This window comes from Solimonas variicoloris DSM 15731 (assembly GCF_000382285.1).
In the GTDB taxonomy this organism is placed as follows: Bacteria; Pseudomonadota; Gammaproteobacteria; order Nevskiales; family Nevskiaceae; genus Solimonas; species Solimonas variicoloris.
Genome location: NZ_KB907931.1, coordinates 55,850 through 113,520, shown reverse-complemented (window position 1 = coordinate 113,520; position 57,671 = coordinate 55,850). Strand labels below are relative to the sequence as shown.

Genomic DNA, 57,671 nt, shown 5'->3' with positions numbered 1-57,671 from the left:
GACGCCACGCTGTCGGATCTGCTCTTGAAGGAAGGCATACAGGTTGCAAGGAGAACGGTAGCGAAGTACCGCGAAGGCCTGGGGATCCCCCCCTCGCACGAGCGCAAACCGCCGGTCTAGCGCCGGCACCCCGAGGCAGCATGGCCGCAAGGCCTAGAGGAGCGAATCGATGAACCTGAACATCTCCGGTCACCATGTCGACGTCACCCATCCGATGCGCGAATACGTGATGACGAAGCTCAAGCGACTCGAACGACACTTCGACCACCTGATTTCAGCGGAAGTCATTCTCTCCATCGACAAACTCAGCCAGCGCGCCGAAGCCACCGTGCATGCCTGCGGCGCCAACCTGCACGCCGCCGCGATCGAGGAAGACATGTACGCGGCGATCGACTTGATGGCCGACAAGCTCGACCAGCAGACCCGCCGCCACAAGGAAAAGGTGCGGGATCACCGCCAGAAGGAAGCCCACAAGCGCATGGCGCTTGAGTAGAATCCGGGTTTCCGAGGCCCGGCCCACCCTGGGCCGGGCTTTTTTATTGGATGAGGACTCCCCCAAAAATGAAGATCGCCGACATCCTGTCCGCTGAGCGGGTCAGCCTCGGACACACCTTCACCAGCAAGAAGAAGGCGCTCGAGGAACTCTCCCAGCTGCTGGCGCGCGGTACCGAAGGTGTCTCGGCGGCCGATATCCTGGCGAGCCTGTCGGCCCGCGAAAAGCTGGGCAGCACCGGCCTCGGCCATGGCGTCGCCATTCCGCACGGCCGCATCGCCGGCGTCAGCGACAGCGTCGGCGCCTTCATGCGCCTCAAGCACCCGCTCGACTACGAAGCCCACGACGGCCATCCGGTCGATCTGATCTTCGGCCTGCTCGTGCCGCAGGGCGCGACCGAGGCCCATCTCAAGCATCTCGCCGCGATCGCCGAGATGTTCTCCGACGAATCGTTCTGCAAGAAGGCGCGCGAGGCGACCGACGACCGCGCACTGTTTCAGCTGATCGGCGACTACAAGCCGGCCTGAGCGCCGGCCGCGCGCGGCCCGCTCCCGGCGCGAGGGCGCACCCATGCCCGGCAGCATTCCCGCCGTAACCCTGCATGGCGTGTTCATGCGCGTCTACGACACCGGCGTGCTGCTGGCCGGCGCCAGTGGCGTCGGCAAGAGCGAGCTGGCGCTGGAACTGCTGGCGCGCGGCCACCAGCTGGTCGCCGACGATGCCGTCGACTTCTCGTTGCGCCGCGGCTTTGTCGTCGGCCGCGCGCCGCGCCTGCTGCGCGGCTTCCTCGAGGCGCGCAGCCTCGGCATCCTCAACATCAGCCGCCTGTACGGACCGCACAGTGTCGCCGGCCACTGCAAGCTCGATCTGGTGCTGCGCCTCGAGGCGCCGCGCGTGGTCTGGGACAGTGGCCTCGAACGACTTGGCGGCCGGCGCAGCATGGCGACCATCCTCGGCGTCGAGCTGCCGGAGATCACGATTCCGATCCGCCTCGGGCATAATCTGGCGGTGCTCGTCGAAGCGGCCTGTCGCGACCTGCATCTGCGCCTCGCCGGCTATCGCGCCGATGCCGACCTGATCGAGCGGCAGTCGCGCGAGATCCGCAAGCAGGAACTGCGCGAAGAACGCAAGCACGACACGCCGACCTGAACCGCCACCGCGTGACCGTCCATCGCCCATGAAACTGGTCTTCGTCAGTGGTCTGTCCGGCGCCGGCAAGACCGTCGCCCTCAAGCAGTACGAGGATATCGGCTACTACTGCATCGACAATCTGCCGCTGCAGCTGGTCGGCCCGTTCATCCGCCGCGCGCTGCGCCGCAGCGACGGACGCTACGAGCGCCTCGCGATCGGCATCGACGCCCGCGAGAGCCCGCGCGAGATCGCCCGCTTCCCCAAGTACCTCGAGTCGCTGCGCGCGCAGGGTATCGAAGTCAGCGTGATCTTCCTGCGCGCCGACGATTCGGTGCTGCTGCAGCGCTACTCCGAGACCCGGCGCCGTCACCCGCTCGCGCAGGGCGACTGCTCGCTGACCGAGGCGATCCGCCGGGAGCGCCAGCTGCTGGCGCCGATCGCCAACGCCGCCGACGCCACGATCGACACCTCGCTGAAAAACCTGCATGCGCTGCGCGAGGAAATCCAGGGCCTGGTGCCCGGCGGCGGCGGCAAGCTGTCGCTGATGTTCATGTCGTTCGGCTTCAAGAACGGCATTCCCGAGGACGCCGATTTCGTGTTCGACATCCGCACGCTGCCGAACCCGCACTGGCAGCCCGAGCTGCGCAAGCTCACCGGCCGCGACGCGCCGGTCGTCGAATGGCTGGAGCGGCACGACATCACCGCGCGCCTGTACGCCGACATCCGCGGCTTCCTCGAACGCTGGCTGCCCGAATACCAGAAGCAGGACCGTGCCTACCTGACGGTCGCGATCGGCTGCACCGGCGGCCAGCACCGCAGCGTCTACTTCGTCGAGAAGCTCGGCGAGACGTTCCGCGGCCGATTCGATAATCTCGCGATCCGCCACCGCGAGCTGTGGACCCGCCTCGGCGACGCCGGCGCCAAGACTCCGTGATCCGCATGACGCCTTCTTCCGTCCCGCCACGCCGCCGCTGTCGCGGCAACCGCGCATGAGCGTCGGCGTGCTGCTGGTCATGCACGGCAAGCTCGGGCACCACCTGCTCGACACGCTGCGCGACATGATGGGCGAGCTGCCGCTGGCCGCCGACGTGCTCGAAGTGCGGCGCGTGCAGGCGCACGAGGTGCTGATCAACCAGGGCCGCAAGATGATCGAGCGGCTCGACTCCGGCGCCGGCGTGCTGATGCTGACCGACGCCTTCGGCTCGACGCCCAGCAACATCGCCAACAAGCTCGCCGGCGACGAGCGCACCGCCGTCATCGCCGGCGTCAACCTGCCGATGCTGGTGCGCATCTTCAACTATCCCAAGCTCGCGCTGCCGGAGATGGTCCGCAACGCCGTCGAAGGCGGCACGCGCGGCATCGTCGTCAGCCACCCGGCCGCGCCGGGCTCATAGGAACACCATCCGTGGAACGTACCGTCACGATCGTCAACCTGCTCGGCCTGCACGCGCGCGCCGCGGCGCGCCTGGTGACGCTGGCCTCCAAGTTCGAATCCGAGATCCGCGTGCGCAAGGACGCCCGCGAGGTGAGCGGCAAGTCGATCATGGGCGTCATGATGCTGGCCGCCGCCAAGGGCTCGCAGATCACCCTGATCGCCGAAGGGCCGGATGAGCAGCAGGCGCTCGACGAACTGGCGGCGCTGATCGCCAACAAGTTCGACGAAGAAAACTAGGCGCCCCGCATGAGCCTCTGGCTTTCCGGCGTCGGCGTCTCGCGCGGCATCGTCATCGCCCGCGTGCAGAAGCTGCATGCGGGCGAACTCGACATCCCCGAACGCACGCTCGCGCCCGGCGACATCGAAGGCGAGATCGTGCGCTTCGTCGGCGCCCAGCGCCGTGCCCGCGAGCAGCTGCGCGAGGTGCGCGAAAAGATTCCGGCCGGCACGCCGGGCGATATCGCCGCGTTCATCGACACGCACATCCTGATGCTCGATGACCGCTCGATCACCGACACCACGATCGCGCACATCCGCAACCAGCACATCAACGCCGAAGCGGCACTGCGCAAGACCAAGGACGCGCTGATCGCCGTCTTCGAGCAGATGGACGATCCGTACCTGCGCACGCGCAAGGACGACGTCGAGCACGTCTGCGCGCGCATCCAGCGCGTGCTGCTCAAATCCGAGCGCCAGCTGCCGCAGAAGAGCGGCACCGAGCCCTACATCACGGTCGCCGACGACATCACGCCGGCCGACATCATCCTGCTCGCGCAGCAGCACGTCGCCGCCTTCGTCACCGAGTACGGCGGTCCGCTGTCGCATACCGCGATCCTCGCCCGCAGCCTCGGCATTCCGGCGATCGTCGGCCTGCGCGACGCGCGCCGCCTGCTGCGCGAGGGCGAGGAGATCATCGTCGACGGCGAGGCCGGCCACGTGCTGGCGACGCCGGACGACATCGCGCTCGACTTCTATCGCGCCAAGCAGCGCCGCCAGGCGCAGTACCGCGCCGGCCTCGTGCGCCTGCGCGGTCGCGACGCGGTCTCGCGCGACGGCGTGCGCGTGAAGCTGCTCGCCAACATCGAGCTGCCGGAGGACGCCAGGGTGGCGGAGGAGAACGGCGCCGAGGGCGTCGGCCTGTACCGCACCGAATTCCTCTACATGAACCGCAAGGATCTGCCGAGCGAGGACGAACAGCTCGACGCCTACGCGCGCATCGTCTCGGCGACTTCAGGACCGATCACGATCCGCACGCTCGACCTCGGCGCCGACAAGCAGGTCGACTCCGGCCGCTCGCCGGGGCCGACGCCGAACAATCCGGCGCTCGGCCTGCGCGCGATCCGCCTGTGCCTGAAGGAACCGGAGCTGTTCCGCACCCAGGTCCGCGCCCTGCTGCGCGCCTCGCGCCTCGGCCGCATGCAGATCATGCTGCCGATGATCTCCAACCTGCAGGAGCTGCGTCAGGCCAGCGCCGTGATCGCGGCCGCCCGCGACGAACTGCTCGGCGAAGGCCGCGAGATCGGCGACGACGTCGCGATCGGCGTGATGATCGAGGTGCCGGCCGCAGCGCTGGCCTCGCCGATGCTCGCCCGCCACGCGCGCTTCTTCTCGATCGGCACCAACGACCTGATCCAGTACACCCTGGCGATCGACCGCGTCGACGACGAGGTCAACTATCTGTACGACCCGCTGCATCCGGCGGTGCTGCAACTGATCAGCCGCACCATCGAGGCCGGCGCCGGCGCCGCCATCCCGGTGGCGATGTGCGGCGAGATGGCCGGCGATCCGCGCTACACGCGCCTGCTGCTCGGCCTCGGCCTGACCGAGTTCTCGATGCATCCGGCCAGCGTGCTGGAGATCAAGCGCAACATCATCGACGCCGACGTCGGCCGCCTGCGCGCCGCCGTCGCCGAGCTGTTGCGCTGCACCGAGCTGCAGGACATGCGCGACCGCATCGCGGCGCTCGACGACCTGTAGCGGGCCGCCTCGTTCAGATCGCGCTCAGAGCATCCCCCTACACTTTCGACCGTCCCACCCCGGAGCTTTGCGCGTGTCCGAACGCGAACAGGCGAATCACGACGCGGTCGCCCTGCTGCGCGAGCGGCTGAGCAGCGGCCGCCTGCTGCCGGCGCGCCGCGCGCTGCACGCGCTCAATCCGGCCGAGATCGCCGGCCTGCTCGAATCGCTGCCGCCGCGGCAGCGCGCAATCGTCTGGAACATGGTCAGCCCGGAGGACGACGGCGAGGTGCTGCTGCATCTGGGCGACGACGTCCGCGCCGAGCTGATCCGGCAGATGGACGTCAACGAGCTGGTCGCCGCCGCCGGCGAACTCGACATCGACGACCTCGCCGACTTCGTCGAGCACCTGCCGGAGACGGTCACGCAGCAGGTGCTCAAGGCGCTCGATGCCGACGACCGCGCGCGCCTGGAATCCGTGCTCGCCTACGAGCCCGACACCGCCGGCGGCCTGATGAACACCGACACGGTGACGGTGCGCCCCGACGTCACGCTCGACGTCGTGCAGCGCTACCTGCGCCTGCGCGGCGAGCTGCCGAATCACACCGACGCGCTGTACGTCGTCGACCGCTACAGCCACTACCTCGGCGCGCTGCCGCTGGCGCGCATCCTCACGCGCGGCGCGGAGGAGCTGGTGTCGAACGTGATGGAGCGTGAACGCGAGACGATGCCGGCCTCGCTGCCCGACGAGCGCGTCGCGCAGCGCTTCCAGGACGCCGACCTGGTGTCGGCGCCGGTGGTCGACGAACGCAACCGCCTGATCGGCCGCATCACCGTCGACGACGTCGTCGACGTCATCCGCCGCGACGCCGAGCACAAACTGCTGTCGATGGCCGGCCTGCACGAGGACGAGGATATCTTCGCGCCGGTGCGCGGCGCCGCGCGGCGCCGCGCGATCTGGCTCGGCATCAATCTGCTGACCGCCTTCCTCGCGTCCTCCGTCGTCGATCTGTTCCAGGGCACGATCAGCCGCGTGGTCGCGCTCGCCGTGCTGATGCCGGTGGTCGCCAGCATGGGCGGCATCGGCGGCAGCCAGACCCTGACGCTGATGATCCGCGGCCTCGCGCTCGGCCAGATCGGCTACCACAACTGGCGGCCGCTGCTGCGCAAGGAGCTCGCCGTGGCGCTGGTCAACGGCGTGCTGTGGGCCGCGGTGGTCGGCGCCACCGCCTGGCTGTGGTTCCGCGATCCGATGCTCGCGCTGGTCGTCGGTCTGGCCATCGTCATCAACCAGACCGTTGCCGCGCTCGCCGGCATCTTCGTACCGCTCACGCTCAAGCGCTTCGGCGTCGACCCGGCGCTCGCCGGCAGCGTGATCCTGACCACCTTCACCGACGTCTGCGGCTTCTTCAGCCTGCTGGCGCTCGGCACGCTGATCCTGCTCTGAGCGGCGGCGCTAGCGCGGCTGGAAAGCCTCCTCGGCGCCGACCGTGAGGTCCTTGTTGCGGTGCCGGTATTCCTCGCGCGCCAGGAAGTGCGCGAGCGCCGGCAGCACGACGATGGCGCCGATCATGTTGGCGGTGAAGCCGAACACCAGCAGGATGCCCATGTCGCGCTGGAACTGCAGCTTGGAGAAGATCCACATCGCCACGCCGCTGGCCAGGCCGACGCCGGTGAACAGCGTCGCCTTGCCGGTCGAACGCATCTTCTCGTAATAGGCGTCGCGCAGGCTCAGGCCGCGCCGCATGCCGGCGGCGACCGTCGAGTAGCTGTAGATGCCGTAGTCGACGCCGATGCCGCAGGCGAAGGCCAGCACCGGCAGCGTCGCCACCTTCAGTCCGATGCCCATCTCGACCATCACCGCGTAGCCGAGCAGCGTCACCAGCGCCAGCGGCAGGCCGACGCAGAGCACGCCGGACACGGTACGGAACGACAGCCACAGGAACAGCAGCACCACCGCGTAGACGTAGATCACCACCGGCAGCTCGTTGCGGTGAACCTCCTCGTTGGTCGCCGCCATCACGCCGTTGTTGCCGGACGCCAGCCGGAACTGCACGCGGCGGTCCTGGTTCTCGCCCGCTTCGTAGCGCTTCACCGCCTCGACGATGCCGGCCAGGGTCGAGGCCTTGTGGTCGGTCGTGTAGGCCTGGATCGCCAGGGCGCTGCAATCCTTGTTCAGCAGGCCGGTGGTGGTCGGCACCAGCGCCGTCGACTGCGCCAGCGAGTACTTGTCGCGCGGAATCACCTGCGCGTTGAGACGCCCCTCGTTGAGGCCGGCATAGGCGAGCTTCGACATATCGAACAGCGTGAAAACGTCGCGCACGCCTTCGGTATTGCGCAGATACCAGGCGAAGCGGTCGGCCTCGGCCATCGCCCGATAGTCGATGCAGGCGTCCGGGAAGGTCTCCGCCACCACCGTGAAGATGTCGGTGCTGAGCCAGAAGTCGCGCGCGATCTGCCGCGCGTCGCGGTTGAAGCGCGAATCCGGGCGCAGCTCCGGCACGCCCTCGGTGGTATCGCCGATCTGCACCTGCGGATAGCGCAGCGCGCCGTAGACGGCCAGGCCGATGCAGACGCAGATCACGGCGATCGCCGGACCGCGCTCGGTCAGCACCGACATGCGCCGGAACACCGCGTCACCGATGCGCTCGCGCACCGCCTGCGCATGGCGGAATTTCTCGACGTTGGGCAGACGCAGATACGAGAGCACCGCCGGCAGCAAGGCCTTGTTGACGAGAATCACGCCGGCCATGCCGAACGCGGCGTTGATCGACATCTCGCGGATCACGTCGATGTCGATCAGATAGATCGTCGAGAAGCCGGCGACGTTGGTCAGCAACGCCACCACGCCGGGGATCGCCAGCGCGCGGAAGGTCGCCAGCGAGGCCTGGTAGCCGGTCGCGCCGCGCGTCGAGATCTCGTTGGCCCAGGCGTTGACGTACTGCACGCCGTGGCTGACCGAAACCGCCATGATCAGGAACGGCACCAGCATCGCGAACGGATCGAGCCCGTAGCCGACGAGGTGTAGCAGGCCCAGCTCCCAGACGCAGGCGACCAGCGAGGTCAGCAGCACGATCATCGCCAGCGACAGCGAGCCGATGTAGATCCACAGCAGCAGCGCCATGCACAGCAGCGCGACCACGAAGAACATCGCCACCTCGACCGAGGCCTCGGTCATGTCGTGCACGACCTTGGCGAAGCCGATGATCTCGACGCTGACCCGGTCGTCCTCGAACTGCTCGCGGATCTTTTCGAGCTGCCGGCCGACGGCGACGTAGTCGAGCGGCGCACGGCTGACCGGATCGAGATCCTGCAGTTCGGCCAGCACCAGCGCCGAGGTTTCGTCTTCCGATACCAGGCGGCCGATGACGTTGGCCTTGCCGACGTTGGCGCGAATGCGCCGGACCATCTCCGGCGTCGGCGCGTAGTCGCCGGGCACGACGGTGGCGCCGGCAAGCCCGTCCTCGATCACGTCGACGTAGATCGTGTTCGGCGTGAAGATCGACTTGACGCGCGAGCGGTCGACGCCGGGCACGAAGAACACCGCGTCGGTGACCTGGCGCAGTCGATCCATGAACTGCGGTTCGTAGATGGTGCCGTGCCGGGCCTTGAGCGCGACGACGACGGTGTTGGCGCCGCCGAAGCTGGCGTAGTGCTTGAGGAAGACCTGCATGTACGGATGCTGCTGCGGGACCATCTTCAGCCAGCCGGCCTGCGGCTTGAGCATCGACGCCTGCCAGGCCAGCAGCAGCGTCGCCACGCCGAGCACGATCAGCAGCGCCCGCCGATGCCCGAAGATGATCGGCTCGACGAGGCGCAGGATGTGCCGCGCCACCGAGTTCTGCGACATGCCCGGCCCGCTCATGGCTTCGCTCCCGCCGTTGCCAGCCGCGGACTCGTGGCGGCGACCACCGGCAGCGCGCGCGCGCCACGCAGGCCGACGGCGATCCACTGTCCGTCGAACGGCTGCAGCCCCGACAGCGTTTCATTCTCGGCGCTGGCCAGCGCGCGGACCGGGCCGCCATCGTCCGGCACCTGCAGCACGACGCCGTTGACGCCGGTCAGCAGCGCCTGGTCACCGTCGGCGATGCCGCGGAACAGACTCTCGTGCGACGGACTGTCGACGTGCCGCCAGCCGAGCGCGGCGAGCGCCGCCGGATCACTCACCGTCTCGCGGTCGAATTCGTCCCAGCCGTCGACGGCGATGCTGCGCACGGCGCGCGCGTCGTCGGTGACATAGATCGAACCACGCAGACCGAAGATCATCGCGCCGTGCGCGCCGCGCGGCAGCACGCCGAACATCGAGCCGCGGTACGGCGAATCCAGCATCGTCCAGCTCGCCCCCTCGTCGGCCGAACGCGCCAGCATGCCGCGCTCGCCGGCGATGAACAGCGTGCCGTCGGCGAGCCGCGCGATCGCGTTGAAGTGCAGGCCCGGCTCGCGGATCGGGCTGTCGATCTCCTGCCAGTGCGCGCCGCCGTCGTCGCTGTGCAGCAGCGCTCCATAGCTGCCGACCGCGAAGCCGCGCTGCGCATCGAGGAACAGCACGTCGTACAGCGGCCCGCGATCCGGCACCCAGCGCTGCACCGACCAGTGCCGCCCGCCATCGCCGGTCTGCAGGATCACGCCGTCGTGGCCGACCGCCCAGCCCCGGCGCGCGTCGAGGAAGAACACGCGCGTCAGCATCACGTCGACCGGGCTGTGCACCTGCCGCCAGTCGCGGCCGTCGTCCGAGACCACGATGTTGCCGCGCGCGCCGACCGCCACCAGCCGCGGCCCGGCCCGCGCCAGATCCAGCAGCGGCGCGGACGCCGCGAGCCGCGCCATCAGCGCCGGGCGCGGCGCCCGCTGCGCCGGTGCCGGTTCCTGCGTTGGATCATCGGCGCGCGCCGCGCCGGCGGCGAACCAGACCGCGGCCACGAGCAGTGCCGCAAGACTTCTCCGCTTCATGCGATCGTCCATCTTCGTTCCGTCGTTGCGCTTCAGCGGCGCTCGCCGAGGCTGCGCAGGTTCTTCGGCAGGAAGTACTCGCGATCGAAGCTCAGCTCGAAGTTGTTGACGCTGTCCTCGTTGACCATCGCCGTGACGAAGTAGCGGCCGCTCTGCAGGTCGTAAATCACTTCCGGCACGGTGGTCGAACCGGGCAGGAACGGCAGCGTGATGACGTGACCTTCCTGCAGCTTCCACAGCTTGTCGCGATTGTCGTAGCAGTCGACCAGCGTCAGCGCCCACGAGTCCTCGTCGAGGTAGAAGGTGCGGCGCTTGAACTGGTGCGCGTGGCCCGGACGCAGATTGGCCTCGACGACCCAGACACGATGCAGTTCATAGCGCGCCAGATCCTGGTTGATGTGCCCCTTGCGGATGATGTCCTTGTACTTGTAGCGCGGGTCGCTCATCGTGTACGCGTTGTAGGGGATGTAGATCTCCCGCTTGCCGATCAGCTTCCAGTCGTAGCGCGACAGCGAGCCGTTGAACATGTCGATCTGGTCGTTGAACTGCAGGCCGTCCGACCCGAGCGAGGGATTGTCGAAGCCGACTTCCGGCGCGCGGTTCACGCGCGCCAGCCCCGGGTTGTAGATCCACGCGTTGCGGCCGCTGGTGCCCTTGCCGAAGATCTCGTGCACCAGCGTGATCTGCCCGGCGACGCGCGCCGGCGACAGCGTGCGCTGCAGGTAGTAGACGATGACGTTGTTCTCGCGGCTCTTGTCCTTGAGGTTGCCGTACTCGACGCGCACGTCCTCGATCAGCTTGGAGATCTGGAAGCTGCCGTCGGCGTCGACGATCGCCTGGTTGTTGTAGCGCCGCACCGCCGACACACCGCGGAACTTCAGGCGGTTGTTCCACATCACCTCGGCGCCGTTCTTCGGAATCGGGAACGGCGTCGCCAGGCGCGCGCCGCTGATGTCGTCGGTGCCGTCCAGCTCGGCGTGCGTCGCGTTGTACTTCACCGCTTCGTTGATCTCCTCCGGCGCGAAATGCCCGCGCACCGACGGATAGACGATCATCTTGTAGTCCGGATAGCGCCGGAACATCTCCTGGTGACCGGCGCTCAGATGCTCGGCGTACTGCGTGTAGTTCTGCGCCGTGATCGTGAACAGCGGCTTGTCGACCGCCTCGCCCTGCGCGGTCCGCGTCATGTTCAGGCGGTCCGGATCAGCACTACGCAACTGCTGCAGCTTTGCGAATGTGTAGTGCTTCTGCTCATCGTTGAATATCGCAGCACCCTTCCACTCGGGGATCGTACCGTCCTTGCTGCCCTGGGGTTCGGCTCCCAACGGCGTCAGCTCCTTGCCGAGCTTTTCGGCCTCCGCCTCGCTCACCTTGGCGCTCGCCGCCAGTGGTGCGCCGCATAACAACAGTACGCATAGGGATGCCGCCAGTTTTTCTCGGATGATTCGCATGCCGCCCTCCATCGAATGCCGGTTGCAGCGGCAGCTACAAATAAGCCGCCGCCCTCAATTTCAGAACGTGTTTGTGAACGACAGCTCGATATAGTCGCGATCGATGCGCGTATTGCGGTAGCCGCCGCCGCTGAACATCACATAGCGCAGCAGCGCGGTCGTGCTCTCAGTGAACTTGAACTCGTTGGAGAATGTCGTCTGGATGCGGCCCTCGACGAAATCCTGCGCCGGATAGATCGAGGTACCCTTGACGTCGTGCCAGATCTCGATGCCTGGCGTGAAGCCCACGCCGCCGATCACGTCGTTGTACGTCGCCGTCACACGGGCGCGGTACCCCCACGCAAAGTCTGTGGCAAAGCTCTTGCGGCTCGCGCGCTCGGGGTTTGCGACGTCGAGCGGCCCGACGATGCGGCCACCGTTGGCCGGCGTCTGAATGATCGGATACCCGTCGTCGTCATATTCGACCGGCCCCGGCACGCCATCGCGCACGGGGTCGTACTCCGACTGCCCCATGCTGTAATGCAGGTTGCGGCCGGTAGCCCCTTCGAACTGCACACGGCTAATCGACGGCATGTCGAAGACCCGTACGGCCGCCACCTCGCCGACCGCAAGGATCTGGTTGGCACGTATCCAGTTGCTCCCCGAGAAGATGCGGATGCCGGTGAAGCTGATCTGCCCCACCTTAAGGCGCTCGTAGCCGCGGATGTAGTCGCCAGGCTGCACGCGGTTCTGGACATCCGTGTCGTATAGCCCATTGCCGCGCCGGTACACCGTTTCGATGTAATCCGGGATATAGACACGGTTGGTCGGCACATTCATCCTGCTGATACCGTAGTTATTAGGCACCCCGCCCATGCCGTTGCCGGCCGGCGTGTCGGGGAATGCCGGCTGCTCGGCGGCGTAGACCACATCGACCACGCTGACCTGTGCCGGCTGGTTCGGGCTGTATGTCAGTTCACCAGCCAGCGACCAGTCACCGACCGTCGTGTTGAAGCTGGCGCCGAAGATATGGATGTCTTCCGGATACTCGAGAAACGGCCGGATCGAACCCACTGGCACCGCGTAGTCGGCGTAGATTTTTTTGGCATCGTCTGGATTGTTCTCATCAAGTCCGTACATCGTCAGGCAGGGGCCGAAAACTGAACCTCCGCTATAGGGATCGGGATAGAACGCACCGATGTCGTAGCAACCCTTCATGGCGGCTTCGGCGCTGAAGTACGGCAGGCGGCTGTGGATGTTCATGCCGTACAGGCTCATCTCGGTGCCGCCGTTCAGCCAGTCCGCGTAGTAGTCCAGCCGGAAGCCGAACTGCCCGCCATTGCTCGGCTCACGATCGTGGTCGAGATAAACCGTGCGGTCGCTACGAGCGATCGTGTTGGCGAAACCCTCTGGGAGCAGCTGCCCCAGCGGATCCTCCGGGTATTGGTCGAAACCAAGATAGATGGGCACCGGTCCGTGGCCGGCGCCGGCGACATCCTGCACCGACATGTAGGTGCCGGAGATATCCGGCTCTGTCCGCTTCCAAGTCAGCTGATAGAAGCCGCTCAGGCTCAGCTTGGGCGCCAGATCGATACCCGCCGTCGCCAGGTTCGTCGGCAGGAAGGCGTCCTTGACTTCAGCGCCCGGCAGGCGCCACAAGGTCGCCGACAGCGGATTAATCTGAGCAAGGTTGTTAAACAGCATGAAGGTGCTCTCGCCCCAGCGCAGGTATTGCTGGCCGACAGCCAGCCGCAGCTGATGGTCGTCCGCCACCTTGAAGGCGGTCGAGACATAGGCTTCGAGCAGCTTCGCGTTCCAGCCCGACTCGTCCTCGAGGTCCGAGCGGCGATGGTTGTCGCGGTTCAGCGTGATCGTTTGATTGGCCTGCGTGCCACGGTTCGGATAGTCCATGTCGCGCAGGTGCGTCTTGAAGTTCGAGTTGACTGGATCGTAGTAGCCGATGCCGCCAACCTTGAAGCTGACGTTGCGCCATTCGCCGCCCAGCGTCGAGCGTAGCGAAACGCCGGAATAGGTGACGTCACCCTTGTCGTAATTGAGGTTCCCGTCGTCACCGTTGATGTTGTAACCGCCCGGCGCGGCGATCAGCCGGCGACTCGGCTCGGGATCGCCGTTCAGTGACTGGCAGTCGCCGCCATGATAGCTGCCCGCATACGTGCAGAGCAGTTGATTGCCCGACACGTTCTGCTTGCCGACGATGCGGTTGTCGCGATCCTCGACACGCATGGCGGCGCCGCCGCTGATGCGATTCGTCCAGCTGAAATGAATATCGCCCCATTTCGCCAGGTCGTCGCTGGTGAGGTCGAAGTCCACGGCGAATGCCGGCATGGCGAAGAATACCGCCATGATGGCCAGCATCGTGCATACATGGCCGCCCGTACGGCCCCATCCGCTCTTGCCCATCTCTCTCCTCCCTCTTTGGGTCAGCTCCCGTCGGGGTCTCCCCGCGGGGCCTGTGATTCCATACAAGCCGACTTTCCCGATGCGGCTTCGTTGGAGTATGGGCGGTCCGGTCCGATGATCGGACCTGTCTGTTTAGGCAGGCTGGGCTATGCACCCTCGGCAAGCACGGCCGCGCTGCAAGGGCGCCGTTCATCGGGCGATGGCCTGTCCTTACGGCCAGCTGAAACGGTGTGTCCGCCCCAGGAATGGCCGGCTTTCGGGTCTTCTGCCCTTGATTTCCATAACTTTTAAGTCGCGCCGAATAAATCGGAAAGCGGTTTGACCAGATCGCTCGCTTCGCTCAAAAACCGCAACGCGCCGCCAGCAGGAACGGCCCTCCACGCCGGGAGCCTCCGAGGATTGCCGTTCACCGCCGATGACGCGACTGCTCGAAAGAGCACCAACTACCAGAGGAGATTCAAGATGAAATCGAAGCTCGCAATCCGCAGCCTTCACGGCATCGCCGCGCTCGCCACGACGGCCCTGTCGCTGCCGGCCATGGCCATCAACTTCACGGCGACGCCGGGCGGTTCCATCACCGCCAGCACTGCGGCCGGCAGCCCCGCGCAAGTGCTGAAAACCTCGTACGATCCGACGACGCCGATCAAGTGCGACATGGCCGTCGAGGGCAGCATGCCGGCGGCAACTTCCAGCAACGGCGTGGACTTCCTGACCATCACTAAGGTCACGTTCTCGACGAGCAGTTCCGGGACCGATCCCATCGTCTGCCCCGCCGCCCGAGTCAGGGTGCTGGTCGGCGGCACGCTGTCCATAGTCTCGGCGACGAACCCGTTGAAAGCCGACCTGACCAGCTACAGCTCGCCCATTACCAGTGGCACGCTAAAAGGCGTCTACCTGACGGCGCCGGGCCTCTCGACCTGCGGTCCGGTCAACATTCCCGTGCAGTATTCGAATACCACGCACGTCTTCACGCTGCTGCATCCCTGGAGCATGTCGCCTGACTGCTCGTCGGTCGCCAACATCAACCTGACGGTTTCGCCGACGCAATCCATCACCTCGCCTTAATGCATCGGCCCAGACAGGACAGCCCGTCGCCAGATTGGCTGCATGCATCCCGGCTCCTCGTGGGAGCGCCTTAGGGCGCTCCCTTTTTTGCCCGACCGCAAACACGAGTCATGTCACCCACAGCCATCGCCTGGCGGGCGCTTCGATGCATTCACCGGTGAGCGCTTAAAACCTGACGCGAGGTTCGGCGTCCAGCATCGAGCTGGCGCTCTCACGCCACCGCGAATCATTGCCGAATCCAAGGCGAGAGAAAGGCTCTCCTCGCCGTTCAGGCCTTCGAGGAAGGTCTGAAATCTCGGTCATCGGGACGCCGCGCAGCGGCTGTAGCGATCCAGAGACGCCGCTTGTGTCGCACGCCGGGATGGCGTCGTTGCCTACGGCTCCTCGCAATGACGAGGTCTGAACTTTTTCAGAGATTCCTTGAGCAAAAAAAGGCGGGGACTCGAAGGTCCCCGCCGACACGGCTGTCTGCCTGATCAAGGCGAGATGATCGCCGAGTTCCAGCCATTCATGAAATTGATGCCCGGCACCGTACCATCGGGGGCCGTCGCGAAAATGGTCGCCCCCGAGACGTCTTTCAGCTCCAAGCGGTTTACGCCCGACGCGGCGGGCAAGCCCTGCTTGAGGTTGAGGACCGCATCAATCACGAACGGAATCGTTCCGCAGCCGCTCGCCGCAGGCACAGAGAATGTGTCATCGAGCTGCGTCGACTTGACCGCCGCAGAGTACAGGACGCCGGAATCGATATTCTCATTGCCATCCAGGTCATAGGTCGAGGCATAGGCCTCTGCGATCTGAGAATTCCGTGGATGCAGGAGAATCGGATTGCTGTCCGAGCCGATGAAGCAGTTATTGCCCAGCAGGAAGTGATTGAGCTTGATCTTCACTGGCAGCGTCAGGATCGGCAAACCGACTCGCGTCGCCGCGATCAGGTTCAGGTCCGACGGCGCGCCCGCCGAGACCAGCGTCGCCGTGACTCGGTTAAGGTCGTTGTTGGTAATGAGATTGCACAGCGGCGTGATCACTGGATCGTAGCCAGAGCAAATCAGGCCCAGAAGGCCACCAGGGACCTCAGCCGGATCGGAGAGCACCGCGCCACCCGGCGGCGAGACGGTGCCGTCGATATCGGTGAGATTGCCCGTCATCTCCACAGCGCCAATCTGCAGATTGCTGCGTCCCGCCGTGACCGGAGCATTCCCGATCTGGATCGGTCCCAGCTTGATCAGCTGCATTTTGCCAATTTTGATCGAGCCGCTGGTCGAATCATTGGCGACGCAGACGCTATTGGTGTTGATGCCATCGGTCGCCAACATCGCAGCGCTGTCGACTGGGCAGCGAGTGAACGGCGCCCAAGCGCCGTTCAACGTGACCGCGTGCGCATTCGTGGCCAGCATGGCCAGGCTTGCGGCAGCGGCGACGCTGCCCAATAGCGGCGCAGACAACCTCCTTGATATGAACCCCATGATGATCTCTCCTCATTGAGTGAAACGATGAACTCGCCTTGTCACGCCCATGTCGGAGCAAGTAGCACCGTGGAGCAATGCTCTGCAGCAGGCCCTGGTCGGCATAGCAATGCCCCCCAGGACATCGCTGACTCCGGTTTTCGGAGTCAACGTGCCCGACTCAGGTTGTGTACCACCGGATTCACAATGCCGCGATTGTCCAAAAGGGCAGTTGCCCTCATAAAAGGGGAGGAACGAAGCTCATGTTTCAAGTTCTTTTTACTGGATCGACTGATCTATCTAAAGTTGCGCCGACACTGCAACGGGACCGGCGTTGCTTGAACGTAATGAGAGCAGCGGGTTTCCCATAATCGGGGCGCCATCACCACGTCCGGCTCACGCTATGAACGCACGGGCTGCACACCATCCCCGCCACTGCAGCCCACGTCCTATCGGCGGCCGGCGGTCTTCCGTCAGCATCAGTCGGCTTTATCTTTCCGTTCGTCCACACTTGCCGAACCCGCCGATCGGGGAACGCCAGTATTCTTTATCTGCGGCGTCGACTGTCCCACTTAATTCCTGGGAGAAGGACATGCGTGATGCCTCGCAACTCGCGAAGTACCTTTCGAAAGCCGAACTGATCGACACGCTGGATCTCGTCGAAAAGGCCGACAAGGCCGGTACCGAAGACCAGTTCCGGCAGCTCGTCGCGATTGCCTCGCGGCTGATCCCGCTCGAGCGCATGCACGTCTGCTTCGCTTCGTTGGACGAGCAGTCCCAGATTTCCGGCTTCAGCCGCCACATCCTGATCGACTACCCGTCGCAATTCGTGCAGGAATACCTGGAGGGTAACTATGCCGCCGTCGATCCCGCCTGGGACGAGCTCATGCGAACCGGCCGCGCCGTCATCTGGCACGACTTACGCCAGCGCCATCGCTCGCCCGAGCAGATGCGTATCTATGCCGCCGCCAACGCCTACGGGCTGCGTGACGGCTTCACCTTCGGCGCACGCTTCTCGCACTTCCCTGGCTACAGCGTATTCGCGGCCATATGCGATCCACACGAATTGCCACGGCACCAGCGCCATCTCGCTGTCATCGACTATCTGACCCCGCACCTGCACGCCGCACTCGGCCGCATACAGCTTGGCCTACTCAAGCTAATGCCTGTGCTCACCGAGCGAGAGCGCGAGGTCATGCATTGGGCCAAGTTCGGGAAGACGGACTGGGAAATTTCCCTTCAGATTGGCTGCAGCGCCCGCACCGTCAAGTTCCATATCGAGAACGTCATGCACAAGCTGCAGGCCAGCAACCGTGTGCAAGCCATCGCCATCGCTCTCTCGCAAGGTCTCGTCGACTGGGGCTGATTGGAAGCTGATCCCCGCGCCCGCGGCACACCGCTAGCATGGCAGGATCGGCAAGCCCACCGCCTCGTGGTGCGCATAGACCGCGCCCTTGGTCAGCGCGCGGAAGATGTTGAGCACCTGCAATTCCATTTCCTCGACCGTCAGACGCATGCCGCCGGAGATCCACTCGACGAGCAGCTCGTTGGTCGCGCCGACCAGGGCGATGCCGGACAGCCGATAGTCGGCGGCCGGCAGCACGCCGTCGGCCGCAAGCTGCCGCGAGACCTGATGGATCAGCTCGGCGAAACGACGGATCAGGCGCCGCCGCTTTTCTTCGAGTTCGGCACTGACGCCGACGCTCTCCAGACACATGATGCGGGCCCGGATCGGATCGGACAGCGCATGCCGCACAAAAGCGCGGATCGCCGCGCCGCTGCGTTCTCCGGTTTCCACGCCCGGCTCGGTCAGGGCGCGCGTGACGGCCTGCCAGAGTTCGGCCTCGACACGGTCGAACAGCCCGTGCAGCAGGGCCTCGCGCCCCTGGAAGTGCTCGTAGTAATGGCGTGTAGCGACGCGCGCCGCGGCGCAGGTGCGCTCGATCGACAGGCGCGCATAGCCCTCGCGGCCGATCAGCGCGTAGGCCGCGTTCATCAGGCGCTCGCGGCGCTCGGCCTTGAGCTCGGCCATGGCGCGGCCGCCGTAGACGCGATTGACGGCGCGCGGGCCGCGTTGCAGCGCGAGGCCGGGCTCGCTGCCGGCGGAACCCGGTCGCGTCCCGGCATGCGCGTGAGAGGCTGGATGGCACTTGGGCTTCATGGATGTCGCTCGGATGACAGCGCCACCTTCGCAGGCCGCAGTGACAATGGGCACTGTCCTAATGGCCAGTTGGTCGGGAAATCCCCGACCGCGAGCATCGATGTGCCTGCCCCGAACCGCCGACGGCGGAAGGTCAAGGACCCATGCCGGACACCACACGCAAGCGGACGCGGCATCGGCGCGCGATATGGGCCGGCACCGCATTCGCCGTGTTCGGCCCGTTCGAGCTGCCGCTCGCCGCCGACGGAGGTTTCGACGCGACACCGGCCGCGCGGCGACGCGTGCTGGCCGACATCGCCGGGCGCGAAGACGGCCTCGCCGCCGCCTGCGGCTGCTTCGTCTTCAGCCTGCGCGGCCGCGCAGCGGCGCTGCCGTGGTACGTCGGCCGTGCCGACGGCGGCTCGTTCGCCGAGGTCTGCCTGAGCGACGCCTGCCTGCGGATCTACGCGCAGGCGCAGGCATGCATGCCCTGTCTCGACGCGCACCTGCACCTGCTCGGGCGTCTCGACTGCGGCGGCCTGCCGGCATCGGGCACCGGCGCCGAGATCGCCTGCGTCGAGCAGGCGCTGATCCGCCTGGCGCGCGCGCGCAATCCGGCCCTGCTCAACGCCGACGGCGAGGCGCCGCTGCCGGCGCCGGCGGCAACGCTGCTGCGGCCGCTGTATGCGCCGCGCACGATCGATGCGCGCGCGCTGCGCGCCGTGCTCGGGCTTTAGGCGCCTCTGCATCGCGCCATCCATCGTCATGACGAGGCGCCGGCGGCGAGAAGCCGCGGCGACGCAGGAAGCAAGCTGTGTCTCCGGATCGCTGCGGCCGCGGCGCGGCCTCGCGATGACAGACGTGGTTCTGACCTTCCCTGGCCACCGCTGCCGATCGCATCGACAGGCGTCCGCAGCGGCGGTGCGATGCTGCAGCGCAGCGCGAAACCGCAGGCGCCGCGCGCGCTCCGACTTGCCTACACTGTCGGCGCTGCGAGCCATGGGGGAGAAACATGCCGACGGCCACCGAAATCGCCCGACATCTGTCGAAGCTGGATCTGGTCAAGGCGCTCGACGTCATCGATACCGCGCGCCACGTCGGCTCCGAGCAACAGATGAAGCGGCTCATGCATCTGGCCTCGGAGCTGATTCCGCTCGAGAAGGTGCACATCTGCGTGGCCGCGCTCGATGCCGACGCGAACATCGTTTCCACCACGCGGCAGATGCACATCAATTTTCCGCTCGAGTGGCTCAACCAGTACCGCGAGCGCGAATACTTCCGCGTCGATCCGGTCGCGCGCGAACTGTTCGGCGCTGGCCGGCCGCTGCTCTGGCACGAGTTGCGCAAGCGCAATGTCGTGGACGGTGCCAAGCAGTTCTACGCCGACGCGCGCGACTTCGGCCTGAACGAGGGCTTCTCGTTCGGCGCCCGCTTTTCGCAATCCAGCTCGGCGAGCTTCTTCACCTGCATCTGCGACGAGCGCGAGATGGTGCGGCATCGCCGCCACGCGGTGATGATCGAGTTCCTCACCCCGCATCTGCACGAAGCGCTGGCCAAGGTCCATCTCGGTCTGCTCAAGGAGGCGCCGGTGCTCAGCGACCGCGAGCGCGAGGCGCTGAACTGGGCGAAATTCGGAAAGACCGATTGGGAGATTTCGCTGCAGATGGGCATCGGCGCGCGCACTGTGAAGTTCCATCTGGAAAACGCCATGCGCAAGCTGCAGGCCAACAACCGCGTGCAGGCGATGGCGATCGCCCTCTCGCAGGGGCTCATCGACTGGGGCTAGATCCCCGCCGCAATCGCATCCTCAGCATCGGGATCGTCGCCTTTCCGGAAAGACGGCCGACCTGTCCGTTGCGGCAGGTGCGCCCCGCATCGGCACGGGTCGAGACTCCACCGCAGGCAAGACTGCCAGGGGGAGAAACCGATGAGCTTGGAACCGTTCTCGCAGTTGCTCGACGCCACCCGCGCCGACTTCGAATCGCAGATCCTCGGCCACCCGCTGCTGGCCGCACTCGCGGCCGGCCAGCTGCGCCGCGACCACTACGCGCTGTTCCTGCGCGAAACCTTCCACCTCGTGCGTCACACCTCGCGCGCGCTGGCGACCGCCGCCGCGCGGCTCGACGACGAGCACCGCGGCCTGCGCGGCTGGCTGCTCGAACAGGCGCACGAGGAGCACGGCCACGAGCTGTTCTGCCTCAAGGATCTGCAGCGGCTCGGGCTCGACGCCGAGCGCATCGTGCAGCGCGCGCCGGGCCCCGGCGTCTGGGGCATGGTCACGCAGAACTACTTCCTCGCCACGCACGCCCGTCCCGGCGCGATCCTCGGCGTCGCCGCCGCGACCGAGGGCATGGGCGTGGAACTCGCCGGACGCATGGCCGACGTGGTCTCGGCCCGGCTCGGCATTCCGGACACGGCCACCACCTTCCTGCGCAGCCACGCCTCGTTCGACCGCCGCCACTTCGAGGAAGCGCGCCGCGCCGTCAACGAATATGCCGCCGCCCCCGAGGTGCTCGACGAGGTGATTCGCGCGCGCCGCTACACCTTCCGCTACTACGGGGCGCTGTACGACGACGTGCTGCGCAGCGTCGAGCGCTTCTTCGACGACCACCAGCGCGCCGCCTGAGGGGAGCCCGACATGAACCGCCTTCCGCTCGCCGCCGTCGCCGACCTGCCGTCGGCAGGCGCCGCCGATTCGTCGCTCGATCTGTACCGCCCGGAGCGCTACCGCATCCGCGAGATCGACGGCCAGCTGCAGCGCCGCACCTACGAAGCGCTGCTCGAACAGACTTACGGCGCGCTCGGCTTTCCGCTCGCCGGACTGCGGCCGACCGACGATTCGCGCTGCTTCCTGCTCGAATTCGGCGCGCAGACCGCGGCGACCTTCCGGCTGACGCCGGTCGACGACGGCGATCATCATTTCCGCCGCGTGCTGCCGCGCGCGACGCGCGCCGACGGCGCGCCGCTGCGTCTGCTCGAAGTCAACAACGTGATCGTCGTGCCGCGCTTTCGCGCGACCATCGCCCTCGGCCTGCTGCTGCGGCACAGCGCGCTGCACGCGGCGGCGCACGGCTACGACTTCATCGTCGGCCTGACGCGCTACCAGGTGCTGCGGCACTTCGTCGAGTTCGGCGTGGTGCCGGTCGACCACGAGCCGCTGCACCTGCTCGGCCGTGACGATCTGCTCGACTTCACCATCTACTACGACACCGCCTCGCCGGCCTCGTGCGCGTACATCGAGCAGCGCGCGCAGCGTTACTTCCACCAGCAGTACGTGCTGCGCAGCATCGACGAGAAGTACGGGCGCGCGCAGCGCCGTCTGCAGGCGGCGGTGCCGGCGGCGGCCTGAACGGCCGCGCGGCGCTCAGACCCAGATCTCGTTGACCGGGTCGGCGACGCGCCAGAGATACCAGCTGGCGATCGTGCGGTACGGCGCCCAGCGCCGCGTGATCTTCAGGGTGCGCGCGTCGGACAGCGGCCGGCCCCGGTTGTAGAGCATCGCCACGCCGCGGCGCAGGCCGACATCGTCCATCGCGAACAGGTCGATACGGTTGAGCGCGAACATCAGGAACATCTCGGCGGTCCAGCGGCCGATGCCGGGCAGCGCGTCGAGCACCGCGATCGCCGCCTCGTCGTCGAGCCGGCCGAGCGCACGAAAATCCAGCGTGCCGGCCGCGGCCGCCTCGCCGAGCGCGCGCAGCCACCGCGCCTTGGCGGTCGACAGACCGTAGCCGCGCAATTCCTCGTGGCTGGCCGCCAGCAGCAGCGGCGGCGTGATGCGGCGCCCGGCGCCGATGCCGGCCATCAGCCGCGCCTGGATGGTGTCGGCCGCCTTGCTCGACAGCTGCTGGCTGATGATCGACGCGCACAGCGTGTGGAACGGGTCGCGGCGCGTGGCGCCGAGCGTGCACGGACCGTGGCGCTCGATGACTGCGGCCATCACCGGATCGGCGCCGGACAGATGCTGTTCGGCGGCCCGCACCTGCTGGACGAAAGCGGCGGCACCGCGGAGGGTCGGAGCGGGCATGGTCGGCTCGGCGGTGCGCTGGCGGACGGACGGGAACGAGGCGCTACAATGCCATAAACCCCTTGCCCCGCCACCCGTGCTTTTCACGTTCTTCTTCACCCTGCGCGCCGCCGGCGTCAAGGCCAGCCTCAGCGAATTCCTGATGCTGCTGGAAGCGCTGTCGAAGCACGTCGCGATCTTCTCGATCGACGACTTCTACCACCTGTCGCGCGCGGCGCTGGTCAAGGACGAATCGCAGTACGACCGCTTCGACCGCGCGTTCGCCGCGTACTTCAAGGGCATCGAAGCCGTCACCGGCGAGCTGTTCGGTTCGATCCCGGAGGAGTGGCTGAAGAAGCAGGCCGAGCTGCATCTGTCGCCGGAGGAACTGGCCAAGATCCAGGCGCTCGGCGGGCTCGACCAGCTGATGGAAACGCTCCGGCAGCGCCTTGAAGAGCAGAAGGAACAGCACCACGGCGGCAGCAAGTGGATCGGCACCGGCGGCACCAGCCCGTTCGGCCACGGCGGCTTCAATCCGGAAGGCGTCCGCATCGGCGGACCCGGCGGCCAGAAGAAGGCGGTCAAGGTCTGGGAGAAGCGCGACTTCCGCAACCTCGACGACAGCATCGAACTCGGCACCCGCAACATCAAGATCGCGCTGCGCCGCCTGCGCCGCTTCGCGCGCGAAGGCGCCGCCGATGTGCTCGACATCGACGACACCATCAGCTCGACGGCGCGCAACGCCGGCTACCTCGACATCAAGATGGTGCCGGAGCGCCGCAATGCGGTGAAGGTACTGCTGTTCCTCGACGTCGGCGGCTCGATGGACCCACACATCAAGGTCTGCGAGGAACTGTTCAGCGCCGCCAAGACCGAGTTCAAGCATCTGGAGCACTTCTACTTCCACAACTTCGTCTACGAGTCGGTGTGGAAGGACAACGCACGCCGGCACAGCGAGCGCATCCCGCTGTTCGACGTGCTGCACAAGTACACGCCGGACTACAAGGTCGTGTTCGTCGGCGACGCGACCATGAGCCCCTACGAGATCGTCCATCCGGGCGGCAGCGTCGAGCACTGGAACGAGGAGGCCGGCGCGGTCTGGTTCAAGCGTCTCCATGACCAGTTCCCGAACCTGGTCTGGCTGAACCCGGAACGCGAGGACCACTGGGAATACACGCCGTCGGTGCAGGTCACCAACGAACTGCTCGGCCAGGGCCGCATGTTCCCGCTGACGCTGTCGGGCCTCGAGGCGGCGATGCGCCGCCTCTCGCACTGAGCCGGCGCGATCCCGCCGGCGCAGCGGCTACAATTGCCGACGACCGCCGCCGGCCGCGACGGCCGCGACGCAATACCAAACGATTCACAACGAGGGGAAAACGAAACATGACGGGAATGACGGCGCTGCTAGGCTATACCGCGTGGACGCTGGTGCTGGTCGGCATCGTGCTGACGTGGCGCGTGTTCGAGGTGCTGCGCGGCAAGCGCATCAACAGCTGGGGCCGCGGCGCGTCGATCGCCGTACCGTCCTTCATCGAACGCGCCGGTCACGCGCATCTGAACGTGCTCGAGAACCTGCCGGTGTTCGCAGTGATCGTGCTGGCGGCGCAGCTGCTCGGCAAGACCGCCGGCGTCGATGCGCTCGGCTGCTGGGTGCTCGGCGCACGCGTCGCGCAGAGCGTCGTGCATCTGATCGGCACCTCGGTCGCACTGGTGATGGTGCGTGCGACTTTCTACGTCATCCAGATCGCGCTGTTCGCGTATCTGCTGTGGGGTCTTGCGACTTGAAACCCTGGACTCGCCGCTTCCTGCAACGCTGGCTGATCACCGGCTTTCTCGCGTTCGCGCTGATCGTGCTGCTCGGCAACCGCTGGGTCATCAACAGCACCGACGCGTACATCTACCGCGACTGGGCGCTGCTGCCGGCAAACGACGTCGGTGTCGTGCTCGGCACCAGCAAGTACCTGGAAAACGGCAAGCCGAGTCCGGAATTCCGCGGCCGCATCGAAGCGGCCGCGGAGCTGTACCGCAACGGCAAGCTCAAGCACCTGATCGTCAGCGGCGCGAACCCCGACGAGACCTACAACGAGCCGCGCGCGATGCGCCGCGAGCTGATCAAGGCCGGCGTGCCGGACACCGCGATCACCATGGACTTCGCCGGCTTCCGCACGCTGGACTCGATCGTGCGCGCCGAGGCGGTGTTCGGCCTCAAGCAGTTCACCGTCATCACGCAGCGCTACCACTCGTACCGCGCCGTCTTCATCGGCCGCAAGCTGGGCCTCAAGGTCGTCGCCTACATCGCGCCGGCGACCAGTGATGGCGGCTACGGCAGCCGCAACCCGCCGCGCGAAGTGTTCGCGCGCGTCAAGGCGATCCTCGACATCTTCCTGCTCAGCACCGAACCGAAGTTCCTCGGCGAGCCCGAGCACATCGAGCTGACGCCGGACTCGGCGGGAACCTGAAGCAAGAGGGGCGGACGACAGGGCGCACCGCTGCCCGCGTCCCGCTCTTTCGCGCATCAGCGCGGCCGCAGGGGCGAAGCCGGACCACTCCCGGAGACGCGCCCGCAGCGAGGCTTGCCCCGAGTTTCACGGAGGGCGAGGATGCCGCGCACGGCTATGGCTGATGCCGCGGACGCCGATCGCCGCGCGCCGCATTGCTGTCCTCTCGCCGCACCAGCCAGCCCTCCAGGAAGGCCTCGCGCATGAGCTGCGCCGTGTTGTGCACGTTGAGCTTCTCGTACACGCAGCGGCGATGGTGGTGGGCGGTATGCACCGAGATCTGGAGTCTCTCCGCCATTTCTCTGGTCGAGCGCCCACAGATCAGCAGGTACAACGCCTGCATCTCGCGCGGCGACAGCTGGTTGTAGTGAAGCGAACGCTTATTCACGACAGCTCTTTTGGGTGTGGGTGGACGCCGAGCAGGGCCGTGCCCTGCCCGGGCGGATCGTCAGGCTTTCGATCGAAATGGAAGGTCACGCCGCGGCGGCATGGCGGGACAGGGTCGGAAGCGCAACACGTCCGCGCGGACCCTGGAGCCCGACCGACCGAGCCTGCGCGGGCGCCCATATGGCGCCCGCGCGGCAGGAGCGCTCAGCGCGCGGCGGAGAGCGGCGGCGCCGACTCCGGATGAATGACGTAGACCTGCGTGAGCTTCATGTCGAGCGCGCCGGAGATCGCCGTGTTCTGCCCGGTCTTCGGATCGGGATAGCCGTCGGCGAGGCGACGCAGCGCCTTGTAGATCGAGGCCGCCGACGCCTGGCCGTAGGCAGCATGGTGCGTCGCCCAGGCCGTGTTCATGGCGTAGTACCACTGTTCCACGTCGATGAAGCCGGCGAGCACGCCCTCGGCTGATTCCGGCGTCAGCTTCAGGCGCAGCTGTGCGCTGCGGAAGATGTTGATCGCCGGGTCGCCCATGCCGTCCTCGGGTACGAGGATCTCCTTGAACGGTTCGGTCTCCAGCACACCATCGACGATGCGGCCTTTGGCGCTGATGATGAAGCGCTTGCCCCAGCGCGTGTCGACGCGCTGCGAGCCGCCGGGCAGGTAGTTTCCGGTCGGTCCGGCGAGCAGCGTGTCGAGCGTGCGGTAGTACGAGACCGTGACGTCCGGATCGTTCTTCAGGCTGTCGACGCCGGTCAGCTCGAAGGTCACGCGGTTGAACGGCTTCTGCGCGCGCCACTTCGTGGTGATGATGCCGAGCTCGCCTTCCTTGCGATAATTGCGGACGCAGCCGACGACGCGGAACAGCTGGTTGTCGATGCCCTTGCGGCCGTCGTCGCTCTCGAAATCCTCCGGCGTGTCCTTGCCGTCGAGATTGACGCCGATCGCGTACTTGCCGGTCGCCTCGTGGAACGGGAACTCATCCGGCGTGGTGTCCGGATCCCAGATCGCCGCCTCGCGCTTGAGCTGCGTCTCGGCCAGCGTGCGCTTCTTGCCGTCCTTCGGGAATTCCTCGGCGAACTGCTCGCGCGGGCCGATATTGAAGCCATTCGGGCACTCTTCCTTGTTCGGCGTCTCGCGCAGGCCCCAGGACACCTCGTCCCAGAGCACATAGCCGATGCGTCCGCCGGGTGGCGCCCAGTCCTTGCCGTCCGCAGCCTTGGCCGCAGACTTCGTCGCCGGCGCCGCGGCCGGCTCGGCCGCCGTCACGCTGCCACCGAGCAGCAGCGGCAGCCAGGCAAGCGCCGTCAGGCCGAGCGCCGCGCGCTTCGGTACGGACCGCGACTGCCGATCGTTCACGTTGTTCATCATGCACCCCGTCCAAAATCGGAACGCAGCCAGAAGGCCTTGTAGCCGTTGCGATAGCCGTAGAACTCGCCCCACTGGTCGGCGGTCATGTCGCCGGGTCCGCGGTCGCGGTAATGCGTGTACACCGGGCGCTTGCGATAGGCCCACACGTGGAGCGCGCCGGGCGCGTCGGGCTTCGCCTCCTTGCCGGTCATCGGGTCAATCCACATCGCGGTCCACAGCAGGCTGTCGCTCTTGACGCCCTTGGAGACCGGCACGTACGGGAAGCGCTCGACACAACGCTTGGGATCGCCGCCGCCGCAGACGGTGAAGCGGTAGATCTGCGGCGAGTCCGGATGATCGCAGGCGAGCTGGTCGAGCGCGTCGTCGGCGCAGTTGTAGACGTAGACGGTCTTGCCGGCCTTGTCGGCGAGCACCAGGCCCGTCGGGCTGTCCTGCACCGTGAAGTCGGCCGGCGGCTTCGGCGTGTACTGCGCGTAGACGTTGTACCAGCCGGGCACGTCGCTGCCGTACATCTTCTTGGTCGGCTCGCCGACGTGCGTGTACAGCGGCTGCCGGCGGAAGGTCCACTGCCGGATACCGGGCGAGCGCTCGATGATGCCGAACTCGCCGCGCGGCTTGGCGTAGGCCGGCGCCTCGATCGGCTTCCAGGCGTCGAGGCAGCTGCCCTTGCAGTTCGAGCGATCCGGCGCGTCCTGCTGGCTGGCGTAGACCGAGTAGTTGTCGCTGGTCAGCAGCATGCGGCCGACCAGATTGGTATCGACCTTGAACTGCGGCGGCACCATCGACGGCGCCTCGGCCGGCTTGCGCACGCCGACTTCGCCGGACGCCTGCGTATGCGCGCCGTTGACCTCGCCCGGCTTGGCGTCGAGCACCGAGGTGTAGAGCGCGTAGCCGTCATAGGCCCACTGGCTGATGCCGTCCTTGCGCTGCACGATCGTCCACTTGCCGACCGGCTTTGCGTCCTGGTCGGCGACGACGATCGGCCAGACGTCGATGCAGCTCGGCCGCGTCGCCACTTCCGGCAGTTCGAAGCCGGCCGGATACGGGCTCATCAGGCCGGCGTTCTCCGTGTACTTCGTGCCGTCACAGCTCGGCGCGCCCTTGCGCTCGCCGACCGGGCCGTTGCGCAGCTGCCGCACCGGCCAGGTGTACAGCGTGTGGCCGCGCGCGTCGGCGAACACCGGCCCTTCCTGTTCGGTGACGACGATCTGGAAGCCGGGCGGCATTTTCACCGGCTCGTACTGCTCCTTGTCCCTGGCCGGCGAATCCGGCCACGGCGAACGCCCGTCCGCCTGCGCGAGCAGCGGCGCGCCCGCCAGACACAGCAACAGCAGAGGCTTGAGGATCGAATGATGTGTCACGCCAGGATCTCGCTGAATGCGTTCGAGGTCATGTTGCTCTTGACCCCCCAGTTCGGCAGTTCGATGCCCATCGCGCGCATCGCCGTGTAGGCCACGCGCGTCACGCCGGTGGCGCCGGCATCGACGTGCAGGCCGGTCTTCACGCGGCCGCCGGCGCGGCCCGCTGTGAACGCGACCAGACCATCGAGCGAATGGATGCGCGCCTCGCCGTGATCGGTGTTGGCGTAGATCAGCATGTTGTCGAGCAGCGTGCCGGCGCCTTCGCGGATCTTCGTGAAGGCCTCGACGAAGTACGCCCACTCCTCGATCGCGCGCGACGAGAAGTACGCGCACTGCGGCTGGTAGCCGTAGTGGCTGTCGATCGGCTCCTCGTGCGTCGTCGTGTGGTGCGGCTTTTCGTAGCCTTCCTTCACGGTGTTGGCCTGCGCGTTCGAATAAGCCATGTTGAAGACGCGCGTCTGGTCGCAGGCGACCGCCATCACCATCAGGTCGGTCAGCATGCGATGGCGCTTCTGCACCATGTCGACCTCGACGCCCATCTTCGGGTCCATGCTCACCGACGGCGGCGCGTGACAGGCGGCGATCGGCTCCGGCTTGGTGAGCTGCTGGTCGAGCTGCTTCTCGAGATGGCGCAGGCCGGTGAAGTACTCGTCGAGGCGCTGGCGGTCGGTGGCGCCGACCGTCTTCTCCATCGCCTTGATCTCGTCGAGCACGCCGGACAGCACGCTGCGGCGGACCATGACGCGCGGGCTCGGCGTGAACACCGGCGCGTTCGGGTCCTGGAAGTCGGCACCGAACAGACGCGTGTAGAACTCGAGCGGCGAGATCTCCGGCGGATTCGGCGTGTTGGCGTTCTCGTAGCTCACCGTGTTGCGGAAATCGCCGGTCGCCGACGCGGTCAGCGTGCGGAAGCGCGTCGTGCGGCCGATCTGGTTGGCGACGGTGATGTCCAGCGTCTCGCCGGGCTGCTCGGCCGTGGTCTTCGGCGCCTTGCCGGTGCGGCCGACGATCCAGCCCGAGTAGTGGCAGAGGTTCGGTTCGCCGTCGCGGAACACGTTGAGATTGGTGAACAGGTTGACGTGCTGCTGCACGCGCGCGACCGGCCCGAGCTGCGACGGCACTTCATAGCCGGCGCCCGTCTTCTGCGGCACGAAGATGCGGTTCGTCGCGCCCAGGCCCCAGAACCAGGTGCCGAAGCGCAGCGGCAGCGATTCGCCGGTCGCGGCCCAGGCCGCGCCGTTGTCGTCCAGCAGGCAGTCGAGCACCGGCAGCGCCACCGCCACCACGCCGCCATTGAGCAGGCCGCGCAGAACGTGGCGGCGGCTCAGGTTTTTGACTTTCATGAGAGAAACCTCCTCGGTCTCGGAATCACGGATGGATGGCTGAAGCGGGTTCGGCAGATGCGGTCTGCTGCGGCCGCTCGGCGGACTTCAGGTCGGGCAGCGGGAAGGTCTTGCGCAGGTGCGGCTCGTAGACCTTGCGGAACGCGCGGCTCAGCGCGATGTCGCGCAGCAGTTCCGGAAAGACGTAGCCCTGCCCGGCGAATTCCGCGGACAGGTATTCGAGGACGCGGCGGTCGTTGCTGTCGGCCGGCGTGCCGGTGCCGTAGGCGAAGGTGCGCCGCACCGCGCACCACGGCACCTGCGGGTTGTCGCGCAGCGCCTTGGCGAGACCGACGATGTCGGTGAACTCGACGCCGTCGAGGTTGCCGCTGGTGTCGATCGGAACGCCGTTCTCCTCGTGGCGGAACGTGCCGGCACCGTCGAAGGCCTCCATCGACAGGCCCATCGGATCCATGATGCGGTGGCAGCCGGCGCACGACGGATTCTGCAGATGGAAGTCGATGCGCTCGCGCGCCGTCTTGACGCTGCCGTCCGGGTTCTGGACCTTGGAGAAATCGACGTTCGCGGGCGGACGCGGCACGGTCTGGCAGAGCATGACCTCGCGCAGCGCCTTGCCACGCAGCGTCGGCGAGCTGCGGCCCGGATGCGAGTGCAGCGCCTCGAAGCTCACGTGCGTCAGCAGGCCGGCGTGCGGGTCGTCCGCCGGAAATTCGTAGGGCGTCCAGCCCGGCCCCTGCGCGGCGACCTTGTAGATCGGCGCGAGCGACGGCGACATGAAGGTCTTGCGCGTCGTGAACAGGTCGCGATAGTCGGCGCGGCGCACGAGCAGATGGTCGACGACCGTGCGCAGCGTCTGCTCGCGCGCGTCGACCGCCGTCTCGCCGGTGAACGCCGGATAGATGGTGTTGTCCTTGGCGAGACGGTTGAAGTCCTCGAACGCGAACATGTCGTCGAACAGCGCGCGCACGCCGGTTTCGAGTCGCGGACTCGCGAGCATGCGGTCGACCTGCGCGGCGAGGCCCTTCTTCGTCTGCAGCGCGCCGCTCTGCGCGGCGGCAAGCAGCTCGGCGTCCGGTGCGGCGTTCCACAGGAACAGGCTGAGGCGCGTCGCCAGCGACCAGCTGTCGAGCCGCGTCTCGCCCGGATGATCCGGATCGGGCTCGCTGACTTCCGCCACCAACAGCACGTTCGGGCTCATCAGGATGCCTTCGACGACGACGCTGAGGCCCTGGTAGAAATCGTGCAGCGCGTCGGCGGACTGGTTGGCGGCGGCGACGAACCTGTCGATCTGCTCCTCGGACAGCGCGCGGCGGTACAGCAGCGGTGCGACCTGCGCGAGAAACTCCTTCGCGCACTGCGGATCGGCGGCATCGGTGGCGGCCGGCTCGCAGGGGATCAGATACGGACGGCTGTCCTCGCTGACGATCTGCGCCGCGACCTTCGTCGCCGTCTTCTGATACGTCTCCAGCTGCGCGTCGCTGAGGCCGGCGATCGCGGCGCCGCTGGCGAGCAGGCCGTCGATGCGCGGCAGCGCCGCAAAGCGCGTCGTCGGCTGCACGTTCGGGCCGAAGACGTAGGCGACCGTATTCAGGTACTGGTCCTGCGTGAGCAGCCGCATGCTCCTCGGCGTGCCCTTCGACTGCGGCTCCGCCGGGCCACGCATGGCGCCGACGACGACCGCCGCCAGCAGCACCGCCGCGAGCGCGCCACCGCCCAGCAGGACCTTCTTCTTCCGCGACTGCGGACCACCACCCAGCAAGCGTTGCAGCATGTTGTTCAGGACCTCACGGAATTCTTCTGACGGGACCGGCCGGGCTGCGCGCCGAGCCGGTCCAGGACGAGGGGGGCGAGCCGCGCTTCGGCGGCGCCGGGCGCCACCGATGGCACGCGCGGCGCATGCACAGACAGGCCAAAGCTGACGTCGCCGCGGCGCACAGCGAGGCCGTCACCCCACCACAGCGCTTCGTCGCCGAACGCGCGCTCGACCGGCGCGCGCGCCAGCACGCCCTGCGTGGCGGCGTCGCGGAACGAATCGAGAAATTCGCGCGCGCGGCCGCTACCGGCCGGCCAGCGCATCGCGTTGAGGATCACGAAGCCGCCGCGCTCGCCCGCTGACGAGGTGGCGAGCTTCCAGACGCAGGACGACGACCACGCGCCATTGCTTTCGATGCCGGCGTCGTGGCGCGAGCCGGCCGCGACCGGCTGCCCGAGCGCCTGCTCGATCTGTGCCGCATCGAGCAGCGCGCAGGCATCGATCGGCGCCGGCGCGGAAGCGGCCGACGCGGGCAGCGCCGATCCGAGCAGCCAGAGCGCGGCGGCGAGTCGCGTCGTCATGAGCGCGTGCCCGCGGCCGGCAGCGGCTCGGCCGCCGCGTCGCCGGACGACGCCGCCGGCCGCGACTTCGCGCGCACGCGCTCGTCCCAGCGCGCCAGCACGGCGGACGGCGTCGGCTGATCGAGTAGGCTGAAGACGATGAAGAACGCGAGGCTGGCGCCGAGACCGACGTAGATCGGCAGGTTCGCGTAAATGTCGCGCAGCACGAACATCGTGCCGATCGTGCCGACGATGCCGGCGAAGATGCTGGCGATCGCGCCGCGCGCCGTCGCGCGGCGCCAGATCATGCCGCCGAGCACGGCGACCATGAGGCCGCCGACGAGGATGTCGGAGGCGATCGTCAGGCCGGCGATGACGTCCTGCAGCAGGCAGGCGATGGTCGCCATGACGATGCCGAAGAACAGGATGTAGCGCCGCGTGTGCGCGATCTCGTCGTGCTCGCCGGCACCGCGGCGGCGGCCGCGGATGTCCTCGGCGGCGACCGTCGCGGTGGCGATCAGGCAGCCGCTCGACGTCGACATGATCGCCGACAGCGCACCGGCGACGACGAGGCCGGCGACGCCGACCGGCAGTACGTGGCGGACGATCTCGGTGTAGACCGCGTCGCGCCCGACGAGATCGGGCAGCAGCACCTTGGCCGCCATGCCGATCAGCGCGCCGGCGATGCCGTACGCGAAGCCGTAGCCCGCCGCGGCGAGGCCGGCCCAGCGCGCCACGCCATCGCTGCGCGCGGTGAACACGCGCTGCCACAGATCCTGGCCGATCACCATGGTCGGCACGTAGAGGATCACGTAGGTGAAGATGCTGCCGGCACCGATTGCGGTCCACTCGAACGCCTCTGCCGGCAGCTTCGCGTGCAGGCCTTCGAAGCCGCCGGCCTTGATCAGCGCCGCCGGCAGCAGGATCGCGAAGATGCTGATGGTCTTGAGGACGAACTGGACCATGTCGGTCAGCGTGATCGACCACATGCCGCCGAGCACCGCGTAGATGATCACCACGCTGCTGCCGAGCAGGATCGCCGGCACCTTGCCGATGTCGAACAGCACCGAGAAGATCACGCCGTAGGCGATCGTCGATGTCACCGAGATCATCAGCGTGTACGCGAGCATGACGATGCCGGACACGCGGGTGCCCATTTCGCCGTAGCGCAGCTCGAGCATCTGGCTGACGGTGTAGACGCGCAGGCGATTGATCAGCGGCGCGAGGATCAGGCTGATGGCGCCGACGCCGGCCGACATCGAGAACACCAGCCATACGCCGGACAGGCCGTGCTGGTAGCCGAGCCCGATGCCGCCGAGTGTGGCGCCGCCGCCCATCACCAGCGCCGCAAGCGTGCCGGCATAGAATGCCGGCCCGAGCCGGCGCCCGGCGACGAGGAATTCCGACTGGGTGCGCGCACGCAGCTTGGCGTACCAGCCGATGCCGATCATGCCGGCCATGTACAGCGCGATGACGAGCAGATCCATGTCACTCCCCCCGCAGCGCGGGTGCAGACCCGACCGGACAGGCCGACGCAGGCGTCGCCGTGTTCGAAACCGCTTTGCCCTGCTTCAACATCACGTGCTGCACGACCATGGCTGTCCGTCCTTAAAGCTTCTTTGGTTCAACGTCTGCAGATCAATGAGACCTGGATCGATACGCTTTAGCGGTGCTAAATGCTGCCGTCCGCCGGGCCGCGCCACCCTGCCGTCGCGGCGCACGCTCACCGCATGCGGCCGACGTCCTCGGGCGTGACGGCGGGCGCCGCATTGCCCCAGGAATTGCGCACGAAAGTCAGCAGCGCCGCGGCCTGCTCGTCGCTGAGCTTCTGGCGGAACGGCTTCATCGGCTGCCACGGGCGCTGCCAGGCCAGCGACGGCGCCTCCTGCGGCAGGCGCGGGCCGTTGATGACGAGATCGATCAGCGATGACGGATCGGGCGCCTGCGCGAACGTGCTGCCGGCGAGCGGCGGCGCGGTGTCCTCGGCGCCGAGGCCGGTCGGCAGATGGCAGGTGCCGCAGTGGATGTCGTACTGCTTCGCCCCGAGCGCCATGGTCCTTTCATCGGGCTTGCGAACGTCGACGCCGGCCGGCGCGAGACTCTTCAGATACACGGCCATCGCCCGCGTATCGCCGTCGCTCAGGTAGCGCGTGCTGTTGAGCACGACCTCGTTCATGGTGCCGATCAGGCGCGCGTGCGTGCTGATGCCGGATTTCAGGTAGGACGCGATGTCGTCCTCTGACCAGGCGCCGAGGCCGTGCCGCGACGTCGTCAGGTTCGGCGCGCCGCGCGTCACGATGCCGCGGTCCTCGTCGAACTCGGCGAACGATCCGCCGGTGTACAGCGCATCGCCCTTCTCCGCGCCGAGCAGGTTGCGCGGCGAGTGGCAGGCGCTGCAGTGCGCGAGCGACTCGACCAGATAGGCGCCGCGATTCCATTGCGCCGAACGCTTGGGATCCGCAACGAATCGGCCTTCTTCGAAGAACAGCGCGTTCCACACCGCCATGAGCCTGCGCTCGCTGAACGGGAACGACAGCTCGTTCTCGCGCGCCGGCGCGTGAACCGGCTTGAGGTTCATGAAGTACGCGTACAGCGCGCGCAGGTCGGCGTCGTCGATCTTGGTGAAATTCGTGTAAGGAAACGCTGGATACAGATGCGCGCCATCCGGCCGCAGGCCGCGGCGCATCGCGGCTTCGAACTGCTCGAAGGTCCAGCCGCCGATGCCGGTCTTCGCGTCCGGCGTGATGTTCGTCGAATAGATCGTGCCGAAGTCGGTCGGGAACGGCACGCCGCCGCCGAATACGGGGCCGCCGGGCGCGGTATGGCAGCTCACGCAGTTCGCAGCGCGAACCAGATACTCGCCGCGCCCGGCTTCGGCCTCGGCGCAGAACGCCTTGAGCGGCAGCAGGACACCAAGCCAGACCACGAACCGGAACGCGCGCCTCAGCGAAAACATGTACACCCCCTTGCCGAGCGAAGTCCGCTCGCCGGGTCTTTGTGCAAGATTCGCGCCTTCTATAACGTATATACAAACTGATTGATTTGACTGTACATTAAATTACGTGGACGGCACTGCTGCGCAAAAACGATGCAGGACCGCCCGTTCCGTGCCATGACTTCGCACCTTGTGCACCATGCCTGATCAATCGCACGACCCATCGAGCGCCGGCGACAACGCACTCCCGCCCGTCCGGGCGATTCAGGCGTTCGAGGCGATCGTGCGCTGCGGCAGCGTCGCCGCGGCGGCGGACGAACTCGGTGTCTCGTCCGGCGCCGTGAGCCAGCAGCTGCGCAAAATCGAAAATGAACTCAATGTCAGGCTGCTGAAACGCGACGGACGTTCGCTGACGCTGACGTCCTGGGGCCGCATCTACTACGAGCAGGTGCGCGTCGCCTTCGACGAATTACGCCGCGCGCAGCATCGTCTGCAGGTGGCGCGCAGCAAGCAGGGCATCGTGCTCAGTGCCCCCGCATCACTGGCGAGCTGGTTGAAGCGCCCGTTGCTGGAATGGAGTAGCGCCAATCCAACGGTCAGCCTTCGCCTGATCGGCTCCGAGAAGGAACCCGAACTGCAGGATGAAGGCATCGATTTTCGACTCTGCTACGGCACCGACGTACGCCGCTACGATCGCTTCTCCGAATTGTTCCGCGATGCAGTGGTGCCAGTCTGTTCCCCAGACTTTCTGCGCGCGCATCCCGTCGCGAATGAGGCCGACCTGCTGGCCGCCCCGCTGCTCGATATCACCTGGGACAGTCGGCACCGGCCACCGCCGTCTTGGGCCGACTGGGCATGGTCCGCCGGGCTCGGCCCGCCGAAGCGGGCCAGCCGCTTGTCGTTTTCGCTGCCCAGCGCCGCCATCGACGCGGCTGCAGAGGGCGCCGGATTCGCTCTCGGCCAGATATCGATCGTCGCCGAGCTGATCCGCAGCGGGCGTCTGGTTGCACCGATCGATCGACGCCTCAGGCTGCCTGAACCCTACTTCCTCGCCTGGGAACGGGACGCGCTGGATCTGCCCACGTGCGCGGATTTCCGCAATGCGCTCGTCGCTGCAGGCCATCAGCAGCAGCACCTTTCGGCGGACTGAACTGCAGGCTCACGACATCCGCGTCGAGACGGTCCTGCCTACTTGGTGGCGGGCGTCAATGCGGTGAAGGTCGCGACCAGTTCGTGGAGATTGCCCGGATAGGTCAGCCGGACAAAGGTGATCGGCGCCGCCGCCATGCTGCGCGTGGTGCGCTCGACGATGAGACAGGGGCTGCCCGACTTGATCTTCAGCCGTGCAGCCACGTCCGGGGCAGCGCCGGACGCACGAATGCGATTTTCCGCCTCGTTCCACGGCACCTGCCGGAGCAGCCACGCACCCGGAGATATGAGCGAAAAGTCCTCGGCAGCCGCGCCCGGCACCGCCTGGAGGTTGATCAGCCGGTACTCGTCGCAGAACGGCTCATCCTTGGCAAAATGCCGGCACACCAGCTCCAGCATCGGCAGAGCTTCCTCGGCGCGCAGCAGCGTCCGGTCTGCCCGGGTCGCTCGGCGTTTGTGCCGCTGCAGGATCTCGAAGCGATACGGGAGGCCAAGCGCTTCAACCTCCAGCTTGATGTCCGCGATCGGCAGGATCGCCGACTGCGACTGCGGCCGGCACACGAAACTGCCGACTTTGCGTCGACGCTCGATGATGCCCTCGCGAGCGAGCTGCGTCAGAACCTTGTTGACCGTCATCCGCGAACAGTCGTACTGCAGCATCAGTTCGTGTTCGACGGGAATCCGCTGTCCGGGCTCCCAGCGCCCCGACATGATGTTGCCCTGGATGTCCGAGAGAATGCGCTGGTGCAGCGAAGTGACTCCGTGTTCGGCACGCCCTTCGTCGCGGGCAGAAACCGGCTTCCCCTTGCCCACCTGCTTCCTCTTTTCCTTCAAGCGCACAACTCCCTGATTGCATTCTTGTAGACGCTGCGCACCTGATCCCGATGCCGGTGCCGGCCGCGTTCGACTTGCTTCGCGCCGCCCACCCAGACGCAGTCCACGACGCCGGCGGTGCTGGCAAACAGCCAGGAGTCGAGCATCGCGTCCCCGGCGCGACAGACCGTTGCCGGCTCGTCCACCGACAGACTCACGAAATCGGCTACCGCACCTTCGCCGAGACCGTCCGACGCGACGCCGAGCGCCCGGGCACCGCCTTCCAGTGCATACCGGTACAAGGCCATGCCGGTCGAGCATCCTCCCAAGCTGACGACGTTACGAACTTTACGCGAAAGTCGTTGCGAGTATTCGAGCAATGAAAGCTCGCCGGCCAGGCTGATGCAGACGTTCGAGTCGGTGCCGATGCCAAAGCGCCCGCCTTCGGCAAGGAACTCCAGCACAGGGAAGATCCCGTCACCGAGATTCGCTTCAGTAACCGGGCACAGGCCGACGCTCGCGCCGCTGCGGGCGATCCCCGCGATTTCATCCTTGTCGATGTGGGTGGCGTGCACCAGACACCAGCGCTCGTCGACCGGCGCGTGATCCAGCAGCCAGCGGACCGGCCGCGATCCCGACCACGCGATGCAGTCGCGAACTTCACCGAGTTGTTCGGCAATGTGAATGTGGACGGGCGCATCGGGAAGCAGACGCACGACCTGCCCGAGTTCTTCCGGTGTCACCGCGCGCATGCTGTGCGGCGCAACGCCGACGACGCCGAGACTCGTCATTGCCACGAGTTCCCGGCAGCGATCGACGAGACGCGCGTAGCCGTCCAGATCGTGGACGAACCGGCTCTGCCCCGGGTTCGGCGCCTTTCCGCCGAAGGAAGCATGCGCGTAGAACACCGGCAGCAGCGTGAGATGGATGCCGGTCATGCCAGCGGCATTGACGATACGGGCCGCCATTTCGCCGGGATCCGCGAACCGTCGCCCGTCGATGTCGTGATGAAGATAGTGGAATTCCCCCACCCTGCAGAAACCGGCCTCCAACATCTCCACGTAGGCCTGGGCCGCGATCGCTTCCAGTTGCTCCGGCGACATGCGCGACGCGAAGCGGTACATGAGCTCGCGCCAGCTCCAGAAATTGTCGGTCGATGCGCCGCGCACTTCGGCCAGCCCCGCCATGCCGCGCTGGAAAGCATGGCTGTGAAGATTCGACAGCGCCGGAACGACGACGGCATGCCGCTCATCACCCGGCTCCGCCGAAGCGCCCACCTGGATTTTCGCAATCCGTTGCCCTGCAAGAAAAAGACGCGCCGACTTCACCCAGCCGTCGGCGGTCAACAGATTCTCTACATGCAGAACAGTCATCGATTCGAACTCCGTCACCGCCGGTAGACACACTTGCTTTCCGCGATTATATGACTATACATTAACGACAGAAAGTGACTGCCGAATTTTTGCGGAAGCTGTTTTGAAATGACCACCGGGACGATCACTCAGCGTCACTCGCGGGAACGCCTATGGCGCAACGCGAGACTCGCGACCATGGCCGACAGCGCCGGCGGCATCGGCGTCGTGCCGCAGGGCGCGATCCTGACGCGCGGCGAACGCATCGTCTTCGCCGGGCCGGAATCCGAGCTGCCGCAGCACGCGGCCGAAACCGCGGACGTCATCGACTGCGCCGGCCGCTGGATCACGCCCGGCCTGATCGACTGCCACACGCACCTGATCTATGGCGGCAACCGCGCGATGGAGTTCGAGTTGCGGCTGCGCGGCGCGACTTATCAGGAAATCGCCGCCGCCGGCGGCGGCATCCTGTCGACGCTGCGTGCCACCCGCGCGGCGTCCGTGGCCGACCTCATCGCCATGGCTCTGCCGCGGCTTGATGCGCTGATCGCAGAAGGCGTCACGACGATCGAAATCAAGTCCGGCTACGGCCTCGACCTGGAAACCGAACGCCGGATGCTGCTCGCCGCACGCGAACTGGGGCGGCTGCGTGCGATCGACGTACGCACGAGCTTTCTCGGCGCCCACGCCGTGCCGCCCGAGATGGCCGGCAATGCCGACATCTACATCGATCGCCTGATCGCGGACATGCTGCCGGCGCTCGCCGCAGAAGGGCTCGTTGATGCGGTGGACGGCTTCTGCGAGAGCATTGCCTTCTCGCCGCAGCAGATCGAGCGCCTCTTCGTCGCCGCGGCTGCGCTCGGGCTGCGTGTGCGTCTGCACGCCGACCAGCTGTCCAACCTGGGCGGCGCGCGTCTGGCTGCGGAACACGGCGCACTGTCGGCGGATCATCTCGAATTCACTGACGAAGCCGGAGCCGCAGCGCTTGCCCGCGCAGGCACCGTCGCCGTCCTGCTGCCGGGCGCGTTCTACTTCCTGCGCGAGAAGACACCACCCCCGGTCGAACTGTTGCGGCGCCACGGGGTTGCCATCGCCGTCTCGACCGATTCGAACCCCGGCACCTCACCGCTCACATCGCTGTTGCTTGCACTCAACATGGCCGCCACGCAGTTCCGCCTTACGGTCGAGGAATGCCTGCTCGGCGCAACGCGCCATGCCGCGCGCGCCCTGGGCATGGAACGTGATGCCGGCACGCTCGAAGTCGGCAAATTCGCCGATTTCGCCATCTGGAACATCGAAGCGCCGGCGGAGCTCGTCTACCGCATGGGCTTCAATCCCCTGCATTCCCGCATTTGGAGAGGTCGATGATCACGATTGTGTTGAAGCCTGGATTCACGTCGCTCGACGACTGGAGAGCGGTCTACCGGGGCGCCACCCCGAGACTCGATGCCTCCTGCCGCAGCGCCGTGGAGAGCGGCGCTTCGGCGATCTCGCGCATCCTCGCCGATGGCAAGCCGGTCTACGGCATCAATACCGGATTCGGAAAGCTGGCGACGGTTCGCATCGAAGACGCGGATCTCGATCGCTTGCAGCAGAACATCGTGCTGTCCCACGCGGCGGGGACCGGCGCTCCGCTGCCGACGCACGTGGTCCGCCTGATGATGGCGCTCAAGCTCGCAAGCCTCGGCCAGGGCGCGTCCGGCGTGCGGCCGTGGACCTTGTCGTTCCTCGAAGCCCTGCTTGCGGCGAACATCATTCCCGTCGTGCCGTCGCAAGGCTCCGTCGGCGCGTCCGGCGACCTCGCGCCGCTGGCGCACATGGCGGCGGCAATGATCGGCGTCGGCGAAGTGGATACTCCCGCGGGACGCGTGCCCGCTACCGAGGGGCTCGCCGCCGCCGGCCTGCAGCCGCTGACGCTCGGCCCGAAGGAAGGGCTCGCGCTGCTGAACGGCACGCAGTTCTCGACGGCCGTGTGCCTCGCGGCGCTGTTCGAAGCGGAAATCCTCTTCCAGTCGGCGCTGATCACCGGTGCGCTCACCACCGATGCCGCTCGCGGCACCGATACGCCGTTCGACCCGCGCATCCACGCGTTGCGTCGGCACCAGGGCCAGATCGAAGCGGCGGCGGCGTTGCGCGAGCTGATGGCGGGCAGCGCGCTGCGCGCCTCGCATCTGGTCGACGACGACCGCGTGCAGGACCCCTACTGCCTGCGTTGCCAGCCGCAGGTGATGGGTGCCTGTCTCGACATGCTGCGTCACGCCGCCAGCTTTCTTGCGACCGAGGCCAACGGCGTATCGGACAATCCGCTGATCTTCGCCGATACCGGCGAGGCGCTGTCGGGCGGCAACTTCCATGCGGAGCCCGTCGCCTTCGCCGCCGACATGATCGCCATCGCTGTCTGCGAGATCGGCTCTCTGGCGGAACGCCGCATCGCGATGCTGATCGACCCCGCGCTCTCCGGCCTGCCGGCCTTCCTGACGCCGCGGCCGGGCCTCAACTCCGGCTTCATGATTCCGCAGGTGACGGCCGCGGCGCTCGTATCCGAGAACAAGCAGCGCGCCTACCCGGCCAGCGTCGACTCCATCCCGACTTCGGCGAATCAGGAAGACCACGTGTCGATGGCGGCGCACGGCGCGCGCCGCGTGCTGCCGATGATCGAGAACGCGACCGCGGTCATCGCCATCGAGCTGCTGATGGCGGCGCAGGCCTGCGATTTCCGCAGCCCGCTCAAATCCAGCGTCCCGCTCGAATCGGCGCGTACGGCACTGCGTGCACGCGTACCGATGCTCGACAACGACCGCTACATGCATCCGGACATGGAGGAAGCGATCGCGCTCGTGCGCAGCGGCTCGATCGCGTCCGCAGCCGGCGTGCCGCTGCCGCAGGTCTTGCTGGAGGCATGAGCCGCATGTCCGACTGGCTGTCCATTACGCGCGGCGATGCGCCGCTGCTGCTCAGCATCCCGCACGCCGGTACCGATCTGCGCGAGCTCGAAGCGCGATTCGTGTCGCCGTGGCTGGCGCGCAAGGACGCCGACTGGTGGCTGCCGCAGCTGTACGGCTTCGCCGCCGGCCTCGGCGCCACCATCGTCCACACCGCGGTCTCGCGCAGCGTCATCGACGTCAATCGCGATCCGTCCGGTCATTCCCTGTATCCCGGGCTCGCCACCACCGAGATCTGCCCGACCACGACCTTCGACGGCGAACCGCTTTACCCGGCGGACTCGCCGCTGACGCCGGACGAAATCGCCCGCCGGCGCGCGCGGTATTTCGATCCCTACCACACCGCGCTGCGTGAAGAAATTTCGCGCCTGCGCGAGCGCCATCCGCGCGTCGTGATCTACGACTGCCATTCGATCCGCTCGCGCATTCCGCGTCTGTTCGACGGCGAGCTGCCGCAGTTCAACATCGGCAGCAACGATGGCCGCGCCTGCGCTGCGGCGCTCAGCGACGCGGTGGCCGCGGTCTGTGCCGACACGCCTTACAGCCATGTCGTGAACGGCCGCTTCAAGGGCGGTTACATCACGCGCGCCTTCGGCCAGCCGGAGACGGGTGTCCACGCCCTGCAAATGGAACTCGGATGCCGAGGCTACATGCGCGAGCCGGATAGCGCGCCGACGCCGGACAACTGGCCGACGCCGTTCGTGCCCGATTTCGCGATGCCGCTGCGCACGGTCCTGGAAACCGTGCTGGCTCGCTGCATCGAATTCGCCCAGAGCCCATCAGCCTAAAGATAAGGCTTCAACATCAGGTGGTAGACATGCTTCGAATCGACAAGTCGCGCGTTATCCGAGCTCCGCACGGATCGACGCTGAGTGCCCGCAGCTGGCTCACGGAAGCGCCGCTGCGCATGCTGATGAACAACCTCGATCCGGACGTCGCCGAACGTCCCGAGGAACTGGTCGTCTACGGCGGCATCGGCCGCGCCGCACGCGACTGGGAGAGCTTCGACCGCATCGTTGCGACGCTAAAGCGTCTCGGCGACGACGAGACGCTGCTCGTGCAATCCGGCAAGCCGGTCGGCGTGTTCCGCACGCACCGCGACGCGCCGCGCGTGCTGATCGCCAACTCCAATCTCGTGCCGCACTGGGCAAACTGGGAGCACTTCAGCGAGCTCGATCAGAAGGGCCTGATGATGTACGGCCAGATGACGGCCGGCTCATGGATCTACATCGGCTCGCAGGGCATCGTCCAGGGCACCTACGAAACCTTCGTCGAAATGGGTCGCCGCCACTACGGCGGCACTCTGAAGGGCCGCTGGATCCTGACCGCCGGCCTCGGCGGCATGGGCGGCGCCCAGCCGCTCGCTGCGACCATGGCCGGTGCCAGCTGCCTGGCGATCGAATGCCGGCAATCGAGCATCGACTTCCGCCTGCGCACCGGCTATGTCGATGTTTGCGCCAAGGACCTCGACGAAGCACTGGCGATCCTCGATGACGCGAAGAAGACCGGCAAGGCGATCTCGGTCGCCTTGCGCGGCAACGCGGCCGAAGTGCTGCCGGAGCTGCTGCGCCGCGGCGTGAAGCCGGATGCCGTGACCGACCAGACTTCGGCCCACGACCCGGTCAACGGCTACCTGCCGATCGGCTGGTCGATCGAGGAATGGGAAGCACGACGCGCGACCGAGCCGGCCGCCGTTGCCGAGGCCGCGAAGGACTCGATGGCAGTCCACGTTCGCGCGATGCTCGAGTTCCACCAGCAGGGCATCCCGACCTTCGACTACGGCAACAACATCCGCCAGGTCGCGCTCGACCGCGGCGTGAAGGACGCCTTCGCCTTCCCCGGCTTCGTGCCGGCGTACATCCGCCCCCTGTTCTGCCGCGGCGTCGGCCCGTTCCGCTGGGCCGCGCTGTCGGGCGATCCCGAAGACATCTACAAGACCGACCAGAAGGTCAAGGAGCTGATCCCCGATGATCCGCATCTGCACAACTGGCTCGACATGGCGCGTGAGCGCATTCACTTCCAGGGCCTGCCGGCGCGCATCTGCTGGGTCGGCCTCGGCGATCGCGACCGCCTCGGCCGCGCCTTCAATCAGATGGTGGCTTCGGGTGAACTGAAGGCGCCGATCGTGATCGGCCGCGACCACCTCGACTCGGGCTCGGTCGCGTCGCCGAACCGGGAAACCGAGGCGATGCAGGACGGCTCGGATGCGGTCTCCGACTGGCCGCTGCTCAATGCGCTGCTGAACACCGCCTCGGGAGCGACCTGGGTGTCGCTGCATCACGGCGGCGGCGTCGGCATGGGCTTCTCGCAGCACGCCGGCATGGTCATCGTCTGCGACGGAACGGCCGAGGCCGATGCACGGCTCGCGCGCGTGCTGTGGAACGACCCGGCCACCGGCGTGATGCGCCATGCCGATGCCGGCTATGACATCGCGCTCGACTGCGCGCGGGAAAAGCATCTCGACCTGCCCGGCATTCTCGGCGGCTGAGGCCGGGGACACGGCATGCGCATCCTGCGCTCGTCCAATTACCAGCGCATGCCGTGGAAGAACGGCGGCGGAGAGACCTTCGAAATCGCGGTCTCTCCGCCGGCGGCGAGCCTCGACACGCTGGACTGGCGCGTCAGCATGGCCGTCGTCGCCGGCGACGGACCTTTTTCCCGCTTTGCCGATATCGACCGCACGCTCTGCGTGCTCGAAGGCGAAGGCCTGCGCCTCGCCTTCGCCGACGACGGCAGCGTCCGCACGCTGGACCGCGCCGCGCCGCCCTTCGCCTTCGACGCCGATCGGCCGGTGCAGGCGCAGCTGCTGGGCGCAGCGGTCACCGACCTGAACACGATGACGCGGCGCGGCCGTTACCGGCACACCGTAAGCCGCGCGCCGATCGGCGAGATCCTGCGGACGCAAGATGATGCGGAGGCCCTGCTCGTCTTCTGCACCAGCGGCCGCATACGCGTGCACACGAACGAAGGCGCGGAAGCCGAGCTCGGCACGCACGATTGCGTCGTCCTGCAGGGCCCGCAAGATCCGCGCGCGTTGACGCTCTTCAGCACGGACGCAGCGGCGGCGTCGGCCCTGCTGATCGAGATCGAGTGTCTGCTTTAGCGCCTGCCGTCATCGGCCGGCCGCAACGCCGCCGCCATCCGGAATCGTCGACGCCCGGCGCGTTCACCCGGCGCCTGCGTCGCTCTGCGCAGCACCCGGACCGAGCGACATCGCGCGATATCCCGTCGCTCCGGCGCCACAGAAAAAGCTCGCCGCCGCCCTGACGGCGGCGGCGGGCCTCGATGCCCTCAGGCAGCGCCGGCGGCAGCCGGACGCAGAATCGCGGCGAGCGCCGCGAGAAACTGATCGTTCTCGATCGGCGCGCCGATCGAGACGCGGATGAAAGCCTGATACTGCGCCTCGACCCAGGGCTTCACCACCACCCCGGCCTTCAGCAATTCGGCCGCCACCTCGGCGCTGGAGCGCCCCACGCTGAAGAAGAGGAAATTGCCTTCCGAGCGGGCGACCCGAAGGCCGAGCGCACGCAGCTCGCCCGCCACACGCTCACGCTCCGCGCAAATTCGCGCGACCGCAGCCTGCATCCAGGCCTGGTCATCGAGCGCCGCGACAGCCGCCGCCTGCGCGACCGCATTGACATTGAACGGCGTCTTCGCGGCCGACAGCATCCGCGCGATTTCGACGCTGGCGCAGATCGCGTAGCCGACGCGCAAGCCTGCCAGACCGAAGGCCTTGGAGAACGTGCGCAGGACGACGTACGACCGGGCTGACTCGCGCAGCATCTCGAAGCCGTCCGGAATCGCATCCGAGGTGAACTCGCGGTACGCCTCGTCGAGCACGAACAACGTGGATTCCGGCGTCGCCGCGATCACCCGCGCCAGTTGCTCATGATCGAGCGCCGCGCCCACCGGATTCCACGGCGACGGCAGAAAGAAGGCATTGGGCGCCCGCGCCAGCGCCGCTTCCAGTGCCGGCACGTCGAAGCCGAAATCGGCCGTCATCGGCACCTTGGTCACGCGCGCACCGACCGCGAGCGGCTCGATCTCGTGCAAACCGAAGCACGGCGCCACGGTCAGCGCCTCGGCGCCCTCCGACAGAAAGGCGCGAGATGCCGCGGCGATCATTTCTTCCGAGCCATTGCCGACCACGATCCGCTCCGGATCGACGCCCAGACGCTCGCCAAGCGCCATCCGCAAACGCTGGCAGGCCGGATCGGAATACCGCCAGGGCTCGACGCTGCTCCCCGACAGCACCTGCTGCACCCCGGGGGAACAGCCGTACGGATTCTCGTTACTGGCCAGACGCGCGATCTGCTCCAGGCCACTGGCGGCGCGCGCCGCCGCGAGCCCCAGCCCGGCGTTGTACTTCGGTACGGCGGCGATATGAGGATTGAAGTACAGCTCGGGATTTGCCGCTATTTTTTTGCCGCTCAGCAACGCTCATCTCCGTTCGGTGGCTCGCCCCAGCGGGGGCGAACACGGCGCCATGCCCTCGTCCGCAGCGCACGTCTGCAAGCCAGCGGCACGGACCGGGGATCGGACCGCGCATTGTCGAGACTTGCGCGATGCAAGAACATCGAGCCCTTCTGCTTAACTCTTTAGAAAAACTAACGGCGCGATCCAGGCACCGGACCGCGCTGACGCTCAGGGTTTCACGCCGTTCGCGATTCTGAGCTTCTGCACGCGGTGATCTTCCGACGTGTAGATATTGCCCTTCAGGTCGAACTCCATCTGGTGATTGCGGTGATACTCGCCCGCCCAGGTGCCGTAGTGGCCGAAGCGCGCGACCTCGCTCAGATCGGAGCGGCGCAGGATGACGGTCTGGAAGTTGCCGGGATCGTTCATCACCATGAAGGTCTGCTGGGCATCCGGCCACAGGCTGACGTTGCCGACCGAACCCGAGCCGCGCGTCATCGGCTCGTAGACGTGCTCCATGACGAAGCTGCCATCCTTCTTGAAGACCTGGAGGCGATCGTTCAGGCGATCGCAGACGTAGACCAGCCCGTCCTTGGCAATGCGGATGCAGTGCACGAGATTGAACTGCTTCGGCAGTGCCGGGCCACCGTCATAGCGCGGGATGTTCAGATCGGTCGGCGGCTTGCCGTAAGCGCCCCACTGGCGCTTGAACACGCCGCTGTCGGCGTCGAACACGATCACACGATGATTGCCGTAACCATCGGCAATGAAGACTTCGTTGGTCGCCGGATCGACGTCGACCGCCGCCGCACCGCTGAGCATGGTCGTGTCGAGGCTGCCCTTGGACGGCCCCTTGCCGCCGATCTGCAGCAGGAACTTCCCGTCCGGACTGAACTTCAGATACAGGCCATCCGGCTGGCTGCCATCGGCGCCGACGCGCGTCTGGCTGCCGCCGATCCAGATATTGCCCTTGTAGTCGACATACAGGCCGTGACCGGCGGACGGCCAGTCGTAGCCCTGAACCTTGGCGTCCTCGGGACCGCCCCAGGCGCGCAGCACATTGCCCGCCTCGTCAAATTCGATGATCGCCGGCGCCGGCACACAGCACTTGCCGATCGGCGGATTCTGCGCGGCGCCGAGTGCGTACTTCGGCACCAGCTCGGGACTGTGGTAGATCCACAGATGATTCTTGGCATCGACATAGATGCCGTTGATGAGGCCGAGTGCCCAGTTATGCGGCAGCGGCAGCTTCGGCCAGGTGGGATCGAGTGCGTACTCGGGCACCTTGGGCGTCGCCGGCTCGGCAGCGTGCGCACCGACGGGGAGGAACGCCTGCAGCACCAGGGTCAAACCCAGCGCGCGGATGAATGAGCGAAGCATGAAATCGGCTCTCCGGAATTGACGCGTGCGCCAGGCACGCAATCGCCATCAGCAGGATGGCGGGGCGGCTCTCGCCGCCCCGCTGTACCTGACCCTTATCAGAACTTCATGCGCAGGCCCACCGTGAAGGTGCGGCCGAGCACGTCGTACAGCTGCGCGTTCGACGACGGCATCGTGTAGTTGAAGCCGCCGGCGTTCGGCGCAACGATCGGCGGATCGCGATCGAACACGTTGCGGACATTGACGAAGCTCTCGACGTCGGCATCCTTGAAACCGAAGGCATACGTCAGCGAGGCATCCCAGAAGATCGCGCTGGGGATGTGATTGTCGTTGACCGTTCTGTACTTCGAATCCAGAACGGGCGGGCAGTTCGTGCTGCAGACGATCCAGTCGTTGTCATAGACGCCGGAGCTGATGCCGCGCGCCGTCACCGAGCCGCGGAACGCATCGAGCGCGTAGTTGACCGACGCATTCCACTTCCAGCTCGGCGGGCCGTAAGAGGTGTTCTGCCCCGCCGTGTCGTCGACCACACCGTTGATGGTCGAAGCCATCTTCAGGTAGTTCGTCGCCAGCGCACGCACCTGCACCACGCCCGGCAGCGCCGAGTAAATCGAGCTCATGCTGAAGCGGTACGAGGCTTCGTAGTCGACACCACGCGCCGCCAGCGTCGTGTAGTTGAACGGATTGCGGCGAACCACGGCGATATGCTGAGCACCGTCGGCATCGACATTGAAATCGATCGCCGAGCAGAAGTCCGTCTGTCCGTTGTGGCAGCCATCGATGATGTCCTGCGTCGCCGGCAGGCCGATCGCGTCGTCGATGTCGATCTTCCAGTAGTCGACCGACATCGCGAAGCCCGGCATGAAGCGCGGCGTCAGCACGATACCGCCGCCGAAGCTGTCGGCCGTTTCGGGCGTCAGGTCCGGATTGCCGATGCGGGGCGAGCTGATGTTCTCGCTAACTGGGAGGCCGGTGAGCGGATCAAGTATCCACGGATTGGTGACCGCCGGCGCGCCGCCGCCGCCGTTGCTGAACAGCTCTTCGAGGTTCGGCGCACGAATGTCGCGCGACAGCGTCGTACGCACGCGGACATCCTCGATCGGCGTCCAGTTCAGGCCCAGCTTCCAGGTCTCGACGCTACCCGAGGTGCTGTAGTCGGTGGCGCGGAACGCACCGCTGAAGTCGAGGGCCTGCAGCGCCGGCAGATCCTTGGCGAGCGGCACGACCGTTTCGACGAACGCTTCCTTGACGTTGTAGCTACCCTTGCTGACCTGATAGCCGCCGACCCACCAGTACTGCGTCGGCGAGAGCGAATCGTTGCGCCCCTTGCCGATCGCTTCCTTGCGCCACTCGACGCCGGTGGCGACGGAAACGTCACCGGCCCAGGTCGCGAACGGCGTGCCGTTCAGCGTGAAGGCCGCAACGTCCTGCGTCATCTGCTGCTTGCGCCACATCTGCTCACCGTTACCGGTGACGTAGTCGATGGCGCCCTGCGTGTTCACGCCGATGCCGAAGAGGTTGTACGGCTTGCAGCCGTTGCCCGGATCGGTCAGCGTCGAACGGCAGACCGGCGCGCCGGTGTCCGGATCGATGACGGAGTCATAGGCCAGGGCGAGGTACGGCTTGTAGTACATGCCCTTGGCGACGCTCTCGAAATTCGAGATGCCACGCTGGTAGTACGTATCCCAGCTCCAGCCGTTGCCGAACTTGCCTTCGGCGCCGGCGAGCAGGCTGGTGACGTCGCGATCGTTCGTCGCGTCGACGATCGGCAAGTCCGTGTGCATGCTGCCCATGTGGAACGTCGAAACGCCCTGCGCGATCATCGCCTGGCGGATGTTCTCCGGCAGGAACGCATTTTCGACGCTGAGCGTGATGCTTCTGCCGGTATCTTCGAGCGAGAACGCGTAGTTGTGATTGCGATCGCGTGCATACGAAGCCTGCGCGAAGACATTGATGTCGTCGGTGAGGTCCCACGAACCACGCGTGAAGAAGCTGACCGTCTTCGAGCCGCCGAGCAGGCTGGTGCCGGCGCGCGTACCGCGCACCTGCGTGAGTTTCCAGTCGCCGCCGTGCATGTCGGGATCGGAAACCAGATCGCCGAACTCGATCTGGTACGGCGTACCGCCGGGACCGAACGCGGTGCCACGGAAGGCGGTGTCGGTGATGACGCCGCCGGCGAAGCCGTTGCTCGGACCAACCTGGCTGAGCCGCAGCCATTGCGGCTCACCGGTGTAAGTATTTCCGACCTTGTAGTTCGGATTGGCCATGAACTGCCAGCCCTGCAGGTTCCAGCCGCGATCGTTGATCGGAATCGCGTCCTGGTGGCGGTAGTTGGCGCTGAACAAGAAGTGGCCGCGGCCTTCGCCGAACGGCGTGCCGTAGGTCAGGCCGCCCATCCAGTTGTCGCCATCGCCGTACGTAGTGGCACCGGTCTGCGCGGTCAGCTTGGTGCCGGTGTAGTTCTTGTCGAGGACGAAATTGACGATACCGCTGAGCGCGTCCGAACCGTAGGCCGCGGAGGCCCCGCCGGTCACGACCTCGACGCTGCGGACCAGATCCTGAGGGATCAGGTTGACGTCGACCATGCCCGACATCGATGAAGCCACCGCGCGCCGGCCATCGACCAGCACCAGCGTGCGGTTGGTGCCCAGCGCGCGCAGGTTCAGCGCGTTGATGTTCGAGGCACCGGTGCTGGCAGTGGCCACCGAGGTGGCCGGCGTGGCGCTGCCCGACAGCTCCGGCATCGTGTTGAGTGCATCGGCGATGTTCGGCGACGCGAACGACTGCAGCTGCTCCGCCCCCATCACCGTCACCGGCGTCGGCGCGCTGTAGCCGTCACGGACGATACGCGTGCCGGTGACGACGACTTCTTCCACGGCGGTTTCTTCCTGCGCTGGAGCGGCCTCGGTCGCCTGCGCCGACGCGGCCTGAGTGGCTGCAAGCGATGCCACTCCAAGCAATGCGGCTGCGCCGCCTGCCAGAGCCGCTCGACGTCGGCCCTCCTGCGTTCTCTCGCCTACGCATTCGGCGACACGCTTACCGTCGCATGCCTCCAGTTTCGAATCGCTCGGAACCATTGCCCTCGATCTCCCAATAAGTAAGTGATTACGTACCGCTCGCCGCGCCTGACAGGCGGCGATGCAGCCCACCAGGAATTTCCTCTTCACTTCCCCGTGCCCGATGCCGTCCAGGCACACGACCTTATTAATATCTATACATATCCAATTTCAAAAGTCTATATATAACGACGAGCAAATTCGCTGCCATCTTTTTCTTGCCGGCGCTTTGCGATGCCACGGATGGACACTCCGCTGCGCGCACGCCCTTTTGGTGCGCGCATGCCGAGTGGCGAGTGACTTCAAGACCTTGAATTCGCATGGCCCGCGCAGGCCGGATTTCCGGCTTGGGGCATGCCGATTCAATCTGGTGCACCCACCGGATGGCGCTCTTCGCCATACCCGGCAAGTGATCGCGTGAAGGAAATTTCGTCGGCGCGCGCCCGAGCGGCGACTCATGCGCGCAAAGAGGGCGGAGTTCGCGCGGCATCGATAGACGTCGCGCCCATCCCGGTGCTTCTAAGGCAGGCTTCGAGACGGCCGTCCTGCGCCATGGACACGTCGGAGATGGGCGCGGACGGCAGCGGTCGCACCTGTCACTTGCGACGTTCTGATAGAGCGCTTATCAGGCGCGATCGGCAGGAGGAAAGTCGGGACGCACAAAAAAACAGGGCCGGCACAAGGCCGGCCCATCGCCCCCGCGAGGGCGGCCTGTCGGCCGCCAGCGCGTTCCCACAACTCAGAAGGTGTACTTGAGCACCGCGTCGACGTAGTCGCGATCCGACAGCAGGTTGCGATCACCGCCGCCGAAGTAAGCGGTGTAGCCCAGCTCCGCCGACCACGACTGCAGGTAGTAGCCGAGCAGCGATACCGTCGCCGTCTTGCGGCCTTCGACGAAGTTCAGCAGCGGCGTCGGCGTGACGCCGTGCACGTCGTGGTCGAAGCGCAGCGTCGGCTCGAGACGGAACTTGCCGAACACGTTGTTGTACGTCACGCGCGCGACCAGCTTGTAGCCCCACGAGAAGGCCGTGGCGTAACCGTCCGTCTGCTGCGGCACGGCATAGCCGTATCCCGGCAGTGTCGCACTCGAGACCAGCGCCGCCACTGCGGCGTCGCCCGGCGTGTACGTACCCGGCCCTTCATAGCGCAGCTCGTTCTCCGACGGCATGCCGTGCACATAGACGGCGCCCGCTTCGGCAAGGAACAGCAGCTGATCGGAACCAAGCCAGCGCATCGGGCCGGCCAGTCGCGTCACCGAAACATCGACCTGGCTGACATCGTGCCGGCGGTAGCCGCGCAGGTACTTGTTGCCGAGCGCCGAGCCAAGCGGCGCCGCCGGCGGCGGCGTGATCTGGCTCGGCAGGCCGACGCCGGCGAGCAGCAGCTCGACGTCCTCGACCTGCAGCGGCTGATCGACCTTCATGCTGTATTCGCCCTGCAGCGACCAGGCGCCGACCGTCGTGTTGAACGAGGTGCCGTACAGCTGGATGTCCTCCGGATACTCGATGAAGTAGCGGCCGGTTTCCGAAGTCGACGCGTAGCTCGACTTGGAGATGCCGCTGACCAGCGGCAGGCGGCTGTGGTAGTTCATCGCGTAGAACGACAGGTCCATGTCGTTCAGCGCCGAGATGAAGAAGCTGATCTTGCCGCCGAACTGGCCGCTCTTGCTCGGCGTGCGGTCGTGTTCGCGCGGGATCGACGAGTTCGGCGCGTTCTCCTTCGGCAGGCCGAAGGTGATGTTGGCGCGCGTGCCGCCGATCGATGCAAAGTCGTTCGTCGACCAGAACGTGCCCGCCGCGTCCGGCTGGGTGCGCTGCCAGTCGAACTGGTAGAAGGCCTCGACATTGACGTTCGGCACCACGTTCATCGACAGCCAGGCCATGTTCTCCGGGATCACGACCTCGTCGAGATCGAAGCCCGGCACGTGCAGCTGGTTGGAATCGAAGGCCAGGATGCTGTTGATGCCGTTGAGGATGAAAGTCGACTCGCCCCAGTTGATGACCTGACGGCCGATCTTGAACGCCAGCTCGCGGCTGCCGAAGTCGATGCTGCCGAAGAAGTAGGCGTCGAGCAGGTCGGCGTCGTTGCCGTTGTAGTCCTGCACCTGCTTGTTCTTCGAGCGGTACTCCGAGTACGGCGCGACCGACACGCGGCCGTCCGGCGTCAGTCCGTAGCCCGGGCCGATCGGCGTCGTGTAGTAGTTGTTCTCGTTGAAGAAGTCGTAGTTGTGCAGGCGGTCGTTGAACAGATAGCTGCCGCGCACGAAGACGCCGTACTTGCCTTTGGTCAGCGTCAGGTCCGAGGTGATCTTGGCCGCCGCCGAGACGATTTTGCCGGCGTCGAACGCGAGGTCGCCGTCGTCGCCGTTGGTCGAATAGGAATTGCCGCCGTTGGCGATGCCGATGCGATTCGGATCGCGCGACTCGGTGCGCCAGGCGCTGCCGACCGTGACGCGGTTGTCGAGCTGCAACGAAATGCCGTGGATCTCGTCGGTGTAGGCCAGCGCCGGGGCCGCGAACAGCAGCGAGGCGGCGGCCGCAATCAGGTTCTTCTTGTCGATCATGGTTGTTCTCCTCCCGCTCACGAGCCGCTGCCCGGGCACGGATTGCCGATCTTCAGCACGGTGCCGTTGGTCTTGACGAAGGCCGCGGTCTGACCCTGCATTTCGCAGGTGACGTCGAGCGAAGCCGCCGGACTCAGGATCGAGCCGTGGTCGCCCTGCGCGAAGCGCACGACGTTGTTGCGCGCCGCGGCGCCGGTGAGGATCTGCGCCGCCGCCGGCACATCGAGCGCATCGGTCTGCGCCGGTCCCGGAATGAAGCCGAGCCCGAGCATGCGGGCCAGCGGATCGCTGCCGGACAGGTAGCCCGAGACAGTGATCGTGTCGGTCGCCGGGCAGTTCGCGTCGCCGGCGATCGTGCAGTTCGGCACCACCGCGTCGCCCTTCACTTCCAGCATCAGCAGCGGATGGTTGGCCGCCGCCGTCGCCGCGAAGTTCAGCGGATCGCCGGAATCGACCGCGGTCTGTGCGAAGCGCAGGAAGGTCTCGAAGTTGTCGTTGCCTTCGACGATGCGGCTGGCCGCCGGGCTGCTGGCGGTCGCCGCGGCAAGACCGGCGGCGATACGCGGACCGAAGCTCGCCGAGCCGTCGAGCAGCTTGGCGATGCCGCCGCCCGGCATGGCGAGCACGGCGGCGCTGCTGCCGTCCTTCACGCCGAGGAAGGTGCCGGCAACGATCGCGCCGAGCGAGTGGCCGACGTAGCGGACCTGGGTGCCGTCGAGGGCGATGCCGGCCGGCGTGTGATCGGCCTTCAGCACCAGCGTGCCGCCGGTGGACTTGGCGAGCACCAGCAGGTCGGACACCGCCTGGCGGATGTTGTCGCGGCTGGTCAGCAGGCTGCTCAGATTGATGAAGTGCGTGCCCGAGCTGTCGGCGATGCCGTCCGGACCGGATGCGCCGGTGGTGTTGTTGACCAGATCGAGATCGAAGGTGCGCTCGCCGACGCCGGGGATGCGCGAGGCGCTGTCCGGCGGCAGGCCGTGCAGCGGCAGGTCAATGGCGATCGTCGCGAAGCCGGCCGCGGCCAGCGCCGGCGCGATCGCGATCATCTGCGTGCGGTTGCCGGTGATGCCGTGCTGGAAGATCACGACCGGCCAGCCCCCGGCCGGCATCGTCTGCCCGCTGGCGGCGTTCGGAATCGTCACCAGCACCGGAATCGTCTGGTCGCTCTGCTTGACCGGCAGCGGATAGCAGGCCGTCGTGCTCGCGCTCGGCGCCAGCGCCGGGCACGGATAGCCGAGGATGCTGGCGCTGTCGTCGCGCTGCGTGGTGTCGGCCTGCCAGTAGCTGGTCAGCGGCGTGGTCGAGTGCGTCGGGTCGGCACCGCTCGGCGCGCCGAGGTAGTACGGCACGCTGATCGTGCCGGCGTAGACGTCGGCGATCGCCGGCAGCTGGCCGCCGCTGGCGGTACCGGTGTTGAGCCCGCTGTTGACGACGATGATCTGCGAGGCGCTGACGTTCTCCGCCATCGCGGCCAGGGTCTTGGTCGTCGACTGCGTGGTGAACGGCCAGGCGATGACGACGTTCTCACGCGCGATGCCCTTGGCTTCGAGCCCGGCGAACATCGGCGCGAACTGCTGGCGAATGCCTTCGAGCGTGGCGCGCTGCGTGTTGCTCAGCGTCGACAGCGCCGCCTCGTCCTGCCCGGACACCGGCGTCGTCGAACGGATCACGCGAAACAGGTCGGCAGCCTCGACCGGCACGCCGTCGGTCGACTTGACCTGGCGCGTGACGACGGCGAGGTAAGTCGTCGACGGCTTCAGCGGCTTGAGCGGCTCGATCAGCATGCGCGTGCGCAGCTGGTTGAGCGGCACACCGGTCGACGGATCGATCGCCTTCGACGACTGCAGCCGGTAATCGACGCCCGGGATCAGCACCGAGAACGTCGAGGTGTCGATGACCAGCACGCCCGGCATGTGCGTGGTGGCGTCGATGTCGAGCGCATGGTCGACGTCGACGTAACCGATGAAATCGGTGAACAGCGAGGCCGTCGTCGAAAAGCCGTCGAGCTGGTTGGCGGCGGCGACGAACGGCACGTTGCTGCTGTTCGGAATGTTGAGCGTGCCGTCCGTGGTGCCGGTGAACAGGCCGTCGAACGGGAACGGAATGACGGCGCTGGCGGCGACCGGATCGAACAGCGAATAGGCGTTGGCCTTCTGTCCTTCGAGTCCGCTGCCGTCGTCATTGTTTCCGCCGCACGCGGCGAGAACGGCGGCCAGCAGCAGGGGCGCAAATCTGCGGGTTCGCATAACTCCTCTCCTCTTATGTGTTCTTCGACGTCCGCCCTTACGGCACGTCTGGAGTCCGATCGGGCGGACAATGCGCAGCAGTATGGAGAGATTAGGCTGGCGAACCGCGGCCGCGGGCGGCCAACTGCTACCGCTCGTCGGAATGTGCGACGCAACATGAAACGTGCCGCGGTCGCGCTGCGCAAATTTTGCTGCGGGCGTGCGGCACCGCACCGACTGGAGCGCTGTCCTCGTGCAGCAGCCGGCTTCAGCGGATGTCGTCGTAGCCGGCGTCGGCGAGCGCGCTCAGCAGCGGCGCACGCCAGCCTTCGCCGCGGACCAGCAGCGTCAGCGGCATGCGGCGACGGACCAGATCGTCGAGCGACAGCGCCATCTCCGAGCGCACGGCGTGGACGGCCTCGGCAAGCACGAACGGCGCTTCGGGATGAATGCGCGCAGCCAGCGCCGGCCGCGCCTGGATCAGCGCGACGATCGCCGACACCAGCGTGCCGTGCCGCAGCGTCAGCCAGCGCGCCGCTTCCAGGTCGACGCCAGCCGCGGCCAGCTCGGCGATGGTCTGCGCCTGCCAGCTTTCGAAACCGTGCTGCGGCGCGCCCGGCAGCGGGCGCAGCTGCGTGACCGGCGGCGGCGCGCGGCGCTGGCCGAGCGCCTCGAACACCGCATCGACGATCGCGATGCTGTCGTGCCGCGAGGTCGTGTACTTGCCGCCGACGTGCATCAGCAGATTCGGCGTCGGCCGCAGCACCGCGAACTCGCGCGTCACCGCCGACAGCGACGCGGCGTCCTCGGCCTGCAGCATGCGCACGCCGGCGAAGCGGGCGATGACGTCGGCCTCGGTCCAGCCGATGCCCGGCAGGCCGGCGCGCACGCCGGCGAGCAGGTAGCGCGTCTCCGCGTCGCTCGGCTGCGCGTCGGCCGGCGCCGCGACGCTCGCCTCGGTCGTGCCGACCAGCGTGCGGCCATACCACGGGATCACGAAGAACACGCGGCCGTCGGCGGCCGTCAGCAGAAACGCCTCGTTGCAGGCGGGAATCGCCGGCAGCACCAGATGCGTGCCCTTGACCAGCTTGACCTTCGGCGCCGCCGCGCCGAGCAGACCGGGCGCCCACGGTCCGGCGGCATTGACGACGACTTTCGCGCGCACCGCGAAACGCCCGCCACCGAGGCCGTCCTCGAGCTCGGCGCCGACCACCTTGCCGCCGGCCTCGATCAGGGCCCGCGCCGCCACGCGATTGGCACAGACGGCGCCGCAGCCCTGCGCCGCGGCGGCGACGACCAGCGTCATGCGCGCGTCGTCTTCCTGACAGTCGCCGTAGCGGAAGCCGCCGAGCAGCTGTTGCGGATCGACGAACGGATAATCGGCGAGCAGCGCGCGCGCGCCGTAATGGCGGTGCGGCTGCACCGGCCGGCTGCCGAGTGCGAGCAGGTCGTAGAGCGCCAGCCCAGCCGAGACCATGAACGGACTCGCGCGCGGGCCCTTCCACATCGGCAGGATGAAGTTCAGCGGCCGCACCAGATGCGGCGCGATGCGGTACAGCGTGCGGCGCTCCTTCAGGGCGTGGCGCACCAGACCGAATTCGTAGTGTTCGAGGTAGCGCAGGCCGCCGTGGATCAGCTTGCTCGACGCCGACGAGGTGCCGCTGCCCCAGTCGTTCTTCTCGACCAGCGCCACCGACAGGCCGCGGCTCGCTGCATCGTAGGCCGTCCAGGCGCCGTAGATGCCGCCGCCGATGACGAGCACATCGAACTCGCGCGCAGCGAGTTCGGCGGGATTGCGGAGCAGAGGAAAGGCCGCGGGCATGGTCGATGTCGTCCGTATCCGGTTGATGCGAAGAAAGCCACGAGAACAAGCTGACGGTCCATCTTGGCGGGAAGCGCCAGGGCGACCAAGCCGGCCGCACGATCGCGCCACGCCGCCGGATGGCTTCATCGCTACGCGCCCCGCCATGACGGCTGCAAAACGTGCGGCGCCGGCAGCCGGGCCTACTTGTGGATCTTCTCGATGTCGAAATGACCTTTCGGCTGGCGATGCAGCCAGAGGTAGGTCTGCGCGATGCGCGCCGGATCGAGGCTGGTGCCGGTTTGCGTGATGCCGTGCACCGTGACCGTCGCCACGTGCACGCCGTGCGCGCCGAGTTCCTGCGCCAGCGTGTAGGCCAGCGAGCGCAGCGCCGCCTTGCCGAGCGACAGCGAGGCGTACTTCATCGACGGCTCGTACGCGAAGCCGCCGCCGGTGAACAGGATCGTGCCCTTCTTGGCCTTGATCATCGCTGGCGCGACTTCGCGGGCCGCCATCAGCGCGCCGCCGACGTTGACGCGAAACTCCTCGACCAGGCGCTCCGGCGCGATCTGCGTCGGCACTTCGGGATGCGAGGCGGCGGCGTTGTAGATCAGCACCTGCGGATCGCCGAAGTCGGCGCGGGCGATGTCGAGGCCCTGCTTCAGCGAAATCTCGTCGCCGGCGTCGGCGGCGTAGGCGGCGACGTAGCGACCGGTCTTGCGGTGCAGCTCCTCGCACAGACCACGCAGCTTGGCCGGCCCGCGCGACAGCAGCACGATGTCGAAGCCCTCGCCGGCGAACGTCTCGGCCAGCGCCGCGCCGATGCCGCGCCCGGCGCCGATGATGAAGCACACCGGGCGGCCGATGCGGGCCTTGCGACGGGAGGCGGAGCTGCGTGCGCTCATGCGAAACCTGCTTTGAATTGTGCTTGTCTTCATATGATAAGCACGGCCCGTACCGGACGCGCCGCGCCCTGCTAGAGTGCGGGCTTCTCCTGAGCAAGAAAAACCGTCGCCGATGAACGACACCCAGACCCTGCTCGGCCGGCTGAAGATCGACCGCGGCCCGGAACACGAGGCGCCGTCGCGCTGGCCGTGGATCCTGGCCGCGCTGCTGCTCGTCGCCGTACTCGGCGCCGGCGCCGCCTACTTCCTGCGCGAGCGCGGCGTGCCGGTGCAGGTGGTCAGCGCCACGCCCTTGCCGGGCAGCGGCGGCGGCGCGGCCTCGATGCTCGACGCCTCCGGCTACGTCGTCGCGCGCCGTCAGGCGACGGTGTCGGCGAAGATCACCGGCAAGCTGCAGG

Annotated in this window: 49 protein-coding genes (2 of these 49 running past the window's edge); 25 read left to right on the top strand and 24 right to left on the bottom strand. The window is 66.9% G+C overall.

Translation table 11 applies throughout. From position 1 onward, the window contains the following. The 9 genes from H149_RS0110375 to mgtE form a co-directional block, all read left to right on the top strand. Window positions 1–120 carry the 3' portion of an RNA polymerase factor sigma-54 gene (locus H149_RS0110375; protein WP_020649688.1) on the top strand. The gene continues 1,368 nt to the left of window position 1, outside the view, so only the last 120 of its 1,488 coding nucleotides appear in the window; its start codon lies off the left edge, out of view; its stop codon occupies window positions 118–120. 49 nt (window positions 121–169) lie between these two features. Further along, window positions 170–493, top strand: coding sequence for a ribosome hibernation-promoting factor, HPF/YfiA family (gene hpf / locus H149_RS0110370; protein ID WP_020649687.1), 324 nt, complete (start codon window positions 170–172; stop codon window positions 491–493). 68 nt (window positions 494–561) lie between these two features. Next, entirely contained in the window at window positions 562–1,020 is a 459-nt protein-coding gene (locus H149_RS0110365; RefSeq protein ID WP_020649686.1) for a PTS sugar transporter subunit IIA, read from the top strand. 43 nt (window positions 1,021–1,063) lie between these two features. Then, window positions 1,064–1,642, top strand: coding sequence for a hypothetical protein (locus H149_RS0110360; RefSeq protein ID WP_154654737.1), 579 nt, complete (start codon window positions 1,064–1,066; stop codon window positions 1,640–1,642). Window positions 1,643–1,670: 28 nt separating this feature from the next. Beyond that, window positions 1,671–2,558 carry an RNase adapter RapZ gene (rapZ, locus tag H149_RS0110355; protein WP_020649684.1) on the top strand — a complete coding sequence of 296 codons (888 nt, stop codon included), beginning with the start codon at window positions 1,671–1,673 and terminating at the stop codon, window positions 2,556–2,558. 55 nt (window positions 2,559–2,613) lie between these two features. Continuing rightward, complete coding sequence (locus H149_RS0110350) at window positions 2,614–3,018, top strand: PTS sugar transporter subunit IIA (RefSeq protein WP_020649683.1); 405 nt, start codon at window positions 2,614–2,616, stop codon at window positions 3,016–3,018. A gap of 11 nt (window positions 3,019–3,029) precedes the next feature. Then, window positions 3,030–3,296: an HPr family phosphocarrier protein gene (locus H149_RS0110345; protein ID WP_020649682.1), complete on the top strand. Its 267-nt coding sequence runs from the start codon at window positions 3,030–3,032 to the stop codon at window positions 3,294–3,296. Window positions 3,297–3,305: 9 nt separating this feature from the next. Then, complete coding sequence (gene ptsP, locus H149_RS0110340; RefSeq protein ID WP_020649681.1) at window positions 3,306–5,036, top strand: phosphoenolpyruvate--protein phosphotransferase; 1,731 nt, start codon at window positions 3,306–3,308, stop codon at window positions 5,034–5,036. A gap of 67 nt (window positions 5,037–5,103) precedes the next feature. Then, complete coding sequence (gene mgtE, locus H149_RS0110335) at window positions 5,104–6,462, top strand: magnesium transporter (RefSeq protein WP_020649680.1); 1,359 nt, start codon at window positions 5,104–5,106, stop codon at window positions 6,460–6,462. A 9-nt stretch (window positions 6,463–6,471) separates the two neighbouring features. On the opposite strand, the gene H149_RS20590 is transcribed toward mgtE, so the two are convergent. Genes H149_RS20590 through H149_RS0110315 form a run of 4 tightly spaced genes read right to left on the bottom strand, consistent with a single transcriptional unit; the run spans window position 6,472 to window position 13,816 of the window. Then, window positions 6,472–8,880, bottom strand: coding sequence for an efflux RND transporter permease subunit (locus tag H149_RS20590; protein ID WP_083930923.1), 2,409 nt, complete (start codon window positions 8,878–8,880; stop codon window positions 6,472–6,474). Next, window positions 8,877–9,965, bottom strand: coding sequence for a WD40/YVTN/BNR-like repeat-containing protein (locus tag H149_RS22160; RefSeq protein ID WP_154654736.1), 1,089 nt, complete (start codon window positions 9,963–9,965; stop codon window positions 8,877–8,879). The genes H149_RS20590 and H149_RS22160 overlap by 4 nt, the downstream gene beginning before the upstream one ends. Window positions 9,966–9,997: 32 nt before the next feature. Further along, the gene (locus tag H149_RS20580) at window positions 9,998–11,416 is read right to left on the bottom strand and encodes a DUF1329 domain-containing protein (RefSeq protein ID WP_039748726.1); all 1,419 of its coding nucleotides are present in this window, start codon (window positions 11,414–11,416) and stop codon (window positions 9,998–10,000) included. 60 nt (window positions 11,417–11,476) lie between these two features. Then, window positions 11,477–13,816, bottom strand: coding sequence for a DUF1302 domain-containing protein (locus H149_RS0110315; RefSeq protein ID WP_083930922.1), 2,340 nt, complete (start codon window positions 13,814–13,816; stop codon window positions 11,477–11,479). A gap of 462 nt (window positions 13,817–14,278) precedes the next feature. Here H149_RS0110315 and H149_RS20575 point away from each other — a divergent pair, with 462 nt between their 5' ends. Further along, window positions 14,279–14,881, top strand: a complete 603-nt coding sequence (locus tag H149_RS20575) for a hypothetical protein (RefSeq protein ID WP_039748684.1) — start codon at window positions 14,279–14,281, stop codon at window positions 14,879–14,881. 476 nt (window positions 14,882–15,357) lie between these two features. Here H149_RS20575 and H149_RS20570 read toward each other — a convergent pair whose 3' ends face one another. Continuing rightward, the gene (locus H149_RS20570) at window positions 15,358–16,344 is read right to left on the bottom strand and encodes a hypothetical protein (protein ID WP_154654735.1); all 987 of its coding nucleotides are present in this window, start codon (window positions 16,342–16,344) and stop codon (window positions 15,358–15,360) included. Between the two features lie 571 nt (window positions 16,345–16,915). Here H149_RS20570 and H149_RS22155 point away from each other — a divergent pair. Then, a complete protein-coding gene (locus H149_RS22155; RefSeq protein ID WP_020649672.1) occupies window positions 16,916–17,689 on the top strand; it encodes a helix-turn-helix transcriptional regulator in 774 nt (257 codons plus the stop codon). Between the two features lie 33 nt (window positions 17,690–17,722). On the opposite strand, the gene H149_RS20560 is transcribed toward H149_RS22155, so the two are convergent. After that, window positions 17,723–18,484, bottom strand: coding sequence for a TetR/AcrR family transcriptional regulator (locus H149_RS20560; RefSeq protein WP_051101839.1), 762 nt, complete (start codon window positions 18,482–18,484; stop codon window positions 17,723–17,725). A gap of 143 nt (window positions 18,485–18,627) precedes the next feature. Here H149_RS20560 and H149_RS0110285 point away from each other — a divergent pair, with 143 nt between their 5' ends. The 4 genes from H149_RS0110285 to H149_RS0110270 all read left to right on the top strand — a co-directional run bounded on the left by H149_RS0110285 (window position 18,628) and on the right by H149_RS0110270 (window position 21,812). Then, window positions 18,628–19,200, top strand: a complete 573-nt coding sequence (locus H149_RS0110285) for a hypothetical protein (protein ID WP_026353068.1) — start codon at window positions 18,628–18,630, stop codon at window positions 19,198–19,200. 275 nt (window positions 19,201–19,475) lie between these two features. Continuing rightward, complete coding sequence (locus H149_RS0110280; RefSeq protein WP_020649669.1) at window positions 19,476–20,249, top strand: helix-turn-helix transcriptional regulator; 774 nt, start codon at window positions 19,476–19,478, stop codon at window positions 20,247–20,249. 141 nt (window positions 20,250–20,390) lie between these two features. Beyond that, window positions 20,391–21,089 carry an iron-containing redox enzyme family protein gene (locus H149_RS0110275; RefSeq protein ID WP_020649668.1) on the top strand — a complete coding sequence of 233 codons (699 nt, stop codon included), beginning with the start codon at window positions 20,391–20,393 and terminating at the stop codon, window positions 21,087–21,089. 12 nt (window positions 21,090–21,101) lie between these two features. Continuing rightward, window positions 21,102–21,812 carry a hypothetical protein gene (locus tag H149_RS0110270; RefSeq protein ID WP_020649667.1) on the top strand — a complete coding sequence of 237 codons (711 nt, stop codon included), beginning with the start codon at window positions 21,102–21,104 and terminating at the stop codon, window positions 21,810–21,812. Between the two features lie 15 nt (window positions 21,813–21,827). Here the strand turns inward: H149_RS0110270 and H149_RS0110265 are convergent, their stop codons facing one another. After that, on the bottom strand, window positions 21,828–22,490 hold the full coding sequence (locus H149_RS0110265) for a DNA-3-methyladenine glycosylase family protein (RefSeq protein WP_020649666.1): 663 nt from the start codon (window positions 22,488–22,490) through the stop codon (window positions 21,828–21,830). A 76-nt stretch (window positions 22,491–22,566) separates the two neighbouring features. Here H149_RS0110265 and H149_RS0110260 point away from each other — a divergent pair, with 76 nt between their 5' ends. The 3 genes from H149_RS0110260 (at window position 22,567) to H149_RS0110250 (ending at window position 24,928) form a co-directional block, all read left to right on the top strand. Beyond that, window positions 22,567–23,745 (top strand): vWA domain-containing protein, encoded by a 1,179-nt coding sequence (locus H149_RS0110260; RefSeq protein WP_020649665.1) that lies wholly within the window; start codon window positions 22,567–22,569, stop codon window positions 23,743–23,745. Window positions 23,746–23,852: 107 nt separating this feature from the next. Further along, window positions 23,853–24,254 (top strand): MAPEG family protein, encoded by a 402-nt coding sequence (locus tag H149_RS0110255; RefSeq protein WP_026353067.1) that lies wholly within the window; start codon window positions 23,853–23,855, stop codon window positions 24,252–24,254. Then, window positions 24,251–24,928, top strand: coding sequence for a SanA/YdcF family protein (locus H149_RS0110250; RefSeq protein WP_020649663.1), 678 nt, complete (start codon window positions 24,251–24,253; stop codon window positions 24,926–24,928). Before H149_RS0110255 ends, H149_RS0110250 begins: the two co-directional genes overlap by 4 nt. Before the next feature lie 154 nt (window positions 24,929–25,082). On the opposite strand, the gene H149_RS0110245 is transcribed toward H149_RS0110250, so the two are convergent. The 8 genes from H149_RS0110245 to H149_RS0110210 all read right to left on the bottom strand — a co-directional run bounded on the left by H149_RS0110245 (window position 25,083) and on the right by H149_RS0110210 (window position 34,692). Further along, a complete protein-coding gene (locus H149_RS0110245) occupies window positions 25,083–25,355 on the bottom strand; it encodes a response regulator transcription factor (RefSeq protein WP_020649662.1) in 273 nt (90 codons plus the stop codon). Between the two features lie 203 nt (window positions 25,356–25,558). Beyond that, window positions 25,559–26,719 (bottom strand): hypothetical protein, encoded by a 1,161-nt coding sequence (locus H149_RS0110240; protein WP_211213579.1) that lies wholly within the window; start codon window positions 26,717–26,719, stop codon window positions 25,559–25,561. Next, window positions 26,716–28,080 (bottom strand): COG4315 family predicted lipoprotein, encoded by a 1,365-nt coding sequence (locus tag H149_RS0110235; protein ID WP_020649660.1) that lies wholly within the window; start codon window positions 28,078–28,080, stop codon window positions 26,716–26,718. Before H149_RS0110235 ends, H149_RS0110240 begins: the two co-directional genes overlap by 4 nt. Continuing rightward, the gene (locus H149_RS0110230; RefSeq protein ID WP_020649659.1) at window positions 28,077–29,423 is read right to left on the bottom strand and encodes a DUF1552 domain-containing protein; all 1,347 of its coding nucleotides are present in this window, start codon (window positions 29,421–29,423) and stop codon (window positions 28,077–28,079) included. The genes H149_RS0110235 and H149_RS0110230 overlap by 4 nt, the downstream gene beginning before the upstream one ends. A 25-nt stretch (window positions 29,424–29,448) precedes the next feature. Beyond that, window positions 29,449–31,194 (bottom strand): DUF1592 domain-containing protein, encoded by a 1,746-nt coding sequence (locus tag H149_RS0110225; RefSeq protein WP_020649658.1) that lies wholly within the window; start codon window positions 31,192–31,194, stop codon window positions 29,449–29,451. A 5-nt stretch (window positions 31,195–31,199) separates the two neighbouring features. Beyond that, window positions 31,200–31,757 (bottom strand): hypothetical protein, encoded by a 558-nt coding sequence (locus tag H149_RS0110220; RefSeq protein WP_020649657.1) that lies wholly within the window; start codon window positions 31,755–31,757, stop codon window positions 31,200–31,202. Beyond that, complete coding sequence (locus H149_RS0110215; RefSeq protein ID WP_020649656.1) at window positions 31,754–33,223, bottom strand: sodium:solute symporter family protein; 1,470 nt, start codon at window positions 33,221–33,223, stop codon at window positions 31,754–31,756. Before H149_RS0110215 ends, H149_RS0110220 begins: the two co-directional genes overlap by 4 nt. A gap of 236 nt (window positions 33,224–33,459) precedes the next feature. Continuing rightward, on the bottom strand, window positions 33,460–34,692 hold the full coding sequence (locus H149_RS0110210; RefSeq protein WP_039748715.1) for a c-type cytochrome: 1,233 nt from the start codon (window positions 34,690–34,692) through the stop codon (window positions 33,460–33,462). 178 nt (window positions 34,693–34,870) lie between these two features. Here H149_RS0110210 and H149_RS0110205 point away from each other — a divergent pair, with 178 nt between their 5' ends. After that, the gene (locus tag H149_RS0110205) at window positions 34,871–35,821 is read left to right on the top strand and encodes a LysR family transcriptional regulator (RefSeq protein WP_020649654.1); all 951 of its coding nucleotides are present in this window, start codon (window positions 34,871–34,873) and stop codon (window positions 35,819–35,821) included. 38 nt (window positions 35,822–35,859) lie between these two features. On the opposite strand, the gene hutC is transcribed toward H149_RS0110205, so the two are convergent. Together hutC and H149_RS0110195 are read right to left on the bottom strand one after the other, a co-directional pair. Next, complete coding sequence (hutC, locus tag H149_RS0110200) at window positions 35,860–36,633, bottom strand: histidine utilization transcriptional repressor HutC (protein WP_020649653.1); 774 nt, start codon at window positions 36,631–36,633, stop codon at window positions 35,860–35,862. 17 nt (window positions 36,634–36,650) lie between these two features. Next, window positions 36,651–38,006: a formimidoylglutamate deiminase gene (locus tag H149_RS0110195; RefSeq protein WP_026353065.1), complete on the bottom strand. Its 1,356-nt coding sequence runs from the start codon at window positions 38,004–38,006 to the stop codon at window positions 36,651–36,653. Between the two features lie 177 nt (window positions 38,007–38,183). Here H149_RS0110195 and hutI point away from each other — a divergent pair, with 177 nt between their 5' ends. The 5 genes from hutI to H149_RS20555 are packed head-to-tail and all read left to right on the top strand — an operon-like array spanning window position 38,184 to window position 44,030. Continuing rightward, complete coding sequence (hutI, locus tag H149_RS0110190; protein ID WP_020649651.1) at window positions 38,184–39,353, top strand: imidazolonepropionase; 1,170 nt, start codon at window positions 38,184–38,186, stop codon at window positions 39,351–39,353. Further along, a complete protein-coding gene (hutH, locus tag H149_RS0110185) occupies window positions 39,350–40,888 on the top strand; it encodes a histidine ammonia-lyase (RefSeq protein WP_026353063.1) in 1,539 nt (512 codons plus the stop codon). The genes hutI and hutH overlap by 4 nt, the downstream gene beginning before the upstream one ends. Further along, window positions 40,885–41,715, top strand: a complete 831-nt coding sequence (hutG, locus tag H149_RS0110180) for an N-formylglutamate deformylase (RefSeq protein WP_020649649.1) — start codon at window positions 40,885–40,887, stop codon at window positions 41,713–41,715. The genes hutH and hutG overlap by 4 nt, the downstream gene beginning before the upstream one ends. A gap of 29 nt (window positions 41,716–41,744) precedes the next feature. Then, window positions 41,745–43,415, top strand: a complete 1,671-nt coding sequence (gene hutU / locus H149_RS0110175) for a urocanate hydratase (protein WP_026353062.1) — start codon at window positions 41,745–41,747, stop codon at window positions 43,413–43,415. 15 nt (window positions 43,416–43,430) lie between these two features. Continuing rightward, window positions 43,431–44,030, top strand: coding sequence for a HutD/Ves family protein (locus tag H149_RS20555; protein WP_020649647.1), 600 nt, complete (start codon window positions 43,431–43,433; stop codon window positions 44,028–44,030). A gap of 188 nt (window positions 44,031–44,218) precedes the next feature. On the opposite strand, the gene hisC is transcribed toward H149_RS20555, so the two are convergent. From hisC to H149_RS0110135, 7 genes are all read right to left on the bottom strand, one after another. Beyond that, window positions 44,219–45,364 (bottom strand): histidinol-phosphate transaminase, encoded by a 1,146-nt coding sequence (gene hisC / locus H149_RS20550; protein ID WP_083930920.1) that lies wholly within the window; start codon window positions 45,362–45,364, stop codon window positions 44,219–44,221. A gap of 207 nt (window positions 45,365–45,571) precedes the next feature. Next, a complete protein-coding gene (locus H149_RS0110160; protein WP_026353061.1) occupies window positions 45,572–46,723 on the bottom strand; it encodes an NHL repeat-containing protein in 1,152 nt (383 codons plus the stop codon). Between the two features lie 98 nt (window positions 46,724–46,821). Next, window positions 46,822–49,599: a TonB-dependent receptor plug domain-containing protein gene (locus tag H149_RS0110155; RefSeq protein ID WP_020649644.1), complete on the bottom strand. Its 2,778-nt coding sequence runs from the start codon at window positions 49,597–49,599 to the stop codon at window positions 46,822–46,824. Window positions 49,600–50,518: 919 nt separating this feature from the next. Beyond that, window positions 50,519–52,342: a DUF1302 domain-containing protein gene (locus H149_RS0110150; protein ID WP_020649643.1), complete on the bottom strand. Its 1,824-nt coding sequence runs from the start codon at window positions 52,340–52,342 to the stop codon at window positions 50,519–50,521. A 17-nt stretch (window positions 52,343–52,359) separates the two neighbouring features. Then, on the bottom strand, window positions 52,360–54,588 hold the full coding sequence (locus H149_RS0110145; protein ID WP_020649642.1) for a hypothetical protein: 2,229 nt from the start codon (window positions 54,586–54,588) through the stop codon (window positions 52,360–52,362). Window positions 54,589–54,835: 247 nt separating this feature from the next. Continuing rightward, complete coding sequence (locus H149_RS0110140; protein WP_020649641.1) at window positions 54,836–56,389, bottom strand: glycerol-3-phosphate dehydrogenase/oxidase; 1,554 nt, start codon at window positions 56,387–56,389, stop codon at window positions 54,836–54,838. Window positions 56,390–56,571: 182 nt separating this feature from the next. Beyond that, window positions 56,572–57,273 carry an SDR family NAD(P)-dependent oxidoreductase gene (locus tag H149_RS0110135; RefSeq protein WP_020649640.1) on the bottom strand — a complete coding sequence of 234 codons (702 nt, stop codon included), beginning with the start codon at window positions 57,271–57,273 and terminating at the stop codon, window positions 56,572–56,574. 112 nt (window positions 57,274–57,385) lie between these two features. Between H149_RS0110135 and H149_RS0110130 the strand changes: the two genes are divergently transcribed. Beyond that, window positions 57,386–57,671, top strand: the beginning of a protein-coding gene (locus H149_RS0110130) for an efflux RND transporter periplasmic adaptor subunit (RefSeq protein WP_020649639.1). The gene runs 911 nt beyond the window's last position; only the first 286 of its 1,197 coding nucleotides appear in the window; the start codon lies at window positions 57,386–57,388; its stop codon lies beyond the right edge, outside the window.

Excerpts from the sequence above, each read along its gene's own strand:
- hpf (WP_020649687.1), top strand. The coding sequence starts at position 170 with ATGAACCTGAACATCTCCGGTCACCATGTCGACGTCACCCATCCGATG.
- H149_RS0110365 (WP_020649686.1), top strand. The coding sequence starts at position 562 with ATGAAGATCGCCGACATCCTGTCCGCTGAGCGGGTCAGCCTCGGACAC.
- H149_RS0110360 (WP_154654737.1), top strand. The coding sequence starts at position 1,064 with ATGCCCGGCAGCATTCCCGCCGTAACCCTGCATGGCGTGTTCATGCGC.
- rapZ (WP_020649684.1), top strand. The coding sequence starts at position 1,671 with ATGAAACTGGTCTTCGTCAGTGGTCTGTCCGGCGCCGGCAAGACCGTC.
- H149_RS0110350 (WP_020649683.1), top strand. The coding sequence starts at position 2,614 with ATGAGCGTCGGCGTGCTGCTGGTCATGCACGGCAAGCTCGGGCACCAC.
- ptsP (WP_020649681.1), top strand. The coding sequence starts at position 3,306 with ATGAGCCTCTGGCTTTCCGGCGTCGGCGTCTCGCGCGGCATCGTCATC.
- H149_RS20590 (WP_083930923.1), bottom strand. The coding sequence starts at position 8,880 with ATGAGCGGGCCGGGCATGTCGCAGAACTCGGTGGCGCGGCACATCCTG.
- H149_RS22160 (WP_154654736.1), bottom strand. The coding sequence starts at position 9,965 with ATGAAGCGGAGAAGTCTTGCGGCACTGCTCGTGGCCGCGGTCTGGTTC.
- H149_RS20580 (WP_039748726.1), bottom strand. The coding sequence starts at position 11,416 with ATGCGAATCATCCGAGAAAAACTGGCGGCATCCCTATGCGTACTGTTG.
- H149_RS0110315 (WP_083930922.1), bottom strand. The coding sequence starts at position 13,816 with ATGGGCAAGAGCGGATGGGGCCGTACGGGCGGCCATGTATGCACGATG.
- H149_RS20575 (WP_039748684.1), top strand. The coding sequence starts at position 14,279 with ATGAAATCGAAGCTCGCAATCCGCAGCCTTCACGGCATCGCCGCGCTC.
- H149_RS20570 (WP_154654735.1), bottom strand. The coding sequence starts at position 16,344 with ATGGGGTTCATATCAAGGAGGTTGTCTGCGCCGCTATTGGGCAGCGTC.
- H149_RS22155 (WP_020649672.1), top strand. The coding sequence starts at position 16,916 with ATGCGTGATGCCTCGCAACTCGCGAAGTACCTTTCGAAAGCCGAACTG.
- H149_RS20560 (WP_051101839.1), bottom strand. The coding sequence starts at position 18,484 with ATGAAGCCCAAGTGCCATCCAGCCTCTCACGCGCATGCCGGGACGCGA.
- H149_RS0110285 (WP_026353068.1), top strand. The coding sequence starts at position 18,628 with ATGCCGGACACCACACGCAAGCGGACGCGGCATCGGCGCGCGATATGG.
- H149_RS0110280 (WP_020649669.1), top strand. The coding sequence starts at position 19,476 with ATGCCGACGGCCACCGAAATCGCCCGACATCTGTCGAAGCTGGATCTG.
- H149_RS0110275 (WP_020649668.1), top strand. The coding sequence starts at position 20,391 with ATGAGCTTGGAACCGTTCTCGCAGTTGCTCGACGCCACCCGCGCCGAC.
- H149_RS0110270 (WP_020649667.1), top strand. The coding sequence starts at position 21,102 with ATGAACCGCCTTCCGCTCGCCGCCGTCGCCGACCTGCCGTCGGCAGGC.
- H149_RS0110265 (WP_020649666.1), bottom strand. The coding sequence starts at position 22,490 with ATGCCCGCTCCGACCCTCCGCGGTGCCGCCGCTTTCGTCCAGCAGGTG.
- H149_RS0110255 (WP_026353067.1), top strand. The coding sequence starts at position 23,853 with ATGACGGGAATGACGGCGCTGCTAGGCTATACCGCGTGGACGCTGGTG.
- H149_RS0110240 (WP_211213579.1), bottom strand. The coding sequence starts at position 26,719 with ATGATGAACAACGTGAACGATCGGCAGTCGCGGTCCGTACCGAAGCGC.
- H149_RS0110230 (WP_020649659.1), bottom strand. The coding sequence starts at position 29,423 with ATGAAAGTCAAAAACCTGAGCCGCCGCCACGTTCTGCGCGGCCTGCTC.
- H149_RS0110225 (WP_020649658.1), bottom strand. The coding sequence starts at position 31,194 with ATGCTGCAACGCTTGCTGGGTGGTGGTCCGCAGTCGCGGAAGAAGAAG.
- H149_RS0110220 (WP_020649657.1), bottom strand. The coding sequence starts at position 31,757 with ATGACGACGCGACTCGCCGCCGCGCTCTGGCTGCTCGGATCGGCGCTG.
- H149_RS0110215 (WP_020649656.1), bottom strand. The coding sequence starts at position 33,223 with ATGGATCTGCTCGTCATCGCGCTGTACATGGCCGGCATGATCGGCATC.
- H149_RS0110210 (WP_039748715.1), bottom strand. The coding sequence starts at position 34,692 with ATGTTTTCGCTGAGGCGCGCGTTCCGGTTCGTGGTCTGGCTTGGTGTC.
- H149_RS0110205 (WP_020649654.1), top strand. The coding sequence starts at position 34,871 with ATGCCTGATCAATCGCACGACCCATCGAGCGCCGGCGACAACGCACTC.
- H149_RS0110195 (WP_026353065.1), bottom strand. The coding sequence starts at position 38,006 with ATGACTGTTCTGCATGTAGAGAATCTGTTGACCGCCGACGGCTGGGTG.
- hutI (WP_020649651.1), top strand. The coding sequence starts at position 38,184 with ATGGCCGACAGCGCCGGCGGCATCGGCGTCGTGCCGCAGGGCGCGATC.
- hutH (WP_026353063.1), top strand. The coding sequence starts at position 39,350 with ATGATCACGATTGTGTTGAAGCCTGGATTCACGTCGCTCGACGACTGG.
- hutG (WP_020649649.1), top strand. The coding sequence starts at position 40,885 with ATGAGCCGCATGTCCGACTGGCTGTCCATTACGCGCGGCGATGCGCCG.
- hutU (WP_026353062.1), top strand. The coding sequence starts at position 41,745 with ATGCTTCGAATCGACAAGTCGCGCGTTATCCGAGCTCCGCACGGATCG.
- H149_RS20555 (WP_020649647.1), top strand. The coding sequence starts at position 43,431 with ATGCGCATCCTGCGCTCGTCCAATTACCAGCGCATGCCGTGGAAGAAC.
- H149_RS0110160 (WP_026353061.1), bottom strand. The coding sequence starts at position 46,723 with ATGCTTCGCTCATTCATCCGCGCGCTGGGTTTGACCCTGGTGCTGCAG.
- H149_RS0110150 (WP_020649643.1), bottom strand. The coding sequence starts at position 52,342 with ATGATCGACAAGAAGAACCTGATTGCGGCCGCCGCCTCGCTGCTGTTC.
- H149_RS0110145 (WP_020649642.1), bottom strand. The coding sequence starts at position 54,588 with ATGCGAACCCGCAGATTTGCGCCCCTGCTGCTGGCCGCCGTTCTCGCC.
- H149_RS0110140 (WP_020649641.1), bottom strand. The coding sequence starts at position 56,389 with ATGCCCGCGGCCTTTCCTCTGCTCCGCAATCCCGCCGAACTCGCTGCG.
- H149_RS0110135 (WP_020649640.1), bottom strand. The coding sequence starts at position 57,273 with ATGAGCGCACGCAGCTCCGCCTCCCGTCGCAAGGCCCGCATCGGCCGC.